Raw genomic sequence first — 57124 nt, forward strand, 5'->3', positions numbered from 1 at the left:
AGCCTTCCTCCAGCCAGGAAAATGCCTGGTGGATTCGCGATCATATGGCGCTTCTGATCGCCGCAGCGGGTCTTCTGGTGGTGGCGCTCTACTACGGCCGCGCCTGGCTGAAGGTGGGGCGGGACCCGGCACGCGGCGTCATGGTGCCGCGCTGGGACGCGCCCGAAGGCATTTCGCCGGCGCTGGTCAACTACATCGACAACAGGGGCTTTTCCGGTGAGGGCTGGACGGCGCTGTCTGCGTCGGCGCTCAGCCTTGCGGTCAAGGGCCATGTGGTGCTTGAGGACCTGAAGAGCGCCATCGTCATTGCCGCAACCGGCAAGGGCAGCAGCGAAAAGCTGCCGACCGGCGAGGCGAGCCTGATGAAGGCCGTCAATGCCGCCGGCGGCAAGCTGAAGATCGACCGGGCCAACGGCACGAAGGTGCAGGCGACCGGCGCGGACTTCCGCAATGCCATGGAGCGCGAGCATCGCGGCAAGTACTATCTGGAAAACACCGGTTATATCGTCGCTGGCGTGGTGCTCTCGATCCTGGCGATCGCTGCCGTGTTCCTGTTCGGCGATTTGAGCGAGGACAGCATCCCGCTGGTGATCGTCCCGGTCTTCATCGCCTTTGTCATTTCGATCCTCGCCGTTTCCTTCGGCAAGTCCTTGCAGCGCGAAAAGAGCCTGATGAGCCGCATCATGTCGATCGTGGTGATCGCTTTCATCGGCTTCGTCGCCTTCACCATCTTTTCCAGCATTCTGGCGGTGGTGTTCTATTCCGCCGCCGAGACGGACGAGTTGCCGCTGCTGTTTGCGATCGGCGGCATCGTGCTGGTCAACGTGCTGTTCTTCTTCCTGATGGGGGCGCCGACGCCGCTCGGCACCCGGATGATGGACGGCATCGACGGCCTCCGGCAATACATGACGCTTGCCGAGAAAGACCGGATGAACATGCAAGGGGCACCCGAAATGTCGCCCCGGCATTTCGAGACGCTGCTGCCCTATGCCGTGGCCCTCGGGGTTGAAAAGCCGTGGACGCAAACCTTCGATCGCTGGCTGCTTGCAGCCGCCGCAGGCGCCGCTGCAGCCGCCGCCTACCAGCCCACCTGGTACCATGGCGATAGCTTCGGCTCGACCTCATTCGGCGATCGCATCGGCGGCTTTGCCGGCTCGATGGCCGACACAATGACCTCCTCTCTGCCGCCCCCGCCGAAATCCTCGTCGTCAAGCTTTTCCACCGGCGGCGGCTTTTCCGGTGGCGGCGGCGGCGGTGGTGGCGGCGGTGGCTGGTGATCTCGCCGCGAGCCTCTTGCCTGCGGGTCAAATTCATCGTCGGGCTTGGTGACATTTTCACCAGAGCTTGCTAAGTCGGCGGCAACCGTCCGGAACAGAAAAAGTCATCTCCCATGCCCGATCTTCTTATCGAACTCCGCTCCGAGGAAATTCCTGCCCGCCTGCAGCGCAAGGCGGCCGGCGACCTCAAGAAGCTCTTGACCGACGCACTGGTCGAAGCGGGTTTGACCTATGAGGGCGCGCGCGAATACTGGACGCCGCGCCGGCTGACGCTCGATATCCGCGGCCTCAATGCCCGTTCCGCCGATGTGCGCGAGGACCGCAAGGGCCCGCGCACCGACGCCAATGAAAAGGCGATCGAAGGCTTCCTGCGTGGCGCCGGCCTGTCTTCGATCAGTGAGGCCCACGTTCACAGCGATCCGAAGAAGGGCGATTTCTACGTCGCCCACATCGTCAAGCCGGGCCGTCCCGCCGAAGAGATCGTCGCCGAGGCGATGCCGGACATCATCCGCAACTTCCCCTGGCCGAAGCCGATGCGCTCCGGTGCCGCCTCGGCCAAGCCGGGGGCGCTCCGCTGGGTGCGCCCGCTGCAGTCGATCGTCTGCACCTTCGGCTCGGAAACCGACGAAACCCATGTGATCCCCTTCGAGGTCGACGGCATCGTCGCCTCCAACATCACCTATGGCCATCGCTTCCATGCGCCCGAAGCGATCACAGTGCGCCGCTTTGCCGACTATGCCGAGAAGCTGGAGCGCGCGAAGGTCGTGCTCGACGGCGAGCGCCGCAAGCAGATGATCCTGGCCGACGCGCACAATGTCGCTTTCGCCAACGGCCTCGAACTCGTTGAGGATGAAGGCCTGCTTGAAGAAGTCTCCGGCCTCGTGGAGTGGCCGCAGGTTCTGATGGGAAGCTTTGAAGAGAGCTATCTCGAAATCCCCTCGGAAATCATCCGTCTGACGATCAAGACCAACCAGAAGTGTTTCGTGACCCGTGCGCCGGGTGCCGAGACGCTGTCCAACAAGTTCATCCTCGTCTCAAATATTGAGGCGAAGGACGGTGGCAAGGAGATCGTGCACGGCAACGGCAAGGTCGTGCGCGCCCGCCTGTCGGACGCCGCCCACTTCTGGCACCGCGACCAGGGCAGCCTGCCGGATCTGGAGACCTTGAAACCGTCGGCCGAAAAGTTTGGCCTCGATCTCGGCAAGCCGCTCGACCAGCGCATGGCGAAACTCGACGCGCTGAACGTGACCTTCCATGCCAAGCTCGGCACGCAGGGCGAACGTGTCGCCCGGATCCGTGCGCTTGCCGCAGAACTCGCCAAGGTGACCGGCGCCGACGCCAAGCTGGTCGACCGTGCCGTGGTGCTGGCAAAGGCCGATCTGCGCACCGAGGCCGTCGGGGAATTTCCCGAACTCCAGGGCATCATGGGCCGCAAATATGCGCTGCTCCAGGGTGAAGACGGCTCTGTCGCCACGGCGATCGAAGATCACTGGAAGCCGAATGGTCCCTCGGATCGCGCGCCAACCGATGCTGTCGCAGTCACCGTTGCGCTTGCCGACAAGCTCGACACGCTCGTCGGCTTCTGGGCGATCGACGAAAAGCCAACCGGCTCCAAGGATCCCTACGCCCTGCGGCGCGCTGCTCTCGGGGTCATTCGTCTGATCCTCGAAGGCAAGGCCCGCCTGCCGCTCGTGCCGTTCCTTGAGATCGCGCTGACAGCGCTCAGGGCACAGAAGCCGGCGCTGGCGAACGATGTGTCGGCGGACCTGCTCTCCTTCTTCCACGATCGCCTCAAGGTCTATCTGCGCGATCTCGGCGCCCGTCACGACCTGATCGATGCGGTGCTGACGCCGGATGCCGACGATCTGCTGATGATCGCCCGCCGCGTCGAGGCGCTGACCGCCTTCATCACTGACGAAGAGGGCAAGAACCTGCTGGCCGGCACGAAGCGGGCCACACAGATCCTGGCCGCCGAAGAGAAGAAGGGCACGGCGGTTGCCGACGCAGTTGATGCCGGCCTCTTCCGCCTCGATGCCGAAAAGGCGCTGCATTCCGCAGTCCAGCTCGGCTCCGGCGAAGCCCGCGAGGCGATCGCCAAGGAAGACTTCCGCTCGGCCATGCAGGCCCTGTCGAAGCTGCGCGAGCCGGTCGACCAGTTCTTCAACGATGTTCTCGTCAACGACGATGACGTGTCGATCCGGGCAAACCGCCTGGCGCTGCTTGGTCTGATCCGCTCGGCGACCGGCACGGTTGCCGACTTCTCCAAGATCGCGGGATGACGGGGAGGGGCGCATGACGGCGAAGATCCTCGTCAGCGCCTGTCTCATGGGGCATGCGGTGCGCTACGATGGGGCGTCGAAGCCGCTTGTCCACCCGGCGATCGACCGCTGGCGCGAAGAAGGCCGGCTGGTCACCATCTGTCCCGAGATGTCGGCCGGTATGCCGGTGCCGCGCCCGCCCGCCGAGATCGCGTCGGGCAAGTCAGGTGTGGATGTACTCGACGGTGGTGCGACTGTGATCGAGAACACCGGCCGCGACGTAACCGGCGAGTTCCTTGCCGCCGCGGAAAATGCGCTATCGCTCGCGCTTGAAACGGACTGTCGTTTCGCGCTTTTGATCGACGGCAGCCCGTCCTGCGGATCGGGCTTCGTCTATGACGGCACGTTCTCCAGCGCTCGCCACGCAGGACAAGGAGTGACGGCAGCGCTGCTCGCAAGGAACGGCATCGAGGTTTATTCCGACAGGGAAATCGAAGCGTTGATCGAACGGGTCGATGGGGTGTGCGACGCCGATAGAAAGCCCGGATAAGAAGATTGCGCCCCTGCTTCTCTCAGGAGCGCAATCTCTCGCTTTTCAGCGAAACGCCCGTCAGCCCTTGAATGCAGGAGCGGCTGACTGGGGCAGGGAACTTTCCCGTTCAGGCCCTCAGTTTAGCCGAAGTTCGAGGCTGGTCGGATCAAATTGCCGTGAGGCTTCGCCGGTCGCCGCTGCCGCAACGGCAGGTCCCGCCTGTGTCATGGTTTGAACCGCGGCAGTCTTGGCAGTCTCGTCGATCGTTGGGGCGACCGTGCCATGATCGCCCGGGCTTACGAGGTCGCCGAGCGCAGCGGCTGTCGCCACATCAGCCTGGCCGGTTCCATCGGATGCCTTGACCACATCCACGGGTGGCTTGCTGACGAAAACAACGGGCGAACCGCCGAGCCAGGCTTCGGTGCGCACCAGCTTCATCTCGCCATTGATTTTCTTGAGTTCGACCTTGTCGCTGCCCTTGTCGATTTCGGGCACCACATAGGTGATCTTCTTCCTGGTCTGCAGGGGAGGGCACTGTGGGCAAGTCACCGCCGCCACGCTGGAGTTGACCGCTTCGCCCGAAACGATGGTGTCGATCGACGATGCCCAGGCGCTGCCGGCTGCAAGCGTAACGGCGGTGGTGATCAGCAACAGGCGCATCGGTCTTCTCTCCGAGTTTGTTCTCGGCGAGAATATGCGTTCTCTCTTACTTTCCCGTCAGGAGAATTGGTAAAAATTGAATGATCCGGCGTATTTGCCGACGGCGGTCAGGCCTTCTCGCGGGCAACCGCGCGCCAGCCAATATCGTGACGGTAGAAGCCGTTGTCCCAGGAAACGCCGGCAACAGCCGAATAGGCAAGCGCCTTGGCAGCGCCGGCGCTGTCCCCGATCGCGGTGATGTTCAACACCCGGCCACCCGTTGCGACCAGGCTGCCGTCCTTCATCGCTGTTCCGGCATGAAACACCTTGGTCTGCGCCGAGGCTGCCGGGAGCGCATCGATGGGCGTGTTCTTGTCGTAGCTGCCCGGATAGCCCTTTGAAGCCATGACCACGGTCAATGCCGTCTCGTCGCGCCATTCGGCTTCCATGCCTGCCAGCGTGCCCGTTGCTGCGGCGTAGAGCAGCGGCAGCAGGTCGCTCTTCATGCGCATCATCAGCACCTGGCATTCTGGATCGCCGAAACGCACATTGTACTCGATCAGCTCCGGCCCCTTGGCGGTGATCATCAGCCCGGCGAAGAACACGCCGGAAAAGGAATGCCCGCTTTCGGCCATGCCGCGCATGGTCGGCTCGACGATCTCCTTCATCGTGCGTTCGGTCATCTCGGATGTCATCACAGGTGCTGGCGAATAGGCGCCCATGCCGCCGGTGTTCGGGCCGGTGTCGCCATCGCCGACGCGCTTGTGATCTTGCGCCGAGGCGAGCGCCAGCGCGGTCTTGCCGTCGCTCAGGCAGAAGAAGCTTGCCTCCTCGCCGTCGAGAAAGGCTTCGACCACCACTTCCGCGCCAGCCGCGCCGAAGGCGCCGTCGAAACAGTCATCGATCGCATCGAGCGCTTCGTCGAGTTCCATGGCAACGGTCACGCCCTTGCCTGCGGCAAGACCGTCGGCCTTGATGACGATCGGCGCACCCTGGTCGCGCACATAGGCCTTGGCGGCCTCTGCGTCGGTAAAGCGGCCGTAGGCCCCGGTCGGGATATCGTAGCGGGCGCAGAGGTCCTTGGTAAAACCCTTGGAGCCTTCAAGCTGGGCCGCAGCAGCGGAAGGGCCGAAAACCGCGATGCCGGCGGCGCGCAACACATCCGCGAGACCTGCCACGAGCGGACCTTCAGGTCCGACGACGACGAAGTCGATCGCCTCTTTCAGGCAGAAGTCGACGATTGAAGCGTGATTGTCGGTGTCGAGCGCGACGAGGGTCGCTTCCTCGGCAATACCCGGATTGCCGGGCGCGGCGTAAAGCTTGGTCAGTTTCGGCGACTGCGCAATTTTCCATGCCAGCGCATGTTCGCGTCCACCCGATCCGATCAGAAGAACCTTCATTGCCTGCTCCCGACATGCTGAAATTGTTGCGTTGCGGTTAAGGCGAGGCGGCTGTCAGGTCAAGGGGGCAGGGAGGGTTGGCGCACGATTCCCGCGACGCAAAGCACCCACCGGAGGCGCTGCGAGATGAAACGCGCGAAGGTGCGTTCAGGCGATTGCCTGCTGGTTCTTGCGATCATCCCTTTCGTTGCCGTAGCGGGCCGTGCGCGTCAGCGCCCAGATGCCGAGATCCTCGAGCGGCAGCGGCTTGCTGATGAGGTAGCCTTGGAACAGGTCGCAGCCTGCAGCCGTCAGCATCGAGAGTTTCTCCGGCGTATCGACGCCTTCGCCGACCACGGCAACGTCCTTGGCGTGGCAGAGTGCGATCAACGCCCTTAGAACCGGCAGCGATTGCGATGCGGTCAGGTTCGAGACGAGCGCCCGGTCGAGTTTGATTGTGTCGGCGGTGTATTCGATGATCTGCTGGACGGAGGTGTATCCCGCTCCGAAATCGTCGATCGACAGGCGGAAGCCCTTTTGGCGCAGCTCGTCGATGTTGCGGCGAAGCTGGTCGCTGAACTTGACCGCGAATGTCTCCGTCAGCTCGATCTCGATTGATTGCGGCTGCAGGCCATGGCGGTTGAGGCAATCGGAGAAATAGTCGGCGATCGCCTTGGAATGTAGTTCGGCCGAGGAGATATTGATCGCCAGGATCGTATCGGGACCAAACAGCGCCTTGAGCTGCGCACAGTCGGACATCGCCTGGTTGATCACCCACCAGTCGATCTTGGTGAAAAGGCCGGAGCTTTCGGCGATCGGCACGAATTCATCGGGCGTCACATTGCCAAGCACCGGCGAATACCAGCGCAAAAGCGCTTCGCAACCCGTCACCCGCCCATCGGTATCGACAATCGGCATGTAGACCAGATGGAATTGTTCGTCCGGATCGAGCGAGCGCAGCTCATCCTGGATCTGGCGCAGGCGCGTGCGCTTGTCGTGAAGGGCGCGCGAGAACCTTGAAGAGCGGTTCTTGCCGCTGGTCTTTGCCTGATACATCGCGGCATCCGCATTCGAGATCAGCTCGGCGAGATTGGTCGCATCATCGGGGCAGATGGCAGCGCCGATGCTGGCCGTGACCGGGTAGCTCTTGCCCGCGACTTCGAAGCCGTCTTCAAACAGTGCGAGGATGGCGGCCGAGACTTCCCGTACGGTGCCGTCACCCGGTCGGGAGCGCACGAGCACCGCGAATTCGTCGCCTGAAAGCCGTGCGAGAATTGCCGGCTTCTGGCCACGCCGCTCGGTGATCGCTTCGACGTTCTCGGCGATCCGCGTCGCCAGCGTCTTCAAGAGTTCGTCGCCGATCTCATGGCCATGCTTGTCGTTGACGAACTTGAAGTTGTCGATGTCGATGAACAGCAGGCTGCATTTTTCACCCGAGACGATCGCCTCGCGCACGATGCCGGCAGCAACGGCGTTGAAATGGCCGCGATTGCTGATGCCGGTCAACGTATCGGTCCAGGAGCTGCGCTGCACCAGCTTGAGCGATTGTTCCGACTGGCGATGCAGCTCTCTGATGTTTTCGGTCAGGCGCCCGATCTCGCCCTTCTCCGCCATGTTGCGGATCTCGTCATGGGCACCGACCATGACCGCCATGACGTTGGCGTCGAGCGTAGCAATGGGATCGGTGATGAAGCGGCGGATGAGCACGATGATCAGCCAGATGGAGAACAGGCTCATGGCCACGGCGCCAAGCGCCAGCAGCAGCTTCTGCTGTGCCATCAGCCGGTCGAAATGATCGCTCGAAACCGTCAGCGTCGCATAGAGCGATGGTCCGAGGTGCACGCTTGCGGAAAGGTCGTCAGTGACCGCCAGCGGCCACGGCTGAAGCACGACGTCGGCGCCGTATTCCTGCTTCAGGGTTTCCTGCATGTCGAGGAAACGGTCCGGCTGGATTGCTACCTGGATCAGCAGCGCACCCGATTTCTTGCTCGGTAGCGGCCGCGTGAACGTAACGGGATCGAGGAAATACGAATAGACGATACGGGCCTTCTGTCCGACGTCGGAGAGATAGGTCCAGTCGGCTAGCTTCTCTTCGCGGATCAGTCGCCGCGACAGGTTGAGCTGCGCCTCGTCGATTTCGGCGAAGGGATCCCAGCTGTTCTCAAAATAATATTCGGACTGCAGGTCCGATGTCAGGATCGCCAGCGACACGTAGCCCATCGGATCGTCGGAAAGCGATTTCACGCTTTCCTGCAGCCGCACGCCGAGCGCATTGGCCCGGTAGTTCTTGTCGGTTTCGGAGATGTACTGGCGCAGCGAATTGCTGTTCAGCAGCGCGTTGAGGAAGCCCTTGCTGCGGCCGATCTCGTTTTGGAAGACGGCGGCGGCGTGCTCCAGCCGCTGCGACAGCTTGGCATGTTCGAGCGCCCGGATCGAGCGGCTCTGGGTGACATGGACCGAAACCGCCGCCAGCAGGTAGCCGGCCAGCACCACGGGAAAGATCAGGATGAGTGCGCGCTTGCCGAGGGTCACTGGAAATTCGCCAATGTGCTGATGATGCGCCGGCGCAGCTGCACCGACGTCGTTGACAGTTCCTGCTGGTACTGGCTCTTGGCCAGAATGTCCGGCGACGGGTAGATCGCCTGGTCCGCGCGGATCGCTTCCGGCAAGAGGGCAAACGCGGCCTTGCTGGGCGTCGGCATGTTGAGCGTCTGCGCATTTGCGGCAGCACTTCCGGGCGAACCGATATAGTCGAGGAAAGCGAGCGCTCGCGCCTTGTTCGGCGACTTGGCGACGACCGACATGCAGTCGAGCCACGAAAGCGTGCCTTCCTTGGGCGCGACATAGCGCCAGACGCCGGGGGTGCCGGCCTTTTCGTTCAGGACGTGCTGGTCGCCGCTGTAGCCGAGCGCCAGATGGATGTCCTTGCCGATCGCCTGGTTCTGGATCGAGCTGATGACGTATTCATAGGTGAGAACCGACGGCGCCTGTTCCTTCATCATGTTGAAGGCGGTCTTGAGCGTTTCGGGTTCGTTGGTATTGATCGACTGGCCGAGCAGCATCAACGGCGCAACGAAAGCCTCGTTGTGATCGTCATACATCGCTACGTGTTTGTGGAGTGCCGGCGCCGGCTGCATCAGGTCTCGCCAGGATGTCGGCGCTTCCGGCAGCACGTCCGATCGATAGAGAATGCCCATCGTGCCCCAGAGGTACGGCAGACCGTGGTTCGAGCAGCGCGTGCGCCAGCTTTCGTCATAGTCCCTGAGCGAGGCGACATTGCTTTCGTCGACCGCTTCCAGCACCCCTTTGCGCCCGAACAGCGCAGCACCGTTCTCCCCGGTCACCACCAGATCGACGATGCTGTTCGGATCGGCCAGCACCTCGTCGCGGGTGTCGCCGCTGTCGTAGTAGACTTGGTGGATTCCGACGCCAGTTATCGCCGTCCAGCGATCGAGGATCGCCTGGTCGATATAGGATTCCCAGATCAGCAGGTTGAGCGTTTCGGCTTGCCCCGCCGTTGCCAAAAGCAACGTCGTCAAAAAGGCAGGAATCGCCGATCGCCTTCGCATTGTCTACCCTTGCCCAAGCCCCATTCAGCGACCGTAGCGCGCAAAAATTGATGAATGATTACGCAGGGCTGCGGGAAATAGCAGGGTTGGTGCACGGCACTGCCACGCGGAAAACAGAACGGGCGCCGCAGGGCGGCGCCCGTTGAAGATCTGCGGTTCGATGCACGCGCTAGTGGCGCGCAGGCATCTTGGGCAGAAGGATCGTCAGAATGCCGAGCAGCGGCAGGTAGGAGCAGATGGTGTAGACGAACTCGATGCCCTGCCGGTCGGCAAAAATACCGAGAAGAGCTGCACCCATGCCGCCGAAGCCGAAAGCGAAGCCGAAGAAGACGCCGGCAATCAATCCGACCCGGCCCGGCACCAGTTCCTGCGCAAAGACGACGATAGCCGAAAACGCCGAGGAGAAGATGAAGCCGATGATGATAGACAGAACGCCCGTCCAGAAAAGGTTCGCATAGGGCAGCATCAACGCGAACGGGATGACGCCGAGGATCGAGAACCAGATGACGAAGCGTGCGCCGTAGCGGTCGCCGATCGGACCGCCGAGGAAGGTGCCTGCAGCGGCTGCACCCAGGAACAGGAAGAGCATCAGCTGCGCCTGTTGCACGGAAACGCTGAACTTCTCGATGACGAAGAAGGTGAAGTAGCTGGAGATGCTCGCCATGTAGACGTTCTTGGTGGCCGTCAGCAGCACCAGCACGGCAACGGCCCAGATCACGCGGTTCTTCGGCAGAGGAAGCGCGCGGCTCGGCGCCGGCTTGCTCATCGACGAGCGGCGGTGGCGCACGTACCAGGTGCTGACCCAGGAAAGCACGAAGAAACCGATGATTGCAACGATCGAGAACCAGCTGAGGCTGCCCTGGCCGAACGGAAGCACTATGAAGGCGGCAAGCAGCGGCCCCATGGCGCTGCCGGCATTGCCACCGACCTGGAACAGCGATTGTGCCAGGCCATGCCGCCCACCGGAGGCAAGGCGGGCGATGCGCGAGGATTCCGGATGGAAGATTGCCGAGCCGACACCGATCAGGCTTGCAGCCAGAAGCAGCATCGAGAAATCATGGGCGTTGGCGAGCAGGATCAGGCCGGAGCAGGTGGACAGCATCGCCACCGGCAGCGAATAGGGCAGCGCCCAGCGGTCGGTGATGATGCCGACGGCCGGCTGCAGCATCGAGGCTGTCAACTGGAAGGTGAAGGTGAGAAGGCCGATCTGCACGAAATCGAGCGAATAGTTCGCCTTGAGCAAGGGATAGAGCGCCGTCAGCAGCGACTGCATGATGTCGTTCAGCATGTGGCAGAAGCTCACTGCCAGGATGACGGAAAAAGCCGTCTTTTCCGGGGTTATGCCCCCGGTTGAAGTAACCGTTGCCATGGAATGTGTCCTTGCCGTCTCGATGGTTGTGTGCGGCGCGGGATATCTCTACTGATCTTGCTCGTGGCCTGCTTTTGTGATGTGGTCGACTTCTTTCGCGAGTGGGCCAATGCCGATCCATCGAGTAAACTTGCCCGAACTGCCCGATGCCGACCATTTCAGGAACCTGGACTGGATCGAGACAGGGAATTCGGCCGTCCTCGCCCTTGGCCGCGATTACGGCGCGGGCCTGACTGTTCCGCTGCACAGCCACACCCGCACGCAATTGTGGTGGGCGCGCCAGGGTGTTGTTCTTGTGCGCACGGCGCACGGGCGCTGGCTCGTTCCACCGGGGCACGCGCTTTTGATCCCGGCCGGGGTCGAGCATTCGACCGAGATGATCAGCGATGTGCGCATGCACTCGATCTATTTCACTCAGTCGCTGCTACGTGCCGAGCGGCCGATGGTCATGGAGATCACCCCGCTTGCGGGCACTCTTGTCGATGCCTTGGTCAGCGTCGAGAGCGAGACCATGTCCGAGCGGAGGGAGCAACTGATCATGGATCTTCTGCTGGAAGAGATCGCCCTTCTGCATGAACGGCCGCTCGGCCTGCCTTTTCCGCGCGAGCAGAAGCTGGCACTTTTGTGCCGGCAGTTCCTGGAGGCGCCATCGGCGACCGCGAACATCGACCAATGGGCCGATCGTCTGGGTTTGAGCCGACGGACATTCACGCGGATGTTCCGCAACGAGACAGGCGTCAGCTTCGTCACCTGGCGCCAGCAGGCCTGCATTTTCGCATCGCTGCCGCGGCTGGCGGACGGCGAACCGATCACCAACGTCGCGCTCGATGCCGGCTACGAGAACGTCGCGGCGTTCACGACAATGTTTCGGCGCATGCTCGGAAGTGCCCCCAGCCACTACTTGAAAATGTATCAGGGGCGATAGCTGCGGCCGTCATGGGAAACGGGAGCTGAATTGACCTGGTTAACGGAATCGTAGGAACAAGGGGCAATAAGTCGCCCCGTGCCCATTCAGATTGCGCCATTGTCGCGCGCATGGGGCACGGTTCAAACTTCGCCCCGGCGAATGATTCTTCCGGAGTTGTTCCTTGCGTATCCGTTCTTTTCTCTTCCTTTCTGGAACCCTTTTGTTGTCCGCAGGCACCGCCTCGGCTGGTGACGGCCAGTATTTCTGGTCCGGCGACTGGTACTTGAAGGTCGGTGCCACCGGCTTTCTCGGCCCGAAGTACGAAGGCGCCTCCAAGCGCATGTTCCAAGCCGCACCACTGGTATCGCTCGGCAAGGCCGGTAGCACCGTTCGCTTTTCCTCGCGCAACGACAACATGTCCTATGCGCTGCTCGATCAGGGCGGGTTCCGCGCCGGTGTCGCAGGCAAGCTAATCTTCGAACGCGATTCAGGCACATCCAGCGATCTGAATGGCCTCGCTCCCGTCAAGTTCGGCGGCGAGCTTGGCGGTTTCGCCGAAGTGTATCCGACCGATTGGATGCGCGTGCGCGCGGAAGTCCGCCAGGGTATTCGCAGCCACCACGGCATTGTCGCCGATGTCACCGCCGACGCCTTTACCGACATCAGCAGCAATGTGCGCATTTCTGCCGGTCCGCGGATGACCGCTGCCACCAGCGATTATTTCGGCGCCTATTACGGTGTGAACGATGCCGAATCGGCAGCGTCGGGCCTCAGCCCCTACAGTCCGCATGGCGGCATTCATTCTGCCGGTGTTGGCGCTGCGATCAACTGGCAGGCAACCGAGAAACTCGAAACCGGCGCCTATGCCGAATATCGCCGCCTGATGGGATCGGCCGCCGATTCCAGCCTCGTGCGCGAACGCGGCAGCCGCAACCAGGTCCTCGTCGGCCTGTCGGCCACCTATCGCTTCGACTTCACGCTTCACTGACCGGCGCCACTCCGCTTCGGGACGGTGCGGCATCGAACCGCTTGACCGTCCCGGCGCGTGGCGTCAAACAGGGGCATGAACACGTCCTCCGCCGATTCCGGGCGCGTCCACGACGCGCCGTCGAACAACTGGGTCTATCGCGCGTTGCCGCGCGCGCTCTGGCCCTATGCGCAACTTGCTCGCTGGGACCGTCCGATCGGCTGGCAATTGCTGATGTGGCCATGCCTGTGGTCGGTCGCCCTGGCCTCGGGCGCGGCGGCTGCCGGACAGTTCTCGGCCGGTCGGTTCGTCTTTCACAGCTTTCTCTTCATCGCCGGCGCCATCGCCATGCGCGGGGCTGGCTGCACCTTCAATGACATCATCGACCACGACATCGACATGGAAGTGGCGCGCACACGTTCGCGGCCATTGCCATCGGGTCGGGTCTCCCGCTTTCAGGCAAAGGCCTTCATGGTGCTGCAGGCGCTCGTGGGGCTGGTGATCCTGCTGCAGTTCAATGCCTTCAGCATTCTGCTCGGCATTCTCTCGCTTGGGCTTGTGGCGATCTATCCCTTTGCCAAGCGCTTTACCGATTGGCCGCAGTTCTTCCTCGGGCTTGCCTTCTCCTGGGGTGCGATCATGGGCTGGACGGCGGAGTTCGCAACGCTTTCGCTGGCGCCCGTGCTGCTTTATGGCGCAGCGATCGCCTGGACGATCGGTTACGACACGATCTATGCCTACCAGGACAGGGAAGATGACGAGTTGATCGGCGTGCGGTCGACCGCTCGCCGCTTCGGCGACAACCCACGTCCCTGGCTGATCGGGCTCTACGGGCTTGCCGTCGTGCTGATGCTGTTGTCGTTCCTCGCGGCCGGCGCCGGGCTGTTTGCCTATTTCGGGTTGCTTGTTGCAGCCGGGCTGCTGATCTATCAGATCCTGGTGCTGAACATTCACGACCCGGAACAATGCCTGGCCTTGTTCAAGTTCAACGGTGTCGTGGGGCTGATTATCTTCACCGGGCTCGTCGCGGCGCTGCTCGTGCGCGCGGTATGAAAAATCCTCCGTCTTGGCGGAGGATCGGGCAGTCTACGCAATCTGCTTGATGCAGGCTTTCTGTCTTTGCCGATGTGTCGGCAAAGCTGGGACCGGGTTAAGCCCAGCTGACGTCCGTCACGGCCTTGCGCTTCTTCGCCTTGGCACGCGCGCGGAAAATGGCGGTGACTGCGGCAACGGTGGCGGCGATATGTTTGCGCATCGGATATCTCCTTCTTCCTGACCTTGGCTATGGACCGGATATGGCACGAAGAAGGCGAAGCGGCTGTTTCGGAAGGAACATCCCGGTTTTCACGATGGCAATTTGGCATTGGCCGCAAACAAAAACCGGCCGCAGGGAACGGCCGGTTTTTGCACTGGAGGAATTCGGGAATACTTAGCTGCGGGCGATGATTTCTCGCCCGTCGATCTTCATGGCAACGCCAAGCCGGCCGGTGGAGCGGCGCACGAGGAACCGTGGCCGGCGGTCGGCGAAGAAGGAATGGCGGCGTCGCGGCTTGATCGGCGCGGTGCGCACGTCGCCGAGATGCTCTTCCAAAGCGCGAGCCACACCATCGGCTTCGACCATCAGCATCGGGATGCGATAGGCTTCTGCCCAGGCGCGCCAATCGGCAGCTATGTCGGAAAGATCATGTGCGACGAGCAGCGGAACGCAAAGGTCCGGATCGTCATGATGAAGTTCAAGCGTCACTGTAACGTCTCCGTCGCCGTGGTCGATCGCGCGTGCCGCGACCCCTTTGAATGCCCGCGCCGGCAGTGCGATCGAAAGCGGCAGGCCGCTTGATGGTAGCACCTTGCGCAGAACCGCGCCACGCTCGTCCAGGCTGATCGTGACATTGCCTGTGTGGCCACGCAGGACGTAGCTTGCCTGCTGAGGAAAACGCTTCGGATCGAGCCGGAGCGTATTTTCGACCCATGCGGGTTGAGAGAGTGTATTGCGCATTTCAATCGCCCTTGTTTTTCCTTGAGAGCCGATTTCCGGTCTTCTCTTCGGGACTTTTCGTCCTCTATGGGCTGGAGAATAGGCGGCTCCCCTTCCGGCCGACTTAAAAATCGCGGTTAAGAAAACTTTGCGTTTTTCGATGGTTAGCAAAAGCCGACCGGCCAAGGTTTCTGTTTCGTCAACAGGGTCATCGGCATTTGTCGCATCGTCGTGGAACGCCGGCGAAAAGCCACACACAAGCCTGTCGTGCAATCATGCCGCGTCAGAATTCTGTTTCGGGGGAGGGTGTGACCCACCCCTTGAGTTAAGCGACGGGGCAGCAGGCATGGTTTCGACCTATCTCAATTACAGCCGGATCACGAGCGATTTGAGGACCAGTCTCAATCGCGTGGCCGACCAGCCGCTGGTCGCGCGCGAGGCCCAGTACTACAAGGAAAAGATCGGCAGCGTGAAAACCGTCGATGCGTTCCTCGACGACTACCGCCTCTATGCCTATGCCATGAAGGCGCATGGCCTTGAGGATATGGCCTATGCCAAGGCCTTCATGCGCCAGGTGCTCGAAAGCGACCTCAAGGATAAGGACAGCTTTGCCAACCGCCTGACTGATGAGCGCTACCGCAACTTTGCCGAGGCGTTCAACTTCAGCACATCGTCGGCGACCGCACAGACGACGGCACAGCAGGACGCGCTGATCGGTCTCTACAACGAACGTGTCTCCAATCTCGACACTGTTCTCAAAGGAGACAACGCCTACTTCAACGCGGCGATGGACCTTGTCACCAACGTCGATCAATTCCTTGGAAATGAACGCCTGCGTTCCTATGCCTTCGGAATCTTCAACATCGACAAGCGCAACTACTCCTACGATCAGGTGCGCTACGCGTTGACAGCCGAGCCGGCGGATCTCGCCAACTCCCAGACTGCGGCGCAGACCCGGCGCACTGAAGCCGAAAAGACGCTGACCGACCTTGAGACGCGCGAGACAGCCGTCAATGACATCAGCACGCTGACGGCACAGCTTGCCGCCGCGGCAGAGGCTGACAAGCCGGCGATCCAGGCGCAGATCGACGCCAAGAACGCCATTGTCGCCGATCTCAACACCAAACTGCCGCCACGCGGTGATCAGACGAATGCGTTGGCTTCGCAGCTTTCGACCGAAGTGAGCCTGTTGACGCGCCAGATCAGCATGCTCGACTCGTATCGCCAATTGAACGCCGCGTTCAACTTCGAGCCCGATGGCAGTGTACCGTCGGGCGGCAAGGCGATCACCGACGAAAAGAAGAAGATGCTGAATGAGGCTTATATCTTCAGCAGCCCGCGTCTGACGCCGTCCGGCGCCGTGCTCAACAGGGATTACTTCGAACAGAAGATCGGTTCGATCACCACGGTGGCCGAGCTCGTGGCCGATACGCGCATGCTCAACTATGTCAGAACGGCCTTCGGGCTGCCTCCGACAGCCGTCGGTGCGACGATCGAGAACATTCTCACCAGCGACATCAACGATCCGAACAGCTACGTGAACAAGTTCGGTGGTGAATACAACAAGGCCTACAAGGCTCTGCTTGCCGCGTTCAATTTCAAACCGGACGGCACATTGCCGGCGGACACAAAGCCGCAGACGGCGGAGCAGACCAAGACGACCACCGACGGCTACATGGTCCACTACAACGACGCTGACGATGAGGACGACGAGTCCAAGATCGGCCGGTACAAACTCCAGATCAAGACGCTGAAAACGGTCGATGATCTCATTGGCAACAGCGAATTGCGATCGTTCGTGCTGAGCGCGTTTGGTCTTGAAAAAGAGGATCTGACGCCGCGCAGGCTCAAGCAGATTCTGACGAGCGATCTCAACGATCCGGCAAGCTACGCCAATTCCCTGCGGGACGAGCGTTACACCAAGCTGGTGAAGGCGTTCAATTTCAACCCCGATGGCACGCTCGGCGCGCCGAAGCTGGCGCAGAACGAGGCCGATATCGTCAATATGGCCAAGGCCTACATCGTCGAGAAGTCGCGTTTTGGCACCGAGGACGAAAAGAAAACCGCCAAGACGAAGGCTGAAGAGGAAAGCAAGTACTATACGACGCAGATCCAGAAGGTCGAGACGCTCGATGATTTTCTGAAGGACAAGCGGCTTGTCGATATCGTGCTCATCGGCGCCGGCATCGATCCTGAAGGCGTCAAGACCGACTACCTCAAGCAGATGTTCGCGTCCGATCTCGACGATCGCAAGAGCTTTATCAACACCGATCCGAACGGCTTGAAGTATCGCGAGATCGTGTCGGCCTTCAATTTCGACAAGGACGGAAAGATCGTCAGCGGCGAAGCCGGACAGATACAGACACGGCGCGGTCTGATCACCACCATCGATCTCTACCTCAACCAGACGCTCGAGGAGAACGAAGGCGCGGACAATGCCGGTGTTCGCCTGGCGCTCTATTTCAAGCGCAAGGCGTCGGAAATCACCACGCCCTACGATCTGCTCGCCGACAACGCCCTGATGCAGGTCATCCGCACCGCCTACAGCATGCCAGAAGGCATGGCGAGCGCCAAGATCGAGATGCAGGCCGCCTACATCGAGCGCACGATGGATATCAAGGATCTGCAGGACCCTGAAAAGCTTGCGAAGCTGATGCAGCGCTTCACCGCATTGTACGACGTCGAGAACAATACCGACGTCTCTCCCGGTCTCGCTATCCTCACCGGCGGCAGTGGCGGCGGCATCAGCGCCGATGCGCTGTTTTCGCTCGCGCAGTTGAGGTCTGGCGGGCGGTAGGCCCCCGCGCCATCAGTCCGCCCGCAAGACCTTGTCCGGGTTCATGATGCCGGCCGGATCGAAGGCATGCTTGATGCGACGCATCAGCTCGATCTCGATCGGAGTGCGGACTTCGGCGAGCTCGTCGCGCTTCAGTTGTCCGATGCCATGTTCGGCCGAGATCGAGCCGTTGTATTTCGCGACGATGCCGTGAACGATGGCGTTCATTTCCCGCCAGCGATCAAGAAAGACCTGTTTGTCGGCACCGATGGGCTGCGAAATATTGTAGTGGATGTTGCCGTCGCCCATGTGGCCGAACGAGCAGATGCGCGCCCCTGGCATCGCCCGCATGACAGCGGCATCGGCCTCTTTCATAAAGGCGGGAATGCTTGAAACGGGGACGGAAACGTCGTGTTTGATCGAGCCGCCTTCCGGCTTCTGCGCCGGCGACATGCTTTCGCGCATGTGCCAAAGGGCCTTGCGCTGTTCCTCGCTCGTGGCGATCACTGCGTTTTCGACCAACCCGGCGACGATGCCCTGCTCAAGCAGTTCATGGACCATGCGCTCGGCACTTTCTGCGGAATCGGACGTGGAAATGTCGATGAGCGCGTACCATGGGTGAACGGTGTCCATCGGGTCGCGCACGCCAGGAATATGCTTGGCAGTAAACTCGACACCGAGGCGTGGCATCAGTTCGAAACCGGTGAGCGCCGACCCGCAGAGGCTTGATGCCCTGTCGAAGAGGGCAAGCGCATGCTCGACGCTGCCGACGCCGGCAAAGGCCACCTGGTGGCCAAGCGGCTTCGGAAACATCCTGAGCACGGCACCGGTGATCACGCCGAGCGTGCCTTCGGCGCCGATGAACAGATCGCGCAGGTCGTAGCCGGTATTGTCCTTCTTCAGCCGCCGCAGCCCGTCCCAGATCTCGCCGGTTGGCAGCACCACCTCGAGGCCGAGGCAAAGCTGGCGCATGTTGCCGTAGGCAAGCACCGCCGTGCCGCCGGCATTGGTCGAGAGGTTGCCGCCGATGCGGGCCGACCCTTCAGACCCCAGAGACAGCGGAAACAGCCGGTCGTTGTCGTCGGCCGCCTTCTGGATATCGGCGAGGATACAGCCGGCGTCGGCAACGATGACATTGCCGACGGGGTCGATGTCGCGAATTCGGTTCAGTCGCTGCAGTGACAGGACGATGTCGGCCTTGCCCTCGCGCGGGATCTGTCCCGCCACGTGGCCGGTGTTGCCGCCCTGAGGAACGATCGCCGTCCGGGTTGCGCTTGCAAGTTTCATGATGCGCGACACTTCCTCGACCGAACCGGGTCGAAGCACCATGGGCGTGGTGCCCTTGTAGAGCCCGCGGGATTCGACGAGGTAGGGGACAAGGTCAGCCGGGTTCGTCAGCGCATTGGCGCTGCCGACGATGTCGATGAAGGAGGCGATCAGTTCGGGAGAGGGGAGCGTCGTCGTCATGGCCCTGCCTTCGCAAATGCGCCCGGCGGCGCTACTGCATAATTCGTTAAATCGGAATCGATTTAAGGAGAAAATTGTGCAGCGAGTTTAAAGCGTTACAGCGTCGTTTGCGCGTCATATTTGACGCACGGCGCTGCAAAAATGTCTGTCGGTCAGTCTCTTGGGGCTGCCGCACGCTGCAGCCGGTCAAGGATCGCTTCGCCCAAACCTTCTGAGGGGATGGGAGCGAAGGCAATGGTCGCGGCGCCGCTGGCATCGGCTTTCTTCATATAGTCGAACAGATTGGCAGCTGCCTCGCGCAGGCTGCCTGCCGGGCTGAGATCGAGCACGATCGCTGCATGCTCTTCGCCGGGGAGCACTGTGTTGCCAAAGCGGATCAGGGCTTCTCCCGGGCGCACGTCGCCGGCGTCGAGCCGGACTGCAGCGCCCGGCGCATAGTGCGAGGCGAGCATGCCCGGAGCCTCGATTGTCGCGCCGGCACTTTCGGGTCTCGACACGGCAAGGCCGGTCAGATTTTCGATATCGAGGACGTCGAGACCGCCCGGACGCAGCAGGCGCAAAGCCCCGTCCTCGACCTTGATGATCGTCGATTCAAGCCCGATCTCGGCCGAGCCGGCGTCGAGAATGAGCTTGAGGCGTGGGCCGAGATCGGCGTCCACATGGGCAGCGCTCGTCGGGCTGATCTTGCCTGACGTATTGGCGCTCGGTGCCGCGAGCGGGCGGCCGAAACGGGCAATTACCCGACGGGAGAAGCCATCGGGCATGCGGATGCCCAGGGTGTCGAGACCGGCCGAGGCGAGCGCATGCACGGAACTTGTCGGGCGCTGGGGCAGGATCAGCGTCAGCGGGCCGGGCCAGAAGGCTTCGGCCAGGCGTCGCGACAACGGATCGAATATCACATGGGCTTCAGCCATCGCCATGTCGGACACGTGCGATATCAGCGGGTTGAAGCGCGGGCGCCCCTTCATCTCATAAATGCGGCTGATCGCATCCGGATTGGTGGCATCGGCGGCCAGGCCGTAGACCGTTTCTGTGGGAATGGCGACGGGCTCGCCTTCGGCAAGCACAGCGCAGGCGCGCTCGATCGCGCGTTCCGGCTCGGTCCGTGTGTCGATGATTTCGGCCATATCGCTTCCGTTTCCCTTTCGAGGTCTCCTTAAAGGAGCCACGAGGAAAACAGAACGATTTTCTTCAGACAGAGCGTGCCGGTGGTTCAGAGGCTGCGGATGATACGCCGCAGCGCCTCATCGCGCGCGCCGAGCATCAGCACGTTCTTGAGCGCGACCTTCGGGTCGTCGGTGCGAAACAGGAGCCCGTTGTCGCTGACGCTGCGATTGATGGTCATCTGACCTTCCTGCGCGTCGGGTTCGATCGCGACGGCGAAGTACATCCTGGAATAGCCGGCCTGGATACGCTCGAAGAAGTGCTTTTCGTCGCCGAGATCGCAGAAGAAGTTGGCGAAGTAGAAGGACCAGGTCACGTCCTTGGATTGGGCGAGATGTGTTCTCGCGGCCGTCACATGGCAATAACCCAGATGCGGCCGGCCGGCGAGCGTGCGGTGGAAGATCATCTTGGGAAACTGGATCGAGGTGTGGAAGCCGTTCATCCGCTTGTGCGTCGTTTCGCCGGCGGTCGTCAGCTTGTGGCCGGTGCGCTGGGCAACCTCGTCATAGCTGAGATAGCGCCGTTCGCGCTGCGACCATTGCCGCCTTTCGATGCGGCCGGTGCGCAGGAACTCGGTATGGACCGCTGTCTTCGGAGCGATCGTGGGCAGCTTCTCGGCTGCGGCGTCGTAGTATTTGAGCTTTGCCATGGACTTCAATGCGCTGTTTGCCGGTTCGGCCGGTTTCTCCGTCAGGCGACGCTAATGCATTATGGTTAATGGAAGATTTCATTGCGCCGGCCAGGATGGATGAGCCGACGCCGCAACGGATGTCGCAAAATGGCGAAGGCTTCGCGCTTTCGCGCCGGCTTTGCCGGAAAAAGCGACAACTGCCCAATATTTGATCTATCTCATTGTTTATAATGACAAATAGTCGGCCTTGTGGTGTTTCAGACACGGGATGCACTGTGTCGTCTTTCTGGAATTGGATGTCGTTAATCGGCAGCTGCGACGACGGCTTCCGCGATTAGATATGCCTACTCAAGGTGCCGCCTCTTAGGGAAGACGGAGAATTGGGAAGCCGGTCAAAACCCGGCGCTGCCCCCGCAACGGTGGTGGAGCGAAAGCCTCGGCAAAAAGCCACTGGACGGTTCCGTCCGGGAAGGCGCCGGGCTGGTCCTTGCGGATAGCTCCTGAGCCCGGAAACCAGCCTTGACACGAATAGACCGTAACGGGTTGCGGCGGGCAGCCGGATCGGAGCCGTCATCGCACAGGCATTGCGCCTGCGTGGGTTCCAGTCCTGCCTCTCCGAAACAAGGCCAACGAGGATAGGACATGGACATCAAGGGCGATATGCTCCGCAAGCTGAAGGGTCGACGCGACGGCTACAGCCTCGACCGGGCCTTCTACATCGACCCCGACTACTACAGGCAGGATCTCGAGAGCATCTGGTACAAGGACTGGCTGTTCATCGGCCACGACTGCGAGGTCCCGCGCGCCGGCAACTATTTCACCGTTCAGGTCGGCGACTACCCCGTCGTCATCGTCCGCGACCGGCAGGGCACGATCCGCGCGCTGCACAATTCTTGCCGTCACCGCGGTTCCCGCGTCTGCTCGCAGCACAAGGGCTCATCGGCCAAGCTCGTCTGTCCCTACCATCAGTGGACCTACGAGCTCGACGGCACGTTGCTCTTTGCCCGTCAGATGGGCGAGGATTTCGACAAGGCCGCTCACAGCCTGAAGCCGATCCACTGCGAAACGGTCGGCGGCTACATCTTCATCAACCTGTCCGAACAGCCAATGGACTTCGCTCCGTTCCGCGACATGGTCGCGCCCTATCTGGCGCCGCACCGCCTTGGCGAAACCAAGGTCGCCTTCGAAAGCACCATCATAGAGAAGGGCAACTGGAAGCTCGTCTGGGAAAACAACCGCGAGTGCTACCATTGCGCAGCCAACCATCCCGAGCTTTGCCGGACCTATCCGGAAGCCCCGACGGCGACCGGCGTGCAAGGCGCCAAGGATGATCCTGTCATCGCCGCCCATTGGGAAAAATGCGAAGCGTCCGGGCTTCCGAGCGAGTTCCGCATGTCCGAGACCGGCCAGTTCCGCTCGGCGCGCATGCCGTTGATCGACGACGCCGAGAGTTACACCATGTCCGGCGCCCGCGCCGTGCGGCGGCAATTGTCGGCGGATGTCAGTCAGAAGCATATCGGTACGCTGCTTCTGTTCCATTATCCGTCGACCTGGAACCATGTGCTGGCCGACCATGCGATCACCTTCCGCGTTTTGCCGCTCGGGCCTGAGCTGACGCAGGTTACGACCAAGTGGCTGGTCAACAAGGATGCGGTCGAGGGCGTCGACTACAATCTGGAAGAACTGACGCACGTCTGGACCGAGACCAACGATCAGGATCGCCAGATCGTCGAGGAAAACGCTTTCGGTATCCGCTCGCCGGCCTACCAGTCAGGGCCCTATTCGCCCGATCACGAAGGCGGTGTGATGCAGTTCGTCGAATGGTACTGCAAGTTCATGGAGCAGCGCCTCCAGGGCGAAGCTGCTCCGCTCTTTAGGGTCGCCTGATATGCAGATGGCATCCTCGTTCCATCACTTCGATGAACTCCATGTCTGGATCGACAGGCAGAACATGCTCGAATGCACATCCGCGGTCATGGAGACCGCGGATGTGATGACCTTTACCTTCCGGCCCGAGAAGCCGGCCTGGTTCCGTTATCTGCCCGGTCAGTTCGTCACGCTCGAACTGCCGGTGACCGACGACGAGCCGGTGATGCGCACGTACACGCTGTCGTCGACGCCTTCCCGGCCGCTTTCGATCGCCGTCACCGTCAAGGCGCAGGCCGACAGCATCGGCACGCGCTGGATGTTCGATCACCTGAAGCCGGGCATGCGGCTGAAGGCCTTCGGCCCGCTCGGCGATTTCAGCTTCGTGCGCCATCCCGGCGAAAAATACCTGTTCATCTCGGCAGGCTCCGGCGTCACGCCGATGATGTCGATGACGCGATGGATGGCAGACTGCATTCCGGAGACCGACGTCACCTTCATTTCCTGCGCGCGCCGGCCGGATGATATTCTGTTTCGCTCAGAGCTCGAAGTGCTGGCGCGCCAGATGTCGGGGCTGAACCTCGGCTTTGTGGTCGAGGGGCATGAGGCCCGGCACGGCTGGCACGGCCTGCGCGGCCGCATCGACGGCGCCAAGCTGCCGCTGCTTGCGCCCGACTTCCTGGAACGCACCGTATTCTGCTGCGGTCCGGAGCCGTTCATGCGCGGCGTGCGCGAGCTGTTGACGGCCGCCGGCTTCGACATGAGCCGCTATCACGAGGAAAGCTTCCAGCCGGCCGCAGCACCAGCCGCCGAGGAGATCGCAGTCAGGGCAGGGGTGGCAACCGATGCTGACGCGCAGGTCGCCAAGGTGGTGTTCACCATGAGCGGCAAGGAGATCGAGGCCAAGCCCGGCCAGACCATCCTGCAGGCGGCACGCGCCAATGGCGTCAGGATCGGGGCTGCCTGCGAAGGCGGCATCTGCGGCACCTGCCGGGTGATGAAAGTCGCCGGCGAGGTCGAGATGAACCACAACGGCGGCATTCTCGACGACGAAATTGACGAAGGCTATATCCTTGCCTGCTGCTCGCGCCCGCTCGGGGACGTGCAGATCGAGGCCTGATCGCGGGCAATGGTTGCGGGGAGGTTCCTCCCTGCAGCGATTGGGAGATCGACAGCAACGTTCGTGTGTTTGAAAAGACGCACGGGCCTGTAGGCCCGTCAGCGGCTGGCGGCAGCCAGCCGCACCGCGCGATCATGACGGCCGAAATCGATCGATCCGGTCGCCATCATGTCGACGCCTTCGCCCGCAGCGCTGGCGGCTTCCGCGCGGCTAATGAGCAGCGGCTGGGTTTCGATTGTGGCCTCTGCCTGGGCAGAGCTGGATACGCCGGCCCCTTTGTCGGCCTTCGCCAAGAGAACGAGGGGCATCGGTTTTTCCGGCAACAAGACACCGTCCGCCCAGATCGACCGCAAGGCGGTGCTGGTCATCGCGGCGACATTGACGTCGATGTCGTCGAGCGTGCCGGGCACACGATAGGGACAGCGGCGCTTGCCGCAATTGACGCCTGACGAGAACTGCCACAGCGCGTAGCTGTCCCAGTTGCCCATCGGGAAAACCTGACGGATATCCGGCTTGTAGCGGGCATACCAGAGCGGCAGCCGCGACAGCAGCCGATACCTGGAGCGGTTGGCTGCGATGTATTTCGCCGTCACATGGTTGGTGTAGAGCATCGGATAGCGGCCGGTGCGGGTCTTGATGTGACCGGCAAAGATCGCCGCGTCTTCGAGCGACATGTATTTTTTGGGGTCGATGCCTTCGAGATCGAGCACCATCAGCTCGTCGTCGCGGGGCTCCGCATAGTCGAGGAAATGGTTGGCCTGATCGACCGGGTTGCCGGGGCGGGCGAGATGGTAGGCGCCCCAGAGCAGCCCATGGGAGCGCGCGATCATCCGCCGTGTCTGATATAGCTCGCGGCTGACCGCGTATTTGCGCCACATCGTCTTGCAGTGGGCAAACGTGTCGCCACCATGATCGCCGGTGCAGGAGAAGCTTTCCGGCAGACCGTCGGAAGCCTTGGCAATGAAGCCGGAGATGCGCTTGTCGGCAAACATTGCCTCCCAGTCGATGCTGTTCATCTCATAGGCATCGACGATGATGGCGTTTGATTTCGTCTTCCAGGGTTCCAGCTCACCGGCGCGCGCGTTTGCCGCCGCGAATGCCAGACCCAGAAGGGTCGCGAGGCGCAGAATCATCCGTACAGTGGAGATATACCGCTTTGCCATTCAGTGAGATTGCCGACACTACAGTTAATGGATCGTAAATCCCAGTCCCCGAGCCGACTGTGCTTGAGACCGCGACGAATGTATAGAGACTTGTGGCTGTATATCAGCTGCGCCTATTATTGCCGTCATTTCGCGCGGCCATTGCCCTGTCTGTAGCGTCACAGAAGCGCAAGGGGCCTCTCATGATTGGTACGCCAGCGTCTCACGATGCGCCGTCGCGTCGGCGGAGGCGCGATTTTTCGTTCCGGATCATGGAACAAAACCCGTCACTTAGGCGTTGATGGACGATTTCGCTTCTTTCGATCAGGCGACGCCGGCGCGCGGTGCCGAAACGGGATGAGATCGCACAGAACTCGTGATGGTGGTTCGCAGGCGCCGGAAGCGCGCATGGCTCTTATGGAGGGTTAAATGAGAACAATGACGGGCAATTGGTTCGCCACAGTGATTGCTTCGGCAGTCTTGATGACGTCGGCCGCGCCGTCCCAGGCTTTCATGCCGGCTCCGCCGCGTGTCGAGCGCCAAGTCGAACGCCTGAGCGACGCAACCGAGATCCAGTATCGCCGACCCGGCTACGAACGCCGCGGCGGATATTATTATTATAATGGCTATCGCGGTTATAACTATCGCAGGCCCGGATATCGCTACTACGATGGCTGGTGGTACCCGATGGCCGCCTTCGGCACCGGCGTGATCGTCGGCGGTGCGATCGCCCAGCCGCCGCGCTACGAGCGTCCCGCTCCTGCCTATGGCAGCCGCCACGTGCAGTGGTGCTATGACCGCTATCGGTCTTATCGTGCCTACGACAACACCTATCAGCCCCGTGGCGCTCCGCGACGGCAGTGCTACTCGCCTTACAGCTGAGTGTTAGGGAAATAGACGATGAGAAAGGCCGGACAATCTCCGGCCTTTCTCATGGCAAGGTCAGAGAATGCCGATCCGCCGGAGGATCCACCAGGCAAGGCCCATCGAAAGCCCGATGAACAGCGCCGCGTACAGCGTGCCGCTGCCGTCGGCGAAGGGAAGCGCGCCCGTGTTCATGCCGAAAAAGCCGGTGACCAGCGTCGGGGGCAGCAGGAAGGCCGTCATCAGTGACAGGATGTAGAGGTGCCGGTTGGTTTCCGAGGATATCTTGCTGTCGATCTCCTCATGCAACAGTCGGGCGCGCTCCTGCAGCGCGAAGACGTCGCGGTCGACAGCCTCCAGCCGATCCGAAAGGCGCTCCGTGACGTCGATGAAGCCGGGAGGCACCTCGTCTTCCTCCGACGCGCCGGCGCGCCGAAGCAGGGCGAGGATCGTGCGCAGGTGCCGATGAAGACGCACGACGGTCCGGCGGAGCGGCGCCAGGCCCGGCTGCTGACGGTGGCCGGCCTCGCCATAGACGTGGTCCTCGATAACGTTCAGCTCTTCGGTCAACTCCAGTACGAGCGAAATCAGCGTGCGCTGGAATTCCACCACCAGCATTTCGAACAGATCGATCGGCCGCGCGCATTTGGTGCTTTTTTCGACCGCGGCTTTCACTCGGTCGATGCTGCGCAGCGGGTGCAGCCGGGTGGTGATGATCACTTTGTCGCTGACGGCGAAATGCAGCCAGCCGATCGTTTTCGTCACCGCGTCGAACGTACGCTCGAAATCGACCAGGGTTCCATGCACGATGTCGTCCGACACGGTGATTGCGGCCTGGGTATCGTGGCTGGTCAGCGTCGTCACCGCGGCCGGCGGCAGGTTGCCGATCCGCTCGATCAGGCCTGGCGTGCGGGCGTCCGACAGCGCCAGATGCAGCCAGATCCAGCCGTCGCCCTTCAGCAGTCCGTCGATCGAGGCATCGTTGGCGATGCGCTGGCATCGGCTTTCGCCCGGCAGGAAGCGGTAGGCCCAGACGAGGCCGGGTATTTCTGGGGAAATCAGGTTCATGTGAACGCCTTGGCGAGAGCCATCGTTACTGGCTTCTATGCGCCGTTGATGACAGTTTTGTTACGGTGCGGCCTGCGCCGGCAGCCACCGTATGGTGGTCTGAATTGACGTTGACGTTTACGTAAAAATCAATAGTGTTCGGCCAAACGAAGATGCGCCGGCGGCCGCGTGAGCGGCCCGGAATCTGGGAGGATCATCATGTACAAGGCACCCGTTGACGAGATTGCGTTCACCTTGAAGCACGTGGCCGGCATGGCTGGCGCGCTGGAAAGCGGCGCCCTCGGCGATCTCGGCGAAGACCTCGTCGATGCAATCCTGTCGGAGGCCGGACGGTTCGCGACCGAGGAAGTGGCGCCGCTCGGCGATGTCGGCGACAGGCAGGGTTCGCGCCTCGTCGATGGCAAGGTCCAGACACCGGATGGCTGGCGCGATCTCTACCACAACTGGATCGGCGGCGGCTGGAACGGGCTAACGGCGCCGGAAGAATTCGGCGGCCAGAACCTGCCGCATATGCTGCATGTCGCGGCGATGGAAATGTGGAATGCCGGCTCGATGGCCTTCGCGCTCGGGCCCACGCTCACAATGGGTGCCGTCGACGCGCTGGAGAAGCATGGCTCCGCGGCGCTGAAGGCGACCTATCTGCCGAAGATGGTTTCCGGCGAGTGGACCGGCACCATGAACCTGACGGAGCCGCATGCCGGCTCCGATCTCGGTGTTCTGAAGACCCGGGCCGAGCGCCGCGACGACGGCAGCTATCGCATTTTCGGCCAGAAGATCTTCATCACCTGGGGCGAACACGACTTTACCGACAACATCGTCCATCTTGTGCTCGCGCGGTTGCCGGATGCGCCTGCGGGCACCAAGGGTATTTCGTTGTTCTTGGTGCCGAAGTTCCTCGTGAATGACGACGGTTCGCTCGGCGAACGCAACGATCTGTTCTGCCATTCGCTGGAGCACAAACTCGGCATCCATGGTTCGCCGACCTGCACGATGATTTACGGCGACGGCAAGTTCGGCGCTGAAAAGGGTGCGATCGGCTACCTGATCGGCGAGGAAAACCGCGGCCTTGCCTGCATGTTCACGATGATGAACAACGCCCGGCTTGCGGTCGGGATGCAGGGTGTCGCGATCGCGGACGCCGCCACCCAGAAGGCGATCGCCTTTGCCAAAGAACGCACGCAGGGCAAGGCGCTCGGTTGGTCCGGCCAAGGCATGAGCCCGATCATCGAGCACCCGGATGTTGCCCGCATGCTGCTGACGATGAAGGCCCTGACGCAAGGTTCGCGCGCCATCGCCTATGCCTGCGCCCATGCGGTGGACATGGGCCACGCTGACGGCGACAAGGCGACCTACTGGCAGGAACGCTCCAGCCTCTTGACGCCGATCGCCAAGTCGTTCGCCACCGATGCCGGCGTCGACGTTGCTTCGCTCGGCATCCAGGTTCACGGCGGTATGGGCTTCATCGAAGAGACGGGGGCCGCCCGTTACCTGCGCGATGCCCGCATTGCTCCGATCTACGAGGGCACCAACGGCATCCAGGCGATCGATCTCGTCACCCGCAAACTGCCGCTTTCGGGCGGCGAGCATGTCCGCGGCTTCGTCGCCGAGCTGCGCGAGATCGCTTCCGCGGTCAGCGCCTCCAACCGCGAAGGTTTCGGCGCGACGGCCGCGCGGCTCGATGCAGCGCTTGACGATCTCTCCGATGCGACGGAATGGCTGCTCGCGGCCGTGTCAGCCGGCAAGCTCTCCGAGGCATTGGCAGGCGCCACTGCCTATCAGCGCCTGTTCGGCCTCGCTTTGACCGGCGCCTACCTTGCCAAGGGTGGTCTTGCCGAAGCGTCTGACGGCAAGGACGAGCAGCGCATCGCGCTCAGCCGGTTCGCCGCCGAAAACATGCTGGCGGAAACCTCCGCCTTGAAGGATCGTGTCGTTACCGGTGCCGACAGCCTCGCTGCCGCACGTGCTGTCTTGGGTTGAGAGGAAATATCATGACCGACCACGTCCTCGTCGAGCGTCCGGACGCCTATCCCGGTGTTCAGGTCATCCGCCTCAACCGGCCGGAAAAGAAGAATGCCATCACGCGCGACATGTACGCGAAGATGACCAATGCCTTGACCGTCGCCGGTAGCGATCCGGCCGTTCGCGTCACCGCGTTTCTCGGCACTGACGGCTGCTTTTCCGCCGGCAACGACATGGCCGACTTCCTGGCGTTTGCCATGGGCGGCTCGATGGGTACGGAGGTCATCGATTTTCTGAAGGCTCTCGCGAGCGCGGCCAAGCCGGTCGTCTCCGGTGTCGACGGGCTGGCGATCGGCATCGGCACGACGATCCACCTGCATTGCGATCTGACGATCTCTTCTGCCCGTTCGGTCTTCAAGACGCCCTTCGTCGATCTGGCTCTGGTGCCGGAAGCGGCTTCGAGCCTGATCGCGCCGCGCGTCATGGGCCACCAGCGGGCCTTCGCCCTGCTTGCCGCCGGCGAGCCGCTGGAGGCGCGTGATGCGCTCGAGGCCGGCCTGATCTGGAAGATCGTCGGCCAGGATGCGGTCGAAGACGAGACCCTGTCGCTCGCCGCCCGCCTTGCCAAGAAGCCGCCGGAGGCCCTGCGTATTGCCCGCGATCTCGTGCGCGGCGACCGCAGCGACGTGTTGGCGCGCATCGACGAAGAGGCGAAGCACTTCGCAGCACAGCTGAAAAGCGCCGAGGCGAGGGCGGCCTTTGAAGCCTTCATGCGCCGCTAAATCTCTGCCAGACGTCGTTTTCGGCGCCTGAAATGCAAAGGCGGGGGCGACCTTCTAGCCGTCCCATTGTGAAGATCGCGTTGCTGCCGGCATCCCGAACTCGCATATGTCAATTTTAATCGCTTCTTAAATAGCAAACGCTAGCGTGCGGCGCGATAGGCCTATCCTCACGAGGGTGGCCCCGGCCGCATGAAGCATGGCCGCTTCCGCCTTTTGGCATGTTCAACGTTTTCCCGAGGCTTGCCCCAACCGCCATTCCGGCGGCTGAGCGATGCTGCGCGTGAAAATCATCGAGAGCTCATGTCCGGCGAAGCACGCCGGCCCCTGTTAGGAGCCCATCTTGTCCAAGCGATCGAACCTCATGACGCGCATTCTGGTTGCCGCGTCCGGTGTCGTTGTCACCGCCTTCGCCGGCTTTTCCGTCTACATCGACAGCCTCCAGTACGACACCACGACGAAGGCCGTCGAAGAAAACATTTCGTCCTCCGGCGATCAGGCGGCACAGAGCGTTGCCAAGTGGCTGAACGGTCGCGTCACCTTGACGGCGATGGTGGCCGATGCCGCCGGCCGTGCGGCTGACGACGCCGGCGTCCAGCCGATCCTCAAGAACGACGTCCTGACCAGCGAGTTCATGTCGACCTATGTCGGCAACGAGGCGGGCAAGTTCATCACCTGGCCTGACAATCCGATGCCCGCCGGCTACGACCCGCGCCAGCGTCCGTGGTACCAGCAGGCGGTAAAGGCCGACGCGCGCGTCCTCACCGAGCCCTATGTCGACGCCTCGACCGGTGAACTCATCATCAGCGCGGCCATCCCGGTCAAGCGTGACGGCAAGCTATACGGCGTCGCCGGCAGCGACTTCTCGCTGGAAACACTGGTCTCGATGGTCAAGGGCATCGACGTCGGCGGTGAAGGTTTTGCCTTCCTCGCCAGCAAGAACGGTCAGATCCTCGTCCACCCGGATTCCAAGCTTGTTACCAAGACGCTTGCCGATGCCTTCCCGATCGACACACCGACGATCAGCTCCGGCATCATGAACACCGAACTCGACGGCAAGCCGATGATCGTCAGCTTCGTGCCCGTTCAGGGCCTGCCTTCCGTCGAATGGTATGTCGGCTTCGTGATCGATGCCGATGTCGCCTATTCCGCGATCGATCAGTTCCGCATTGCCGCCACCGTCGCGACCATTCTTGCGGTCGGCGTCATGCTCGTCTTCCTTGCAACCTTCCTCAACCGTTTGGTCATCCGCCCCGTCACCGACATGACCGGCGCGATGGAAAAGCTCGCTTCGGGCAACCACAACGTCGAAATTCCCGGTGAAGAGCGTACCGACCAGATCGGCTCGATGGCTGCTGCCGTCGCCGTCTTCAAGGCCAATGCGGTCGAACGTGCTCGTCTCGAAGACGAAGCGGATGCGAACCGTTCTCTGTCGGAGCGTGAGCGTCTGGAACGCCAGGCGCGGGATGCGCGTGAGGCAGCCGAAGTGCAGCAGGCCGTCGATGGTCTGGCAACCGGTCTCGGCCGTCTTGCCGACGGCGATCTCGCCTACCGCATCGACAATCCCTTCGCCGATCGTCTCGACCGCCTGCGCGCCGACTTCAACAACTCGGTCGCCAAGCTGCACGACACGCTCTGCGCCGTCGGGGCGAACGCCCGCGGCATCGATGCCGGCGCGACGGAAATCCGCTCGGCGGCCGACGATCTCGCCCGCCGCACCGAGCAACAGGCAGCCTCCGTCGAAGAGACGGCAGCGGCGCTCGAAGAGATCACCACCACGGTCAAGGACTCCGCCCGCCGCGCCGAGGAAGTCGGCGCGCTGGTCGCCCGCACCCGCGCCGGTGCGGAAAAGTCCGGCGAGGTCGTCGCCAACGCCGTCGTGGCGATGCATGCGATCGAGAAGTCCTCTGGCGAAATCTCCAACATCATCGGCGTCATCGACGACATCGCCTTCCAGACCAACCTCCTGGCGCTGAATGCCGGCGTCGAAGCGGCGCGCGCCGGGGAAGCGGGCAAGGGCTTTGCCGTCGTTGCCCAGGAAGTGCGTGAGCTGGCGCAGCGTTCGGCCAATGCCGCCAAGGAGATCAAGGCGTTGATCACCACCTCGGGCAACCAGGTGCGCAGCGGCGTGACGCTGGTCGGCGATACCGGCAAGGCACTGGAAACGATCGTTGCCGAAGTCCAGGAGATCAACAAGCATGTGAGCGCGATCGTCACTGCGACGCGCGAACAGTCGACGGGTCTTCAGGAGATCAACACGGCGGTCAACACCATGGACCAGGGCACGCAGCAGAACGCCGCGATGGTGGAAGAGCAGACGGCGGCAAGCCATGGTCTGGCGTCCGAAGCCGCCTCGCTCAACGCGCTTCTCGCCCAGTTCAACCTCGGCAACACCCAGAGCGCCTACGCGCCGACCGCAGCACCGCGCCGTCGCGCCGCATAATAAAACATCCTGGATGCGAAATGAGACCCGGGGCACAACCCCGGGTCTTTGCGTTTTGACGCCGCTTCTCGAAAATCCAGCGCGGAAACCGTAATTCGTTGTTCGAACTCTGCTTTTTTACGTTTTGATAAAGTGTCGGGGCCTACCGTCCGATTGCCGCGAAATGACTTCGCACCGCACATCCGCCGATCGGGTCCATCTCCTGAAAACGCCTCAGGACCGCCGCGCTGTGTTCCAGACACCTGCCTCACGCTGCGCGTGTTTTGGCTTTTCCATCACGCGTTCGAAGTTTGCTCGTGATCCGCTTTTCAAGCGATCGCGCGAAGGGAGACGAACGGTGATTCTTAAGACTGCGACCGCACGCAACATGTTTGCCATCGTAATGACTGGCCTTTTGACCTGTATGGTCACGGCTGCCATCGTGTTCTGGCTATCCTACCAGCAGCTAAAAGAGCGCAGCATCGCGGAGATGACCAACGCCGCCTATGCAAGTGCTGCCAATGTCGAAGCGAGGTTCGCAGAGACGAAGACGCTCGCCAGCAACATGCGCTCCGCCCTCTACGCCATGAAGGACAGTGGCACCGCATCTCGCGAAGGTACGGTCGCACTGCTGAAGACGCTGATCGGCGACAACCCTCTGGCCGTCGGCCTCAGCACCGCCTGGGAGCCAAACGCCTTCGACGGCAAGGATGCGGAATATGTCGGCAAGCCGGGCCATGACGCCAGCGGTCGCTTTATCCCCTACATCGCGCGCTCCGGCGACCAGATCGTCCACGAGGCGCTGATCGACTACGACAAGCCGGGCGCGGGTGACTACTATCAGGTTCCCAAGAAGACCGGCCTTGACATGATCACCGAGCCCTACTTCTACAAGATCAACGGCCAGGACGTGCTGATGACGTCGATCATGGTGCCGCTGAAGCTCGACAATGCCTTCGTTGGCGTCGATGGCGTCGACATGGCGCTTGGCCAGCTCTCCAAGGAGCTTGGCAAGCTGGCGCCGTTCGGTACCGGTTTCGTTTCGCTGGTCAGCCAGGGCGGCAGCATCATCAGCCACCCTGACGAGAAATTCCTCGGTAAATCGCTGAAGGACACCGGGCTCGATGCCGGCGGCTGGGGGCAGCTTCTGGGCAAGACCGAGCATGCGCTCGAACTCACCCATACGGATGGCTCGGTGCATATCGCCGTTGCCGTGCCAGTCAAGCTTCTGCCGGATACGACCTGGTACGTCGTGGTATCGGTGCCGCAGGCGACCGTGTTTGCCGGTCTCTCGCAGCTTGCAATGATCTCCGTCGCGGTTATCGCCGTCGCAGCGCTGATCATGATCCTGGTCGGCTGGACGCTCGCCACCCGCTTCCGCAAGCGCGTTGCAGCGGTCATCGGCGTCACCGGTGAAATCGCTGCCGGCAAGACCGATGTCGACCTGTCGGAAGCAGAACGCAAGGACGAGATCGGTGATCTCGCCCGTTCATTGCAGGTCTTGCGTGATGCGACCATCGCCAAGCTCAAGCTCGAAGACGAAGCGGATGCGAACCGTTCGCTGTCGGAGCGTGAGCGTCTGGAACGCCAGGCGCGGGATGCGCGTGAGGCAGCCGAAGTGCAGCAGGCCGTCGATGGTCTGGCAACCGGTCTCGGCCGTCTTGCCGACGGCGATCTCGCCTACCGCATCGACAATCCCTTCGCCGATCGTCTCGACCGCCTGCGCGCCGACTTCAACAACTCGGTCGCCAAGCTGCACGACACGCTCTGCGCCGTCGGGGCGAACGCCCGCGGCATCGATGCCGGCGCGACGGAAATCCGCTCGGCGGCCGACGATCTCGCCCGCCGCACCGAGCAACAGGCAGCCTCCGTCGAAGAGACGGCAGCGGCGCTCGAAGAGATCACCACCACGGTCAAGGACTCCGCCCGCCGCGCCGAGGAAGTCGGTTCGCTGGTCGCCCGCACCCGGGCTGGTGCCGAAAAGTCCGGCGAGGTCGTTGCCAACGCCGTCGATGCGATGCACGCCATCGAGAAGTCCTCGGGTGAAATCTCCAACATCATCGGCGTCATCGACGAGATCGCCTTCCAGACCAACCTTTTGGCACTGAATGCCGGCGTCGAGGCGGCGCGGGCAGGCGATGCGGGCCGCGGCTTTGCTGTCGTCGCGCAGGAAGTACGCGAACTTGCTCAGCGCTCGGCCAATGCCGCCAAGGAGATCAAGGCGCTGATCACCACCTCGGGCAAACAGGTGCGCAGCGGCGTGACGCTGGTCGGCGATACCGGCAAGGCGCTGCAGACGATCGTTGCCGAGGTCCAGGAGATCAACAAGCATGTGAGCGCGATCGTGACCGCGACGCGAGAGCAATCGACCGGTCTTCAAGAGATCAACACGGCGGTCAACACCATGGACCAGGGCACCCAGCAGAACGCGGCGATGGTGGAAGAGCAGACGGCGGCAAGCCATGGCCTTGCCTCCGAAGCAGCTTCGCTCAACGCGCTTCTTGCCCAGTTCAACCTCGGCAACACCCAGAGCGCCCATGCGCCGGCGCCCCGTCGTCGCGCGGCGTAACGCTGCGATATCGGCACGAACAATGAGAAAAGGCCCGGAGATCCGGGCCTTTTCTATTTCTCCAATGTGGCAACGGCCTCGACATGGGCCGACCAGAGGAACTGGTCGATCGGCGTGACCGAGGTGATGCGGTAGCCGGCGGCAACGAGGATTGCGAGATCGCGCGCAAGCGTGATCGGATTGCAGGAGACGGCGACGACCTTCTTGACGCCGGAGCGGGCAATCTCCTGACACTGCACGTCGGCACCGGCGCGCGGCGGGTCGAAGACGATGGCGTCGTAGACCTTCAGCTCCTGCGCCATCAGCGGCCGGCGGAAGAGATCGCGTTTTTCGATCGTAACCGGCTTCAGCCCTTGCGTGTTGCGGGCGGCAAAGTCGAGCGCCTTCAGCGCCTTGTCTTCGCCTTCGACTGCATGCACCCGGGCCTTGCGGGCCAGGCGAAGGGCGAATGTGCCACTGCCGGCGAAGAGGTCGGCGACACGCTTCGCCTTGCCGATGTGATCGAGCACGAGGGCAGCCATCGCCTCTTCGGCCGCAAGCGTCGCCTGGGTGAAGCCGCCGGGGGGCGGCGAGACGGAGACACCACCGAATTCGATGATTGGCTTGGTCGGCTCGACGATGATCTCGCCATTGAGGCTGACGCGGGCGATGCCGCGTTCGCCAAGAACCGTCTCGACCGTGCGCCGGCGTTCGCGGTCGCCAAATCCCTTGATGCCATCGACCGAGAGGTCGAGGCCCGAAAGCGTTTCGAGAACGGTGATGCGGAACGGCTCGGCGTTGACCGCCATGGCCGCGCCGATCTTGCTGATGGTGGCGAGCCGCGAGATGATGCCGGGGCTCGCGACGGGACATTCCGAAATCGCGACGATGTGGTGGCTTTCCGCCTGGTTGAAGCCGAGAAGCAGGTCCTTTTCGGTCTTGCGGGCGGTGAAGACGGCGCGGCGGCGTTCGCCCGGATGGGCTGTGATCAGCGGCGCGACGTCCGGCTTCAAGCCCTTAGACTTCAGGGCGTTGATCACCAGGTCGCGCTTGAACGTCTGATAGAGGGGATCGCCGGCATGCTGCAGCGTGCAGCCGCCGCAGGTGCCGTTCTCGCCATCCGGGCCGAAGTGCCGACAGTGCGGCTCGACCCTATCCGGCGATGCTTCGCGCAGCGAGATCAGCGTGCCGTGGGACTTGTTGACCGCAAGGGCAGCACTTTCGCCCGGCAGAGTAAAGGGTGCGTAGACCGGACCGTCTTCGGTCTCGGCGATGCCGTCGCCCTGCGCGCCGAGGCGGGCGATCGTCAGGGTCTGCGTGCTCATGGCTTTTTCCCGGCCAGCAGGAATTCGACGTTGCCGTCACCGCCTGCAATTGGGGAGGGGATGAGGCCAAGGCTTTGCCAGCCCATGTCTTCGACCAGCCAGCGCTCAAGTTCGGCGGCAACAGCGGGTGCGCTGTCGGGATCCTTCAAGAGGCCCGCCTTGCTGATCGCATCGCGGCCGGCCTCGAACTGCGGTTTGACAAGCAGGATGCAGTGCGCGCCGGACAGCGCCATTTCGAGTGCCGGCGGCAAGGCGAGCTTCAAGGAAATGAAGGACACATCGGAAACGATGAAGGTGACGTCGCGGTTGTCGATGTCGTCCTCGGTCATCGCCCGGGCGTTGAGGCCCTCGATGCTGGTAACGCGCGGATCGCTCTCGATGCGCGGATGGATCTGGCCATGGCCGACATCGATTGCAACCACATGCTCGGCGCCGCGCTTCAACAGCACCTCTGTGAAGCCGCCGGTCGAGGCGCCGATATCGACACAGCTATCGCCTGAGGGATCGAGCCCGAAATGATCGAGCGCTGCGGCAAGCTTCAGCGCGGCGCGCGAAACATAATCCTGCGCCGGATCGTCGATGGTGATGGTCACGCTTTCGGCAAAAGCCAGGGATGGCTTGGTGACCGTGCGGCCGTCTACCTTGACGGTGCCGCGCTGGATCGCGTCGCGCGCACGGGCGCGGCTGGCGACCAGTCCCGTGTTGAGCAGCAACTGGTCCAGGCGGACCCTGTTCTTGTGTTCTTCATTCTGACGATCTTCTGACATGTGCCTCTCATGGCGGCTTGCTGGCCTTATGGCAAGCCCCTTCGCTGTCAAGCGAGCTTTGCGGCGGGAAAGACGCAGCAATAAAGACCCCCAAGAAAACCGGCTAATATTCACGCCTCCTTAAATGATGCGTGGCAATTTCACCAAATGTCGCAACCTGCATGAAGCAGGATCTCCGCCCCTTAATCGGACCTCCCGACACATCTGATCATCCCTCGACCTGACGCCGTCTGGCGCAAGGAGTTTCCGCATGCCCCGCTTTCATCTCAAGCTTTCGCACCGCATCGGCCTGCTGGTGCCGATCGCCGTCGCCGGCATTCTCGCCATCGTCGGCATCTTCATCGTCGAGCGGGATATCGAGGAGGGGTATCGTGAGCAGGTGCAGGTGCATCGCGACGCGGACAGGGCGCTCCTGGTTCTGGAAAGCCAGTTCCTGCAGAATCGTCGCGCCGAAAAGGACTTTCTGCTGCGGCGGGAGGAGAAGTATGCCGCTTCGCATCAGGACGTCGCCGCCAAGGCGAACGAGACGATCACCGCGCTCGGCAACCTGCTCGACAGCCAGTCGACGCAGGCGCAACTCAAGCTGATTTCCGAAGGGTACAAACGCTACCTCGGTGAATTCGTGGCCGTTGCCGATGCCAATCGCACACTCGGTCTTGAACCGTCGGCCGGCAAGGAAGGCGCGATGCGGGCCGCGGTCCACGCGATCGAGGAGGCGCTGAAGTCCGTTTCGGACAAAGGGCTGCAGGCGAGCATGCTGACGATGCGGCGCCACGAGAAAGACTTCATCATGCGGCGCGATCACAAATACGTCGAGAAACATGCCGAGGAGGTGAAGACCTTCGCCGGTCTCCCGGCCGAATTGTTCGGTGGCAAGGAAAACCAAGCCAAGATCTTGGCAGCATTGAAAAATTATGGGGCTGCCTTTGCGGACTACGCCGCGCTGGCCGAGAACGAGACTGCGTTGCGCAGGCGGATGTCCGAGACTTTCTCCAACGTCGAGCCAATCTTCGAGCAGATGGCGACCGCGATTGAGGCTGAGAAGGCTGAAGCCGAGACGGAGAGCGCTTCAATGCAGGCTTTCGTGGAGAAGATCGCGCTGGGCGCCATTCTCGCCGCGATCGCGATCATCGCCGCCACCGTCTTCCTCGTCGGCCGGACAATTTCCAAACCGATCGTCGCCACCACCCGTTCGATGACGCGTCTCGCCGAAGGTGACACTGCATCCGCCATCCCCTATGCCGGCCGGAAGGACGAAATCGGCGAGATGGCCGGCGCTGTCGAAATCTTCCGGCAGGCGGCGATCGCCAACCAGAGGCTGGAGGCCGAAGCTGCGGAAAACCGCGCCCGTGCCGATGCGGAGCGCGTGCGCCTGCAGGAGGAGGCCGAAGCTGCCGCCCAGGCACGCCTTCGCCAGGCGACCTCAGGTCTTGCCGGGGGCCTTCAGCGGCTGGCGGCTGGCGATCTCGCCTTCCAATTGTCCGAGCCATTTGCGCCGGACTTCGAACAACTGCGTCATGATCTGAATTCGGCTGTTTCCCGGCTTGGCGATGCGCTGGCAGCGGTGGCCGATTCCAGCGGCTCGATCGACGGCGGCTCGCGCGAAATCAGCGAAAGTGCGGACGACCTGTCCCGGCGCACGGAGCAGCAGGCCGCCTCGCTGGAGCAGACGGCGGCGGCCCTCGACGAGATCACCGCCAATGTTACAAGCTCGACCCGGCGTGCCGAAGAAGCACGCGCCGTGGCCGGCGAGGCAAATTCAAGCGCTGCCAAATCCGGTGTCGTGGTCGCAAGCGCCGTGGAGGCGATGCGCCGGATCGAAAGCTCCTCAGGCCAGATCTCCAGCATCATCGGCGTCATCGATGAAATCGCCTTCCAGACCAATCTCCTGGCGCTCAATGCCGGCGTCGAGGCGGCGCGGGCAGGCGATGCCGGAAAGGGGTTTGCCGTCGTTGCTCAGGAAGTGCGCGAACTTGCCCAGCGCTCGGCCAAGGCCGCCAAGGAGATCAAGGAGCTTATCCGCAATTCCAGCGTCGAGGTCGAAGGTGGGGTCAAGCTGGTGCGTGATACCGGCGAGGCACTGAAGGCGATCGGTGGCCACGTCGCCACGATCAACCAGCACATGGACGCGATCGCCATTTCGGCACGCGAACAGTCGGTGGGCCTCAGCGAAGTCAACACCGCCGTCAACCAGATGGACCAGGTGACGCAGAAGAATGCGGCCATGGTCGAAGAGGCCAACGCCGCCAGCGCTCAGCTTGCCAGCGAAGCCGGACGCCTGCGCGAGCTTATTGCCCGCTTCACCCTGCCGGGTCGAACGAATGGTGCGACTGCGGCAAGCGACCTGCGCGCCATGGCGCGCACGATGGCGGCGCCCGCGGCACCAGTGCGCGCGGCGAGTGCCGCACGTCCGATATCACACGGCAATGCGGCCGTGGCGCAGGACGACTGGCAGGAATTCTGATCGCATTGCAAAGCAAAAGACCCCGGTTCAGCGCCGGGGTCTCTGTCTTTCGGACTGCCTGCTTTCGCGGCGGTCGTCTGTTTCTCTCTCTCGGGTCTCTAGCTTTTAGCCGGCCGCGCCAAGGCCGATATCGTGCTTCTGGCCGAGCGCCTTGAAGACGGTCGAAACGATGCCGGCACGGTCGAGGCCGGCGGCGGCATACATCGCTTCCGGCTTGGCCTGTTCCATCCAGATATCGGGCATCACCATCGGGCGAACCTTCAGGCCGCCGTCGAGCAGGCCGTCTTCAGCGAGGAACTGCAGCACGTGGCTGGCGAAGCCGCCGACAGCGCCTTCCTCGATGGTAACAAGCACTTCGTGATGGCGCGCAAGCTGACGGATGAGGTCATGGTCGAGCGGCTTGGCAAAGCGTGCGTCCGCAACGGTTGTCGAAAGGCCCGCCGCATCGAGATCTTCGGCAGCCATCAAACAGTCGGCCAGTCGCGTACCGAACGAAAGCAGTGCCACCTTCGAGCCCTGCTTGACCACACGGCCCTTGCCGATTTCCAGGATCTGGCCCCGCTCGGGCATCTCGACGCCGACGCCTTCGCCACGCGGATAGCGGAACGAGATCGGGCCTGCATCATAGGCTGCAGCCGTGCGCACCATATGCTTGAGTTCGGCCTCGTCGGCCGCCGCCATGACGACGAAGCCGGGCAGGGTGGCGAGATAGGTGGTGTCGAAGGAGCCGGCATGGGTCGGTCCGTCGGCGCCGACAAAGCCGGCACGGTCGATCGGGAAACGCACCGGCAGGCCCTGGATCGCCACGTCGTGGACCACCTGGTCGTAGCCGCGCTGCAGGAAGGTGGAGTAAAGCGCTGCAAACGGCTTGTAGCCTTCGGAGGCAAGACCGGCCGCAAAGGTCACGGCGTGCTGTTCGGCAATGCCGACGTCGAAGCAGCGCTTGGGGTGGGCAAGCGCAAACTTGTCGAGCCCGGTGCCGGACGGCATGGCTGCCGTGACTGCGACGATCTTGTCGTCGAACCCGGCTTCTTGCGTCAGAGCTTCAGCAAAGACCGACGTGTAGGCCGGGGCATTGGGCTTTGCCTTGGCCTGCGCACCCGTGATGACGTCGAATTTGTTGACGCCGTGATACTTGTCGGCAGCAGCTTCGGCGGGAGGATAGCCCTTGCCCTTCTGTGTCACCACATGGATCAGCACCGGGCCCTTGGCGTTGTCGCGCACGTTGCGCAGCACGGGCAGCAGGTGCTCGAAGGAGTGACCGTCGATCGGGCCGATATGATAGAAACCCATCTCCTCGAACAGCGTGCCGCCGGTAACGTAGCCGCGGGCGTGTTCGACGGCGCGGGTGATCGCCCGGTCGACCGTCTTGCCGAGATAGGCCGTCAGCTTCTTGCCGACTTCGCGAATGCCCATATAGGTGCGGCCGGAGGCGAGGCGCGCCAGGTAAGCGCTCATCGCGCCGGTCGGCGGGGCGATCGACATGTCATTGTCGTTGAGGATGACGATCAGGCGGGCGTCGAGCGCGCCGGCATTGTTCAGCGCCTCGTAGGCCATGCCCGCCGAAAGCGCACCGTCGCCGATGATGGCGATGACATTGCGGTTCTTGCCGTCGAGGTCGGCAGCAACGGCCATGCCGAGGCCGGCGGAAATCGACGTCGAAGAGTGGGCCGCGCCGAAGGGGTCGTATTCGCTTTCGGCGCGACGGGTGAAGCCGGAGAGACCGCCTTCCTGGCGCAGGGTGCGGATGCGGTCGCGACGGCCGGTCAGGATCTTGTGCGGGTAGCACTGATGGCCGACGTCGAAGATCAAGCGGTCATGCGGCGTGTTGAATATCTTGTGGATGGCGATCGTCAATTCGACCACACCCAGGCCGGCACCAAGGTGGCCGCCGGTGCGCGAGACCGCGTCGATCATCTCTGCACGAACTTCGCCGGCAAGCTGCGGCAGATCCTTGTCGTCGATCTTCTTCAGATCGTCGGGAAAGGTCACCTTGTCGAGCAAGGGTGTTGCCGGCATCGGGGTGGTTGGCAGTTGTGTCACGCTGCATGCCTCATGCGCACCGCACGGATCGGGTGCGCGAATAGTTGGTGGTATAGTTAAAGCGGCTCTTTAGACGCAATTGTTGCTGAATGCAAAAGTAGGCTTTCCTGCGTCGTCATCCAAGACACTACCGCATGATTCCCTGAATCGAAATCGATTTAAGGAAACATGCGGCAACTGGAAGCGGCAACTCACCGCTGTTGTCTCTTACGCTCAACCGGTCGGCAAAGGCACGAATTCCTCCTCGTCGCCGGGCACGATATCGAAGCGGCCGCTGCGCCACTCCTCCTTGGCCATTTCGATACGCTCCTTCGACGACGACACGAAATTCCACCAGATGTGGCGGGCCGAGCCGAGTGCGGCGCCACCGAACAGCATGACGTGACAGCCGAGCGGACCGGCGGTGACGGTGATGTTGTCGCCCGGACGGAAGACCAGCAACTGATTGTCGGCAAAGTGGTCGCCGGCAATGATCGCTTCGCCTGAGAGGATATAGAGCGCGCGCTCTTCCCAGTTCGCCGCAAATGGCGCGCTTTTGCCGGGTGCGATGTTCAAGTCGACATAGATCGTGTCGGTAAAGACCGAGACCGGCGATTTCTGGCCCTCGAAGCTGCCGATGACCACCCGGGCATCGATGCCGCCGTCTTTGAGCTGCGGCAGCATGTGCCGTTCCGTGTGGTCGAAGATCGGGTCGATCTCTTCCTTGTGGTCGGGCAGCGCCAGCCAGGTCTGCAAGCCAGAAATCGAACGTTCATGCCCGCGCTGGTTTTCCGGCGAGCGCTCTGAGTGAACGATGCCGCGGCCGGCCGTCATCAGGTTCACGTCGCCGGGGCGGATGACCATTTCGGTGCCGAGACTGTCGCGATGCTTGATCTCGCCGTCGAACAGATAGGTGACGGTCGAAAGGCCGATATGGGGATGCGGCCGCACGTCGATGGCTTCGCCGGCGCGCAGGAGCGCCGGGCCCATGCGATCGAAAAAGATAAACGGCCCGACGAGCCGACGCTTGGCGGTCGGCAAGGCCCGGCGAACCTGAAGTCCGCCGATGTCGCTGGTGCGCGGAATGATCAGATGTTCGATGGCGTCGCAGGCGGGCTTGTCGCCCGCGAGCGGGTCGGGGCCAGGAAAGAAGGACATGGTGCACGCTCCCGTTGTTCGTATCGTCTTGAGCGAGCCTAGCGCCTGACGCGGATTGCCGGTAGGCACAAGGCAAAGACGCAGCGTTTCCGGACGTTGACCAATCCCGGGCCGATTACTCCGCGTCGAGCGGTTCCACGCCCTGCGGCTTGCCGGCGCGGTCGAGCCTGATCTTCTCGATCCGGTCCTCGGCCGCCTTCAACAATGCCTCGCAGTGTTTCTTCAGCGCTTCGCCTCGCTCATAGATCTCGATCGACTTGTCGAGCGCGACGTCGCCGCGCTCCAGCGCCGAGACGATGCGCTCCAGTTCTTCGACGGCTTGCTCGAACGAGAGGGCCGAAACGTCCGGTTGCGTGGTGGTGGTCATGGTTACCCTCTCATCAATCTCAAAATATGCATGCCGGCCGACTCGGCGAGCCCCTGCAGGTCATAGCCGCCCTCGAGCAGGCTGACCATTCGGTTGCCGGCGCTGCGGTCGGCGATCTCGTGCAGGCGACCGGTCGCCCAGTCGAAATCCTCGGCGACGAGGTTGATCTGCGCGAGCGGATCACGGTGGTGGGCGTCAAAGCCGGCCGAGATCAGGATGAAGTCCGGCCGGAAATTGGTCAGCGCCGAAAGCACGCGCGACCGGAAGGCCTCGCGAAAATGCTCGCTGCCGGTGTTGGCCGAGAGCGGCGCGTTGACGATGTTGCCCTTCACGCCGGTTTCGTCCTTGGCGCCGGTGCCGGGATAAAGCGGCATCTGGTGGGTCGAGCAGAAGAGCACCGACGGATCGTCCCAGAAGATGTCCTGAGTGCCGTTGCCGTGGTGCACGTCCCAATCGACGATCGCGACGCGCTCGGCGCCATGGGCCACCTGCGCGTGCCGGGCGGCAATCGCAACCGTGTTGAAGAAACAGAAGCCCATCGCCTTGTTCTTCTCGGCGTGGTGGCCGGGTGGACGGGCGGCAACGAAGGCGTTGTCAGCCTTGCCTGTGAAAACCGCATCCACCGCTTCGACGGCGCCGCCGATGCCGGTCAGTGCCGCCTCGAGGCTCAAGGGGCTGGCATAGGTGTCGGCTTCGAGATCGTTGATGCCTTCGTCGGGGATGGCGCGCTTGACGGTGCGCAGATGCTCCTCCGGATGCACCAGAAGCACCAGGTCTTCGCTCGCCTTCGCTGCTTTTATGCGCTTGAGGTCGGCGAAATTCGGGTGTTCGAGCGCAAGGTTCAGCGCCTTCAGCCGGTCCGGCCGTTCGGGATGACCTTCCGGAACCTCGTGTTCCAGGAAGACCGGATTTTCATAGAGCAGCGTGGTCATGCGCCGAAACTAGTGCTGCAACCGGCCAAGGTCCATGGCACGCCCAAGTGAAAGTCCTGATTTTCAACAGCGCGTATCGAGGAGCAGCTTGCCGTCGCGTTTGGGGTCCTCCTGATGCGTCAAGGCTTCATCAAGGCGGCTGAGCGGATAGGTTCGCGCAATCCGGCTTGAGAAGAGGCCGGTTCGAAGCCCGGCAAAGCTCTCAGCGAAAGCCTCCTCGATGGCTGGCCGCCCGGCCGCGTGCACCCAGGTTCTGAGCCACAGGAAGGAAAAGCGCACGTCCGGCCGCGCCTGGATCGCCTGGATAGGCACGGGCACGCCGCTGAGGGCGCCATACTGGATGAATGCAGCGCCGGGCTGCAGCGTCTGGCCTATAAGGTCTCCGGCAAAAGGGCCGCCGACCGCGTCGAGGATGGCGTCGAAGGCGAGAGGCGAAGGGATATTGTTCTGATCGGCCACGACGACTTCGCCGGGTGCGCCGGAAGCCAGTCGTTCGGCGCTGCGTTCGCTGCGCACGATCCCAACCGGGCGTGCACCTTCGCCTGCGATGAGCTGCATCAGCATGCCGCCGATGGCCGAGCCTGCGGCGGTCACACCGATCCTGCGGCCGGCGATCGACCCGAAATGCGCCTTCAGCGCTTCGATCAGCCGAATTGCCGTCAGCGGGTTGACGTAGCTGGTGGCCGCCTGGCGGTCGTCGATATCGCCGGGCACGGAAAAGCACCATGCGGCGGGTCGCACCAGATATTCCTGCCAGAGGCCGCTTGCGCCGATCGGGATCACACGATCGCCGGGCCTCAAGCTCCTAACGCCGGCGCCGACGCGGGCAATTGTCCCGATGCCCTCGAAGCCGGGCACGAAGGGCAGGGTGGTCCGGGCACTATAAGCGCCGGTAACAGGAATGAGGTCGGAGGGATTGATGGCCGCCAGGGAGAGCATGACCTCGACCTCGCCAGGCCCCGGCGCGACGCGCTCGGCATCGACGAGTGCAATCACTTGTCGCGGATCGCCGAACTGGCTAACGAGGGTGGAGCGCATTTTAAGAGGGCCTCGCATGGACGGCAGGGAGAGGGACAACGTCACGGAAATCCGCATTCCGTTTCGCGATATAGACATGCATGGCCACATGCACAATGCCGCCTACTATGCCCACGCCGAAGCGGCCCTTTCTCATCTCTGGCGGCATCGGCCTTCGGTCGTTCACGAGCCGGCCTATCTCGTTCGCCGCTCGGCCTGCGTCTTCCATCGGGGGCTGCGTTATGACGAGCCTGCGCGCTTCATCGTCACCGTAGCCAAGATCGGCGGCAGCTCGGTGAGCTTTGCCGTGCGGGTCGAGGCGGCCGGCCAGCTTGCGGCCGAGCTCGAGGTCGTCTGGGTCGCCGTCGATCGCGAGCGGCACACGCCGCTGCCGGTGCCGGCCGCAACCCGCGAATGGCTCGGCAGCTACATTCTCTGACAATTCTAACCGATAGGCCGCAGGCTGCGGAACAGCGCAACGGTGCCCATGCCGCCGCCGATGCCCATCATCGCCAGTGCCCGCGTTTCCTGTAGGACCGCCCGCATCTGCGTGAAAAGCCGGACCACGAGGATCGCTCCGGACGCGCCGTAAGGGTGGCCAAGCGCAATGGCGCCGCCGTCGATGTTGACCTTATCCGGTGAAATGCCCAGCTGGTCGAGGCTGCCGAGCACCTGCGAAGCGAAGGCTTCGTTGAATTCGATGAAGTCGACCGCGTCGGCATCGAGCCCGGGATTGCGCGCTTTCAGCTTGTCCATCGCCGGCACCGGACCGAGCCCGAGCAGGTCAGGATGCACGCCGGCGGTTGCCGCGTCGACGAATTCGAGCGCAAAGGGAAGGCCGCGGCGCTGCGCTTCGGCAAGGCTGGTCACAAGAACCATCGCCGCACCGTCGTTGATCGGGCAGGCATTGCCCGCCGTCACCGTGCCGTCCTTGACGAAGACGGGTTTCAGCCGCTGCAGGGTTTCGAGCGACGCGTTGGCGCGCGGGCATTCGTCCGTGTCGACGGTCCCGGCTGTCGTTTCGATCGGTACGATTTCGCTCGAAAACCGGCCTGCGACCTGTGCGGCGACAGCACGTCGCTGGCTTTCGAGCGCGAAAGCATCCTGTCGTTCGCGGGAAATGCCGCAGGCGGTGGCGACGTTTTCCGCCGCAACGCCCATATCGGGGTCGCCGATCTCGTCCGGAGCCATGCGCGAGCGTTTGATCGGTTGAGGTTCTTCGCCCGGCGCTGTTGGCGGCCTCAGGCGAATATGGGCGCGGCTGGCGCTTTCGGTGCCGCCGGCGAGATAGAAGCGTCCGGCGCCCGCCTGAATGAGGCGTGCGGCGAGCATGATGGCTTCCAGACCGGCGCCGCATTGCCTGTCGATGGTCAGGCCCGACGTCGATACCGGAAGCCCGGCTTCGAGTGCTGCAAGCCGCCCGAGATTGCCGGCGCAATTGGCGGCATTGCCGAGGATAACGTCGTCGACCACATCGGTAGCCAGGCCGACGTCGCTCAGGATGCGGTTGATCAGGGGCGCGGCGAGGCGTGCCGGCTCGACCTCTGCGAGCACGCCGCGCACGCGTCCAACAGGCGTGCGCAGGGCCGCCACGATCACCGGGATGCGCTCTGGGTCAGACGAAGGGCTCAAGGGCGTCATGTCCATCCACAATCCATTGCTTGAGGGTGCCGGCCGCCACCTTACCAGATTGTGTCATGGGCAAGGCACGGCAAAGCCAGATTCGCCGCGGATGTTTATAGCGCGGCAGATGGATATCGAGATGACGGGCGAGTGCTGCCCGGTCAATTGCACCAGCGTTGGGCTCGATGACGGCGATAAGCTCGCTGCCGAGGTCGGGATGGTCGAGGCCGAGAACGAAGGCCGCATGCACATCGACATGCCCGGCAAGCGTCGCCTCGACTTCCTGCGGATAGATGTTGTTGCCGCCGGAAAGCACCATGCCGCCGGAGCGACCGACGAGATGCAGCGTGCCGTCGGCATTCAGGAAGCCGAGATCGCCAACGGTTGCGAGTTTGCCGACGCGCCGGAGGCCCGCGCCGTCGCCGGCGCCGATATAGCCGCTCGCAATCAGGTCGCTGTCGACGAAGATCGTGCCGGTCTCGCCTGCTGGCAGCGGCCTCTCACTCTCGTCAAGTACGATGAGGCCGACACCGGGAAAGGCACTTCCGACGGCGGTTGCCGATGCGGTATCGCCAGGGCCGGCAACGCTGATGAACCCGAGCTCGGAGGCGCCATAATACTCGACGATGTCGGCCAGCGGAAAAGTTGCCGCCGCGGCGGCACGGTCGGCCGGTGTCAGCTTGGCGCCGGCAACGGTGATCTTCTGGACGGAGGTCAAAACGGAGGACGACGCACAGAGCCGCCGCAGCATCGTCGGCACCAGCACGAGCCGTCTGACTTCCAGCGACGTGATGATCTCGGAAGCGCGCGCCGCATCGAAATGCGCCATGCCGATGAATTCGGCGCCGGCGACAAGGGTTTCGGCGAGGGCATAAAGCGTTAGCCCATGGGCGAGCGGGCCGGGCGCGAAGGTGCGGGTATCGCTGCCGATGCCGAAAAAATCCTGCCCCGTCTTCAGGCTGCGTCGCCAGGAGCCGCGATCGCGCACGATCGCTTTCGGCATGCCTGTTGTGCCGGAGGTGAAGACGACGAGAAACGGTTCTTCGTCGGCGCCGATGACAAGCGGCGACGTGTTGTCGCCGGAACCGGCGATGAAGGCCTTGTCGTTGCCGGCAAGGGGTGCGCCCAGCAGCAGCCCGTCGCCGTCGGCGCGAACGACGATGTCGGGGCGCAATTGCTCCCGCATTGCGGCGCGCGTCGCCTCGGGCAGATGCGGATCGATCAATGCAACGCAATAGCCGCCTGATGTTGCGGCGAGGAAGGCTGCCGTGAAAAGGGGATGGTTGCCGATCTCGAGGGCGATCAGCCTCGTGGTGCCGGGCAGTGCGTTTTCACTCCGTGCGTCTACCGTCAGTTTCCCGAACGCTGAAACGAGCTGGCCGGCGCAAAGCGCAAGCTCCCGGAATGTGAAAACCCGGCCTTCCATATGGAAGGCCGGGGCATGCGGATTTTGGTCCGTGTGGCGCGCAAGCGCGGCGGCAAAAGGCATTGCTCAGGCGCGAACGTGCAGCAGCGGATAGCCGGCAAAGACGGCCCGTGCCGCAAGCGTCGCGATGGCGGCCTTCAAGATGTCGCCGGGCAGGAAGGCGAGCGAACCGGTCGCAACCGTGATGAACGGCGTGCCAGTGACGGCCGATACCCAGGGCATGCCGATGGCATAGAGCACGACGATGCCGCCGATAATCGAGGCGAGGAAAAAGCCGACGAACTGTCGGACTTCCGGCTGGCCCTCACGGACGAAGCGCTGCGCGATCAGGCCGGTGACGAACGTGGCAACGACCCAGCCGAGGATGAAGCCGCCGGACGGGCCGGCAAAAACGGCAAGACCGCCGCGACCGCCTGAGAGGACCGGCAGGCCGATCGCGACGAGCAGCAGGAAGAGCAGGAAAGCCAGCGCGCCGCGCTTGGCGCCGAGGATGCAGCCGGCGAGCATCACGCCCATGGACTGCGCGGTGATCGGCACGGGAATGAAGCCGAGCGTGATCGGCGGAATGAGGCCGAGCACGACGACGATCGCGGCAAAGAGGGCGATAAGGACGAGGTCTCTGGTGTTCATGCTGTTCCTGTTCCTTGTTTATTAGGGTGCGCGAATTTATTGGCGACGAAAACCGCGGGCGTCAATCGCCGCAGCGATCGTATCCGCATCTTTGAGCGTCAGGATGACCAGTGGACCGATAATCGTCAACGGCCGCACCGGCAGCCCGCGCGCCCGGTGTGCTTCGCGGATGGCCTGGTAGCGCGCGAAAATATCGGGCACGAAACGCAGGACGAGCCCGAGCGCCAGGCTGACATCGGCGGCACGAACCCAGCCCAGTCGTTCGAGCGGTGTCAGCAGCACCGTGATCTCGTCCATGAAGGCGCCGATCGTCGTTGTTGCGGTGACGGCCGCGGCAAACAGCACGAGCGCCATCAGCCGCAGGGTCAGCACGGAGACTTCGCTCAAGGGCAGAAGAAAGAGGTTCACGGCCGCGAGAAAGATGATGGTGAAGAAGACGAAGCCGACGCGCTTCAGCGCTTCGCGCCAGGAAAGGCCAACCGAGAGATAGAGCCCACCCGAGATCACGAACGCAGTCAGTTGCACAGGCAGCGAGCCGCTGAGGAAAAGCAGAATGCTCAGCGCCACCAAAGTCAAAAGCTTAGCGCGCACCGGAAGGCGATGCAGCCAGCTGTTGCCCTCGATGTGCAGGCTCGTCAGCATCCGGCGATCTCGTGGTAGCGGCGGATCGTTTCGTGTGGGCTGCCGTCGGCCGCCAGCCGGCCCTCGTGGAAAAGCAGCAGGCGCTCGACATTTTCGACCAGCGGCAGGTCGTGGGTGATCACCAGCGTATCTTCGTCCAGTGTCGCGATCGTGTCGGCAACCCGCCGGCGGTTGCGCAGGTCGAGCTGGTTGGTCGGTTCGTCGAGGATCAGGATCTTGGGGTCGGTAACGACAACGCTCGCCATGGCGATCAACTGGGTCTCGCCGCCTGAGAGTTCGTGGACGCGGCGGCGCGCCAGGTGTTCGACGTCGAAGCGCGACAGGACGGCCTGCGTTCGCCGATCGATTTCCTCACTCTTGAGGCCGCGGTTCTTCAGCCCGAAACCTATATCGTCGGCAACGACGGGCATGATCAGCTGGTGCTGCGGGTTCTGGAAGATGAAGCCGGCTTCGGAGAGCACCGCGCGCTCGTCCTTGACCGTATCGAGGCCATTGACGGTGACCTGGCCGGCGGAAGGCTTCACCAAGCCGTTGATCAGCCGCGCGAAGGTGGTCTTGCCGGAGCCGTTGAGGCCGATAATGCCGACACGCCTTTCGGTGATTTCCAGCGTCAGCGGCTGCAACGCCACCCGTTCGCCGAAGCGGACCGAGCAATCGGTAAAGCGGATGTCCATCCCGTCCCTCGCGGTTTGCGGTCTGCTCTATAGGCCAAGACGGCGCAGAAGGGCAATGCGCTTCGGGTCAAGCTTCCCATTTGAAATATGGGAATAAAAGCCTATTCTTTCTCTCATGACGATTCGGCTCTCCAATAGCGATGCCCGGCGCATCTTCCTCGCAAAGCAGGGTCTTTCCGGCGCGCCGCACCGCGCGCTCGGCAAGGACGGGCTCTTGAAGCTGATCCATGACATCGGCTTCGTGCAGGTCGACAGCATCGCGACCGTGGAGCGCGCCCATCATCAGATCCTGTTTTCGCGCAACCAGACCTACCGCCGCGAGCACCTGACATCGCTGCTCGAAGACGACGGCGAATTGTTCGAGCACTGGACCCATGATGCATCGATCATCCCCAGCAGCTTCTACCGCTACTGGAAGCACCGCTTCAAATGGGAAGGCGAAACGATCGTCGAGCGCTGGAGCAAGTGGCGCGGCGAGGGTTTTGAGAAAAGTTGTGACGACACCTATGAGCGCATCGCCCAGGGCGGCCCGGTGCTTGCCCGCGAGCTCAAGGAGGCCGAACACACGTCGGGCGGCTGGTGGAATTGGCACCCCTCGAAGACCGCGCTCGAAATCCTGTGGCGCACCGGCAAGCTGGCGATTGCGCGACGCGAGAATTTCCAGAAGGTCTACGACCTGACCGAGCGGGTGATCCCGCCCCACCATCACGATGCCGAGGTGGAGCATCACGAGTTCATCGACTGGGCCTGCCGCAGCGCGCTCGAACGCCTGGGCTTTGCCACCCATGGTGAGATCGCCGCCTTCTGGGATCTGGTTTCGCCGGATGAGGCGAAGAGCTGGGTCGCGGAACATCGCGACGAACTGATCGACGTGGCGATCGAACCGCTTGACGGTGGCAAGCCGCGATCGTCCTATGCGCTTTCCGGCTTTCCCGACACGCTTGGCGACATTCCCGAGCCGCCCGGCCGTGTTCGTGTCCTGAGCCCCTTCGATCCCTTGCTGCGCGACCGCAATCGCACCGAGCGGCTGTTCGGCTTCTTCTATCGCATCGAGATCTTCGTGCCCGAGCCGAAGCGGGAATATGGCTACTATGTCTTCCCGCTGATCGAGGGCGACCGGCTGATCGGCCGCATCGACATGAAGGCCGACCGCAAGCGCGGTAGCCTTGACGTGCGGCGGCTCTGGCTTGAGCGCGGCGTCAAGGCGTCTTCCGGCCGCATGGAGCGTATCGATGCGGAACTGGAACGCGTTGCCCGCTTCACCGGCGTCGAGCGCATCGAACGCCTCGACGGCTGGAACGCGTCGCTCTCCTGATCGATATTTTCCTTGGCTTGAACCGCTGGCCTTCCTAAATGAAGGCCATCGAATTTTATGACGCGGGAGCGCACGACCATGAACACCGATCTGATGAGCCTCTTCGATGCCGATGAGGCAGCGATACGCAAGGTTCTGTCGGAGACGCTTGCCGGCGCCGACGATGGCGAGCTGTTTCTCGAACATGCTCAGGCCGAAGTGCTCTCCTTCGACAACGGCCGGCTGAAGGGCGGCAGCTTCAACACCGACCAGGGCTTTGGCCTGCGGGCGGTGGCCGGCGAATCGGTCGGTTATGCCCATGCCGGCGAGCTGTCGCTGGCAGCGCTTGGCCGCGCCGCCGATGCGGTCGGCCAGGTAACGCGCGGTTATGCCGGCTCCTATGCGGCGGCTCCGCAGCGCACCAACAAGAAGCTCTATGGCGATGAAAACCCGATCGGTGAACCGAGCTTTGAAGCGAAGGTCGCACTGCTGCAGGAAATCGATGCCTATCTGCGCTCAAAGGACCCCAAGGTCCGACAGGTAACAGCCTCGATCGCCGCGAGCTGGCAGCTCGTCGACATCCTGCGCGCCGACGGCCACCGCGTTCAGGACATCCGGCCGATGACGCGTATCAACATCTCGGTGGTTGCCGGTGATGGCGATCGTCAGGAAAGCGGCTCCTATGGTATCGGCGGGCGGCGCGGTTTCGGCGATTTCATCACTGCGGAAAACTGGAAGAAGGGTGCGGACGAGGCGCTGCGCCAGGCGCTCGTCAATCTCGACGCGATCGATGCGCCTGCCGGCACGATGGACGTGGTGCTGGCCTCTGGCTGGCCGGGCGTCATGCTGCACGAAGCCGTCGGCCACGGCCTTGAGGGTGACTTCAACCGCAAGAAGACCTCCGCCTTTGCCGGCCTGCTCGGCGAGCAGGTGGCAGCCAGGGGCGTCACCGTCGTCGACGATGGCACGATCGAGGCGCGTCGCGGCTCGATCTCGATCGACGACGAAGGAACGCCATCGGGCTACAATGTGCTGATCGAGGACGGCAAGCTCGTTGGTTACATGCAGGACCGCCAGAACGCCCGCCTCATGGGCATGCAGCCGACCGGCAACGGCCGGCGCCAGGGCTATGCCCATGTGCCGATGCCGCGCATGACCAACACCTACATGCTGTCAGGCGACAGGACGCCCGACGAGATCATCGCCTCCGTGAAGAGGGGCATCTATGCCGTTTCCTTCGGCGGCGGCCAGGTGGACATCACCTCCGGCAAGTTCGTCTTCGGCTGCACGGAGGCCTACATGATCGAGAACGGCAAGATCGGGGCACCCGTAAAGGGCGCGATGCTGATCGGCAATGGCCCCGACGCGATGAAGCGCGTGACCATGGTCGGCAACGACACCAAGCTCGACACTGGTATCGGCAACTGCGGCAAGGCCGGGCAATGGGTGCCGGTCGGCGTCGGCCAGCCGCATCTGCGCATGGACCAGATCACCGTCGGCGGCACGCAGGCCTAAGGCCTCTTCGTCAAGTCCAGACGAAGTCTCCACCGAACGTCGGCGCCTTGCCACTTTGGACTTACTGCACAGTCTTATCCCGAGATCGATGTCGATCTCGGGGTGGGTGAAACACGGATGGTTGGCGCAGAGGACGTGGGTGAGTCGCATGAGTGAATGGCCGGCAATGGGGTTGAGTGTGAGGCCGTTTGCTGCAGTGGACGAGCAGGCCGTCATAAACGTCATAGTGCCGATCCAGAGTGTCGAATTCGGTATCGCGATTACGGCAGATGACCAGCCGGATCTGCGGGAAATCCCGGACTTCTATCAGTCGGGCAAGGGCGGCTTCTGGGTGGCGACCGCCGGCGACGATATCGTCGGCACATTGGGCCTGAAGGATATCGGCAATGGTAATGCGGCGCTTCGCAAGATGTTTGTTGCTGCCGACTATCGCGGGCGCGAACATGGCGCCGCCTTGCGCCTGCTCGAGGCGCTGTTTGCCCATGCGAGCGCAGCCGGGATCCGTGCGGTCTATCTCGGGACCACCGACAAATTCGTGGCTGCCCATCGCTTCTATGAGAAGAATGGCTTCGTCGAGATCGGCCGGTACGATTTGCCTGCAGCCTTTCCCCTCATGGCGATCGATTCAAAATTCTACGTTCGCCGCGTTTCCGCCTGAGCGTTTCGAGGGACAAGCACTGATCAGCCTCTCGATGGCAGCAGCACGCAGTCGTAGGAGCGCTTCTTTAATGCGTTGCAGGCGGATGCTGCCGCATCGCGGCTCGTGAAGCCGACGAAGCGGGCGCGGTAAACGGTGCCTGCACCCTTGCCGACCGCTTCCGTATAGGGAGACGCATGCGCCAGCATGTCGCCGCCGGCCGCCTGCGCCTGTGCCAAGAGGGCACGGGCCGCGTCAGCAGAAGGGGCTGCCGAGATCTGGATCTGCCAGCCTCCGGCAGCAGGAGTGGCGGCGGTATTTTCGGCTTCGAACATTGCTGTCGGCCGTTCTGCCGGAACGACTGAAGTCGACGATTGAGCGATCAGTGCCGCAACGCTATCGCCCTTGGCGCGATGCGGTGCCGTGTAGGGCATGGGCACGTCCGACATCGTTGCGGCTGACGCGACCTCGACCTCCGCGGGGGCGGCGTTGCGCGTCTTGGCGGAGGCCACCAACTGGCGGCCAGTGGATGCCTTACCGAGATGGCGGTTCAGCAATGCCGCCATCTTATCGTCGCGGCTGCGGGCGGTGCGTCCGCCCATGACAACGCCGATGATCCGCCGGTTGCCATCCCTGACGGCGCTGACGAGGTTGAAGCCGGAGGCATTGGTGTAGCCGGTCTTGATGCCGTCCATGCCGTCATAGCGGTACATCAGATTGTTGTGACCGCGGATCTTGCGGCCACGAAACGTGAAGCTTGGGGTGGCGAACAGCCGGTATTCCCGGGGATAATCGCGCATCAGCGCCACGGCGAGCGTCGACATGTCACGTGCCGTCGTCACCTGCTGGCTTGCTGGCAGGCCGGAGGCGTTGATGAAGACGGTGCGGCTCATGCCCAGCTGGCGCGCCTTCGCCGTCATCCTCTTCGCAAAATTCTGCTCCGAGCCGCCGAGCCTTTCGCTCATCGCGGCGGCTGCGTCATTGGCCGAGCGAACGATCATGCCGTAGACCGCCTCGCGCACCGTGATCGTGCTGCCCGGCTTCAGGCCGAGCTTCATCGGCGGCTTGGCGGCGGCGGCCTTCGACACTTTGATCTTGCTGTCCCAGCTGATATCGCCGCGCCGGAGCGCTTCGAAGGTGAGGTAGAGCGTCATCATCTTGGTAAGAGACGCCGGATGGTTCAGCGTATCGGCATTTTCCGCCGACAGAACCTTGCCCGTGCGCGCATCGAGCACCAGGGAAGCGCTGCCGGCAAAAGCCGTTGCAGACCCCAAGGCGAGAGCGCACATCGCCAGCAGCAGGCGGCGGATAGTTTTCATGTCGGTCCCCATCGAAAAGCGCCGTCGGGCAGGCGCGCAGCTGTGTCGTTTTGCGACAAGGCCGTGTCTTTGCTGCAACTTTGAGGCAGAATGCGATTTTTTCCTGCGACTTTCGTCGGGGTGGTAAACCAGAAATGAACGCCACCGTCCTTCAGCAAGGTTTAACGCTCGCGCCGTTAACCTCCATGGTGGTGCGTCTGGCAGGACGCGTGAAGCACACACCAGCGCTTGAAGCCTCCACACGATCTCCTCGATAAATCGATCGAGGTCCAAGGCGTTCTTCAGTGATTGTCGAAGGCTGATTTGGACGGACTGATATGGCGGGCGGCATCACGGCAGGGATAAAGACGAAAGTGCGACGCGCCGCGATTTCCGGCGGGCTTGAACTGGCAAGCGGCCTAGGCCGAGCCGGCCTGATGCCGGATGCGCGCGGACGCGGCGCCATCTTCACCCTGCATCACGTCCGCCCGAGGGCTGTCAGGGACTTCGATCCGAACGCCCATCTGGAAATCACCCCGGAATTTCTGGATACAGGTATCGTGCAGCTGAAGCGGGACGGCTATCGCTTCATCGCGCTGGACGATTTGCCAAAGGCACTTGCCGACAGGGATGGCGCGCCCTTCGCCTGCTTCACCCTCGACGACGGTTACCGCAACAATCTTGATCACGCCCTGCCGGTTTTTACGCGGCATGAGGTGCCGTTCACCGTTTTTGTTGCCGGCGGCTTCGTCGATCGCACCCATACGCTCTGGTGGGAAACGCTCGCCGATCTGCTTTCGACGACCAGCCGGTTCCGGTTCGATTTTAGCGGCGGAATGGAAACGCTGGACACTGAAAGTGCCGCGGAAAAGCAGGCGATATTTGGCAGAATGGCCGACTACATCCATCGTCGCGATGAAAGTGCCGCGGTTGCCGCGTTAAATGCAGCGGCGCTGGAATACGGGATCGATGCGTTGGCCATCACAGAAGCGCTGACGCTTGACGAAGCCGGCCTACGCCGCCTTATCGGAAGTCCACTCGCCAGCCTCGGAGCGCACACGATCAGCCATCGTGCGGTCGCGCGGCTCGGCGACGAACAGGCAGCCCGGGAGATCGAGGCATCCGCCGCCCGCGTCGAAGCGATCACGGGTAAAAGACCGCTCAGCTTTGCCTATCCCTATGGGGACCGCCCGGCTGTCTCGCCGCGCGATCACCGGCTTGTCGCCGATCTGGGATTTGCGGTCGCCGTCACCACCATGCCGGGCACGCTAGCGGCGGCAGCGCCGCTACAGGCCTTGCCGCGCATTTCGCTCAACGGTCATTTCCAGCGCGCCCGCTACGTTTCGGCCCTTGCCTCAGGCATTCCGTTCCGGCTTGCCCGCAGTTAGCCGCCGAAACGCGCCCGTCAGGGGTACATTCGCACCTTCTCCCAGCCGCCTTCCGGTGTCTCGCGACGAAACTCCAGGCGGTCGTGCAGGCGGAACGGCCGGTCATGCCAGAACTCGATGGAGGTCGGGCGGATGCGAAAGCCGGACCAGTATTCCGGACGGGGAATTTCGCCGAGCGCATGGCGGGCCGTGTATTCGGCAACTGCCTTTTCCAGCGCGAACCGGCTTTCGAGCGGGCGGGACTGCTTCGACGCCCAGGCGCCGATGCGGCTGCCGCGCGGCCGCGACTTGAAATATTCGTCCGCCTCGGCATCCGAGACGATCTCGACAGGCCCGCGCAGCCGCACCTGACGCCGGAGCGACTTCCAGTGAAAACACATGGCGGCCTTGCGCGCGCTCAGAACCTCGCGGCCCTTCTGGCTCTCGAAATTGGTATAGAAGACGAAGCCGCGCTCATCGAAATCCTTGAGCAGAACCATGCGCACATTCGGCAGTCCGTCGGGGTCGACAGTTGCCAGCGCGACGGCGTTGGGGTCGTTGATCTCGCTGCCTTCCGCGTCCTTCAGCCATGTGCCGAAAAGGGAAAAGGGCTCATTTGCTTCCGTGAAGTCACCGCTTGTTAACTCATTCACCGCCATATTGCCTTCTAACGCCGTGATGTCTGGCGCGGAAACGCTTCGGGATGAGCCCGAGCGGTGTTTCCGCATCGAAAATGTCAGAGCCTGCTTGTTGACTTCCTCGGGAAACGTGCGGCTCTTGCGAGTCTGACAGGATTGCCGTGCAAGACATAGCAAAGTGGATCGATGGCAAGAAGGGGTATTCCTTCGCGGTGATGCGCGGCGCGGCAATTTGCCTGCCGGTGCTCATCCTGTCTGGTTGCATGGGAGCCGGTCTCGACCTGTTCGGCAGCAGTGTCGATCGCACCGTCTCAACCGGTACCGTTCCCGTTGCCAAAACCTCCGATGGTCTTTCCGATGCGGTCCTGGTGCGCAATGCCGTCACCTCAGCCGAACTCGGGCAGGGGTCGCTCAACCCCATTCCCTGGGCGAATTCGTCGTCGGGCAGCGCCGGCGTCATCAGCAGCATTCAGGAAGACAATGCCAGCGGCATGCTGTGCCGCCGCTTCACCACGACCCGCCATTCCTATGAAGGCATCGCCAAATTCGACGGCAGCACCTGCAAGCTTGGCGATGGCGAGTGGTACCTCACCAGCTTTGGCCCGCGTGCCTGAAATCCTGTGTTAACCACATTTCGGCAAACCGCTGAC

46 protein-coding genes and 1 riboswitch (1 of these 47 only partly in view) are annotated in these 57124 nt (G+C 62.7%); of the genes, 21 read left to right on the top strand and 25 right to left on the bottom strand.

Features of this window, described 5'->3' with window-relative positions; translation table 11 throughout:
* The 3 genes from LPJGGPFB_RS06090 to LPJGGPFB_RS06100 form a co-directional block, all read left to right on the top strand.
* Nucleotides 1-1277, top strand: partial view of a DUF2207 domain-containing protein gene (locus LPJGGPFB_RS06090; RefSeq protein ID WP_173419178.1) — the 3' portion only. 664 nt of this gene lie to the left of the window's left edge; the window shows 1277 of its 1941 coding nt (coding positions 665-1941); its start codon lies off the left edge, out of view; it ends in the stop codon at nt 1275-1277.
* A gap of 113 nt (nt 1278-1390) precedes the next feature.
* Nucleotides 1391-3556 (top strand): glycine--tRNA ligase subunit beta, encoded by a 2166-nt coding sequence (gene glyS / locus LPJGGPFB_RS06095; RefSeq protein ID WP_173419179.1) that lies wholly within the window; start codon nt 1391-1393, stop codon nt 3554-3556.
* Nucleotides 3557-3569: 13 nt separating this feature from the next.
* Nucleotides 3570-4085 carry a 2-thiouracil desulfurase family protein gene (locus tag LPJGGPFB_RS06100; protein WP_173419180.1) on the top strand — a complete coding sequence of 172 codons (516 nt, stop codon included), beginning with the start codon at nt 3570-3572 and terminating at the stop codon, nt 4083-4085.
* A gap of 117 nt (nt 4086-4202) precedes the next feature.
* Here the strand turns inward: LPJGGPFB_RS06100 and LPJGGPFB_RS06105 are convergent, their stop codons facing one another.
* The 5 genes from LPJGGPFB_RS06105 to LPJGGPFB_RS06125 all read right to left on the bottom strand — a co-directional run bounded on the left by LPJGGPFB_RS06105 (nt 4203) and on the right by LPJGGPFB_RS06125 (nt 11023).
* The gene (locus tag LPJGGPFB_RS06105) at nt 4203-4727 is read right to left on the bottom strand and encodes a plant virulence effector HPE1-like domain-containing protein (RefSeq protein ID WP_173419181.1); all 525 of its coding nucleotides are present in this window, start codon (nt 4725-4727) and stop codon (nt 4203-4205) included.
* 107 nt (nt 4728-4834) lie between these two features.
* Nucleotides 4835-6106 (bottom strand): phosphoribosylamine--glycine ligase, encoded by a 1272-nt coding sequence (gene purD / locus LPJGGPFB_RS06110; protein ID WP_173419182.1) that lies wholly within the window; start codon nt 6104-6106, stop codon nt 4835-4837.
* Between the two features lie 147 nt (nt 6107-6253).
* Entirely contained in the window at nt 6254-8617 is a 2364-nt protein-coding gene (locus LPJGGPFB_RS06115) for an EAL domain-containing protein (protein ID WP_173419183.1), read from the bottom strand.
* Entirely contained in the window at nt 8614-9654 is a 1041-nt protein-coding gene (locus LPJGGPFB_RS06120) for an ABC transporter substrate-binding protein (protein ID WP_173419184.1), read from the bottom strand. Before LPJGGPFB_RS06120 ends, LPJGGPFB_RS06115 begins: the two co-directional genes overlap by 4 nt.
* A gap of 169 nt (nt 9655-9823) precedes the next feature.
* A complete protein-coding gene (locus LPJGGPFB_RS06125) occupies nt 9824-11023 on the bottom strand; it encodes an MFS transporter (RefSeq protein WP_173419185.1) in 1200 nt (399 codons plus the stop codon).
* A gap of 109 nt (nt 11024-11132) precedes the next feature.
* Here LPJGGPFB_RS06125 and LPJGGPFB_RS06130 point away from each other — a divergent pair, with 109 nt between their 5' ends.
* From LPJGGPFB_RS06130 to ubiA, 3 genes are all read left to right on the top strand, one after another.
* The gene (locus LPJGGPFB_RS06130; RefSeq protein WP_173419186.1) at nt 11133-11948 is read left to right on the top strand and encodes an AraC family transcriptional regulator; all 816 of its coding nucleotides are present in this window, start codon (nt 11133-11135) and stop codon (nt 11946-11948) included.
* Nucleotides 11949-12111: 163 nt separating this feature from the next.
* The gene (locus LPJGGPFB_RS06135; protein WP_173419187.1) at nt 12112-12918 is read left to right on the top strand and encodes a MipA/OmpV family protein; all 807 of its coding nucleotides are present in this window, start codon (nt 12112-12114) and stop codon (nt 12916-12918) included.
* Between the two features lie 75 nt (nt 12919-12993).
* Nucleotides 12994-13950: a 4-hydroxybenzoate octaprenyltransferase gene (gene ubiA, locus LPJGGPFB_RS06140; protein WP_173419188.1), complete on the top strand. Its 957-nt coding sequence runs from the start codon at nt 12994-12996 to the stop codon at nt 13948-13950.
* Nucleotides 13951-14326: 376 nt separating this feature from the next.
* On the opposite strand, the gene LPJGGPFB_RS06145 is transcribed toward ubiA, so the two are convergent.
* The gene (locus LPJGGPFB_RS06145) at nt 14327-14893 is read right to left on the bottom strand and encodes a DUF6101 family protein (protein ID WP_112808618.1); all 567 of its coding nucleotides are present in this window, start codon (nt 14891-14893) and stop codon (nt 14327-14329) included.
* Between the two features lie 325 nt (nt 14894-15218).
* Here LPJGGPFB_RS06145 and LPJGGPFB_RS06150 point away from each other — a divergent pair, with 325 nt between their 5' ends.
* Entirely contained in the window at nt 15219-17669 is a 2451-nt protein-coding gene (locus tag LPJGGPFB_RS06150) for a DUF1217 domain-containing protein (protein ID WP_173419189.1), read from the top strand.
* Nucleotides 17670-17681: 12 nt separating this feature from the next.
* Here LPJGGPFB_RS06150 and LPJGGPFB_RS06155 read toward each other — a convergent pair whose 3' ends face one another.
* The 3 genes from LPJGGPFB_RS06155 to LPJGGPFB_RS06165 form a co-directional block, all read right to left on the bottom strand.
* Nucleotides 17682-19115, bottom strand: coding sequence for an FAD-binding oxidoreductase (locus tag LPJGGPFB_RS06155; protein WP_173419190.1), 1434 nt, complete (start codon nt 19113-19115; stop codon nt 17682-17684).
* 152 nt (nt 19116-19267) lie between these two features.
* Nucleotides 19268-20242, bottom strand: a complete 975-nt coding sequence (locus LPJGGPFB_RS06160) for an L-threonylcarbamoyladenylate synthase (RefSeq protein ID WP_173419191.1) — start codon at nt 20240-20242, stop codon at nt 19268-19270.
* An 86-nt stretch (nt 20243-20328) separates the two neighbouring features.
* A complete protein-coding gene (locus tag LPJGGPFB_RS06165; protein ID WP_173419192.1) occupies nt 20329-20928 on the bottom strand; it encodes a DUF6656 family protein in 600 nt (199 codons plus the stop codon).
* A gap of 316 nt (nt 20929-21244) precedes the next feature.
* A riboswitch (cobalamin riboswitch) is annotated at nt 21245-21446 on the top strand.
* Nucleotides 21447-21552: 106 nt separating this feature from the next.
* Here LPJGGPFB_RS06165 and LPJGGPFB_RS06170 point away from each other — a divergent pair.
* Together LPJGGPFB_RS06170 and LPJGGPFB_RS06175 are read left to right on the top strand one after the other, a co-directional pair.
* Nucleotides 21553-22797 (top strand): aromatic ring-hydroxylating oxygenase subunit alpha, encoded by a 1245-nt coding sequence (locus tag LPJGGPFB_RS06170; RefSeq protein ID WP_173419193.1) that lies wholly within the window; start codon nt 21553-21555, stop codon nt 22795-22797.
* Between the two features lies 1 nt (nt 22798).
* The gene (locus tag LPJGGPFB_RS06175; RefSeq protein WP_173419194.1) at nt 22799-23896 is read left to right on the top strand and encodes an FAD-binding oxidoreductase; all 1098 of its coding nucleotides are present in this window, start codon (nt 22799-22801) and stop codon (nt 23894-23896) included.
* 98 nt (nt 23897-23994) lie between these two features.
* On the opposite strand, the gene LPJGGPFB_RS06180 is transcribed toward LPJGGPFB_RS06175, so the two are convergent.
* A complete protein-coding gene (locus LPJGGPFB_RS06180; protein ID WP_173419195.1) occupies nt 23995-25059 on the bottom strand; it encodes a glycoside hydrolase family 25 protein in 1065 nt (354 codons plus the stop codon).
* Nucleotides 25060-25476: 417 nt separating this feature from the next.
* On the opposite strand from LPJGGPFB_RS06180, the gene LPJGGPFB_RS06185 reads away from it, so the two are divergent.
* Nucleotides 25477-25920 (top strand): BA14K family protein, encoded by a 444-nt coding sequence (locus LPJGGPFB_RS06185; protein WP_173420960.1) that lies wholly within the window; start codon nt 25477-25479, stop codon nt 25918-25920.
* Between the two features lie 60 nt (nt 25921-25980).
* Here the strand turns inward: LPJGGPFB_RS06185 and LPJGGPFB_RS06190 are convergent, their stop codons facing one another.
* Nucleotides 25981-26970 (bottom strand): transporter, encoded by a 990-nt coding sequence (locus tag LPJGGPFB_RS06190; RefSeq protein WP_173419196.1) that lies wholly within the window; start codon nt 26968-26970, stop codon nt 25981-25983.
* A 198-nt stretch (nt 26971-27168) separates the two neighbouring features.
* On the opposite strand from LPJGGPFB_RS06190, the gene LPJGGPFB_RS06195 reads away from it, so the two are divergent.
* The 4 genes from LPJGGPFB_RS06195 to LPJGGPFB_RS06210 all read left to right on the top strand — a co-directional run bounded on the left by LPJGGPFB_RS06195 (nt 27169) and on the right by LPJGGPFB_RS06210 (nt 34699).
* Nucleotides 27169-28947, top strand: a complete 1779-nt coding sequence (locus tag LPJGGPFB_RS06195; RefSeq protein WP_173419197.1) for an acyl-CoA dehydrogenase family protein — start codon at nt 27169-27171, stop codon at nt 28945-28947.
* An 11-nt stretch (nt 28948-28958) separates the two neighbouring features.
* Nucleotides 28959-29711 carry a crotonase/enoyl-CoA hydratase family protein gene (locus LPJGGPFB_RS06200; RefSeq protein ID WP_173419198.1) on the top strand — a complete coding sequence of 251 codons (753 nt, stop codon included), beginning with the start codon at nt 28959-28961 and terminating at the stop codon, nt 29709-29711.
* A gap of 340 nt (nt 29712-30051) precedes the next feature.
* Nucleotides 30052-32151, top strand: a complete 2100-nt coding sequence (mcpU, locus tag LPJGGPFB_RS06205) for a methyl-accepting chemotaxis protein McpU (RefSeq protein WP_173419199.1) — start codon at nt 30052-30054, stop codon at nt 32149-32151.
* 337 nt (nt 32152-32488) lie between these two features.
* Nucleotides 32489-34699 carry a methyl-accepting chemotaxis protein gene (locus tag LPJGGPFB_RS06210; protein WP_345790977.1) on the top strand — a complete coding sequence of 737 codons (2211 nt, stop codon included), beginning with the start codon at nt 32489-32491 and terminating at the stop codon, nt 34697-34699.
* A gap of 53 nt (nt 34700-34752) precedes the next feature.
* Here LPJGGPFB_RS06210 and LPJGGPFB_RS06215 read toward each other — a convergent pair whose 3' ends face one another.
* Nucleotides 34753-36003, bottom strand: a complete 1251-nt coding sequence (locus LPJGGPFB_RS06215) for a class I SAM-dependent RNA methyltransferase (protein ID WP_173419200.1) — start codon at nt 36001-36003, stop codon at nt 34753-34755.
* Nucleotides 36000-36770, bottom strand: coding sequence for a TlyA family RNA methyltransferase (locus LPJGGPFB_RS06220; protein WP_173419201.1), 771 nt, complete (start codon nt 36768-36770; stop codon nt 36000-36002). Before LPJGGPFB_RS06220 ends, LPJGGPFB_RS06215 begins: the two co-directional genes overlap by 4 nt.
* A 250-nt stretch (nt 36771-37020) precedes the next feature.
* On the opposite strand from LPJGGPFB_RS06220, the gene LPJGGPFB_RS06225 reads away from it, so the two are divergent.
* The gene (locus tag LPJGGPFB_RS06225) at nt 37021-39234 is read left to right on the top strand and encodes a methyl-accepting chemotaxis protein (RefSeq protein WP_173419202.1); all 2214 of its coding nucleotides are present in this window, start codon (nt 37021-37023) and stop codon (nt 39232-39234) included.
* Between the two features lie 105 nt (nt 39235-39339).
* On the opposite strand, the gene dxs is transcribed toward LPJGGPFB_RS06225, so the two are convergent.
* From dxs to LPJGGPFB_RS06250, 5 genes are all read right to left on the bottom strand, one after another.
* On the bottom strand, nt 39340-41253 hold the full coding sequence (gene dxs / locus LPJGGPFB_RS06230; protein ID WP_173420962.1) for a 1-deoxy-D-xylulose-5-phosphate synthase: 1914 nt from the start codon (nt 41251-41253) through the stop codon (nt 39340-39342).
* Nucleotides 41254-41490: 237 nt separating this feature from the next.
* Nucleotides 41491-42414: a pirin family protein gene (locus tag LPJGGPFB_RS06235; protein ID WP_173419203.1), complete on the bottom strand. Its 924-nt coding sequence runs from the start codon at nt 42412-42414 to the stop codon at nt 41491-41493.
* A gap of 115 nt (nt 42415-42529) precedes the next feature.
* On the bottom strand, nt 42530-42781 hold the full coding sequence (locus tag LPJGGPFB_RS06240) for an exodeoxyribonuclease VII small subunit (protein WP_025426149.1): 252 nt from the start codon (nt 42779-42781) through the stop codon (nt 42530-42532).
* A 2-nt stretch (nt 42782-42783) separates the two neighbouring features.
* Complete coding sequence (locus LPJGGPFB_RS06245; protein ID WP_173419204.1) at nt 42784-43713, bottom strand: histone deacetylase family protein; 930 nt, start codon at nt 43711-43713, stop codon at nt 42784-42786.
* A gap of 63 nt (nt 43714-43776) precedes the next feature.
* Entirely contained in the window at nt 43777-44751 is a 975-nt protein-coding gene (locus LPJGGPFB_RS06250) for a zinc-dependent alcohol dehydrogenase family protein (protein WP_173419205.1), read from the bottom strand.
* Nucleotides 44752-44767: 16 nt separating this feature from the next.
* Here LPJGGPFB_RS06250 and LPJGGPFB_RS06255 point away from each other — a divergent pair, with 16 nt between their 5' ends.
* Nucleotides 44768-45169, top strand: coding sequence for an acyl-CoA thioesterase (locus LPJGGPFB_RS06255; RefSeq protein ID WP_173419206.1), 402 nt, complete (start codon nt 44768-44770; stop codon nt 45167-45169).
* Nucleotides 45170-45174: 5 nt separating this feature from the next.
* On the opposite strand, the gene LPJGGPFB_RS06260 is transcribed toward LPJGGPFB_RS06255, so the two are convergent.
* From LPJGGPFB_RS06260 to LPJGGPFB_RS06280, 5 genes are read right to left on the bottom strand one after another with little or no spacing between them, the layout of a single operon-like run.
* Nucleotides 45175-46362 carry a thiolase family protein gene (locus tag LPJGGPFB_RS06260; protein WP_173419207.1) on the bottom strand — a complete coding sequence of 396 codons (1188 nt, stop codon included), beginning with the start codon at nt 46360-46362 and terminating at the stop codon, nt 45175-45177.
* The gene (locus tag LPJGGPFB_RS06265) at nt 46346-47842 is read right to left on the bottom strand and encodes a class I adenylate-forming enzyme family protein (RefSeq protein ID WP_173419208.1); all 1497 of its coding nucleotides are present in this window, start codon (nt 47840-47842) and stop codon (nt 46346-46348) included. The genes LPJGGPFB_RS06260 and LPJGGPFB_RS06265 overlap by 17 nt, the downstream gene beginning before the upstream one ends.
* A gap of 3 nt (nt 47843-47845) precedes the next feature.
* A complete protein-coding gene (locus LPJGGPFB_RS06270; protein WP_173419209.1) occupies nt 47846-48409 on the bottom strand; it encodes a biotin transporter BioY in 564 nt (187 codons plus the stop codon).
* 36 nt (nt 48410-48445) lie between these two features.
* A complete protein-coding gene (locus tag LPJGGPFB_RS06275; RefSeq protein ID WP_173419210.1) occupies nt 48446-49051 on the bottom strand; it encodes an energy-coupling factor transporter transmembrane component T family protein in 606 nt (201 codons plus the stop codon).
* Complete coding sequence (locus LPJGGPFB_RS06280; RefSeq protein WP_173419211.1) at nt 49045-49725, bottom strand: energy-coupling factor ABC transporter ATP-binding protein; 681 nt, start codon at nt 49723-49725, stop codon at nt 49045-49047. The genes LPJGGPFB_RS06275 and LPJGGPFB_RS06280 overlap by 7 nt, the downstream gene beginning before the upstream one ends.
* A gap of 115 nt (nt 49726-49840) precedes the next feature.
* On the opposite strand from LPJGGPFB_RS06280, the gene LPJGGPFB_RS06285 reads away from it, so the two are divergent.
* The 3 genes from LPJGGPFB_RS06285 (at nt 49841) to LPJGGPFB_RS06295 (ending at nt 53192) form a co-directional block, all read left to right on the top strand.
* Nucleotides 49841-51040: a winged helix-turn-helix domain-containing protein gene (locus LPJGGPFB_RS06285; RefSeq protein WP_173419212.1), complete on the top strand. Its 1200-nt coding sequence runs from the start codon at nt 49841-49843 to the stop codon at nt 51038-51040.
* Between the two features lie 78 nt (nt 51041-51118).
* Nucleotides 51119-52534, top strand: coding sequence for a metalloprotease TldD (tldD, locus tag LPJGGPFB_RS06290; protein WP_173419213.1), 1416 nt, complete (start codon nt 51119-51121; stop codon nt 52532-52534).
* A gap of 148 nt (nt 52535-52682) precedes the next feature.
* Nucleotides 52683-53192: a GNAT family N-acetyltransferase gene (locus LPJGGPFB_RS06295; protein ID WP_173419214.1), complete on the top strand. Its 510-nt coding sequence runs from the start codon at nt 52683-52685 to the stop codon at nt 53190-53192.
* A 23-nt stretch (nt 53193-53215) separates the two neighbouring features.
* Here LPJGGPFB_RS06295 and LPJGGPFB_RS06300 read toward each other — a convergent pair whose 3' ends face one another.
* Entirely contained in the window at nt 53216-54481 is a 1266-nt protein-coding gene (locus LPJGGPFB_RS06300; protein ID WP_173420963.1) for a serine hydrolase, read from the bottom strand.
* A 326-nt stretch (nt 54482-54807) separates the two neighbouring features.
* Between LPJGGPFB_RS06300 and LPJGGPFB_RS06305 the strand changes: the two genes are divergently transcribed.
* Nucleotides 54808-55857: a polysaccharide deacetylase family protein gene (locus tag LPJGGPFB_RS06305; protein ID WP_173419215.1), complete on the top strand. Its 1050-nt coding sequence runs from the start codon at nt 54808-54810 to the stop codon at nt 55855-55857.
* Between the two features lie 17 nt (nt 55858-55874).
* Here the strand turns inward: LPJGGPFB_RS06305 and pdxH are convergent, their stop codons facing one another.
* On the bottom strand, nt 55875-56495 hold the full coding sequence (gene pdxH / locus LPJGGPFB_RS06310; protein ID WP_077498069.1) for a pyridoxamine 5'-phosphate oxidase: 621 nt from the start codon (nt 56493-56495) through the stop codon (nt 55875-55877).
* A 140-nt stretch (nt 56496-56635) separates the two neighbouring features.
* On the opposite strand from pdxH, the gene LPJGGPFB_RS06315 reads away from it, so the two are divergent.
* The gene (locus LPJGGPFB_RS06315) at nt 56636-57088 is read left to right on the top strand and encodes an RT0821/Lpp0805 family surface protein (protein ID WP_077498068.1); all 453 of its coding nucleotides are present in this window, start codon (nt 56636-56638) and stop codon (nt 57086-57088) included.
* The last annotated feature ends 36 nt before the right edge of the window (nt 57089-57124 follow it).

The sequence above is a fragment of the Ensifer adhaerens genome (assembly GCF_013283195.1).
GTDB lineage: Bacteria > Pseudomonadota > Alphaproteobacteria > Rhizobiales > Rhizobiaceae > Ensifer > Ensifer adhaerens_G.

Excerpts from the sequence above, each read along its gene's own strand:
- glyS (WP_173419179.1), top strand. The coding sequence starts at position 1,391 with ATGCCCGATCTTCTTATCGAACTCCGCTCCGAGGAAATTCCTGCCCGC.
- LPJGGPFB_RS06100 (WP_173419180.1), top strand. The coding sequence starts at position 3,570 with ATGACGGCGAAGATCCTCGTCAGCGCCTGTCTCATGGGGCATGCGGTG.
- LPJGGPFB_RS06105 (WP_173419181.1), bottom strand. The coding sequence starts at position 4,727 with ATGCGCCTGTTGCTGATCACCACCGCCGTTACGCTTGCAGCCGGCAGC.
- purD (WP_173419182.1), bottom strand. The coding sequence starts at position 6,106 with ATGAAGGTTCTTCTGATCGGATCGGGTGGACGCGAACATGCGCTGGCA.
- LPJGGPFB_RS06120 (WP_173419184.1), bottom strand. The coding sequence starts at position 9,654 with ATGCGAAGGCGATCGGCGATTCCTGCCTTTTTGACGACGTTGCTTTTG.
- LPJGGPFB_RS06125 (WP_173419185.1), bottom strand. The coding sequence starts at position 11,023 with ATGGCAACGGTTACTTCAACCGGGGGCATAACCCCGGAAAAGACGGCT.
- LPJGGPFB_RS06130 (WP_173419186.1), top strand. The coding sequence starts at position 11,133 with ATGCCGATCCATCGAGTAAACTTGCCCGAACTGCCCGATGCCGACCAT.
- ubiA (WP_173419188.1), top strand. The coding sequence starts at position 12,994 with ATGAACACGTCCTCCGCCGATTCCGGGCGCGTCCACGACGCGCCGTCG.
- LPJGGPFB_RS06145 (WP_112808618.1), bottom strand. The coding sequence starts at position 14,893 with ATGCGCAATACACTCTCTCAACCCGCATGGGTCGAAAATACGCTCCGG.
- LPJGGPFB_RS06150 (WP_173419189.1), top strand. The coding sequence starts at position 15,219 with ATGGTTTCGACCTATCTCAATTACAGCCGGATCACGAGCGATTTGAGG.
- LPJGGPFB_RS06155 (WP_173419190.1), bottom strand. The coding sequence starts at position 19,115 with ATGACGACGACGCTCCCCTCTCCCGAACTGATCGCCTCCTTCATCGAC.
- LPJGGPFB_RS06160 (WP_173419191.1), bottom strand. The coding sequence starts at position 20,242 with ATGGCCGAAATCATCGACACACGGACCGAGCCGGAACGCGCGATCGAG.
- LPJGGPFB_RS06165 (WP_173419192.1), bottom strand. The coding sequence starts at position 20,928 with ATGGCAAAGCTCAAATACTACGACGCCGCAGCCGAGAAGCTGCCCACG.
- LPJGGPFB_RS06170 (WP_173419193.1), top strand. The coding sequence starts at position 21,553 with ATGGACATCAAGGGCGATATGCTCCGCAAGCTGAAGGGTCGACGCGAC.
- LPJGGPFB_RS06175 (WP_173419194.1), top strand. The coding sequence starts at position 22,799 with ATGCAGATGGCATCCTCGTTCCATCACTTCGATGAACTCCATGTCTGG.
- LPJGGPFB_RS06180 (WP_173419195.1), bottom strand. The coding sequence starts at position 25,059 with ATGGCAAAGCGGTATATCTCCACTGTACGGATGATTCTGCGCCTCGCG.
- LPJGGPFB_RS06185 (WP_173420960.1), top strand. The coding sequence starts at position 25,477 with ATGACGGGCAATTGGTTCGCCACAGTGATTGCTTCGGCAGTCTTGATG.
- LPJGGPFB_RS06190 (WP_173419196.1), bottom strand. The coding sequence starts at position 26,970 with ATGAACCTGATTTCCCCAGAAATACCCGGCCTCGTCTGGGCCTACCGC.
- LPJGGPFB_RS06195 (WP_173419197.1), top strand. The coding sequence starts at position 27,169 with ATGTACAAGGCACCCGTTGACGAGATTGCGTTCACCTTGAAGCACGTG.
- LPJGGPFB_RS06200 (WP_173419198.1), top strand. The coding sequence starts at position 28,959 with ATGACCGACCACGTCCTCGTCGAGCGTCCGGACGCCTATCCCGGTGTT.
- LPJGGPFB_RS06215 (WP_173419200.1), bottom strand. The coding sequence starts at position 36,003 with ATGAGCACGCAGACCCTGACGATCGCCCGCCTCGGCGCGCAGGGCGAC.
- LPJGGPFB_RS06220 (WP_173419201.1), bottom strand. The coding sequence starts at position 36,770 with ATGTCAGAAGATCGTCAGAATGAAGAACACAAGAACAGGGTCCGCCTG.
- LPJGGPFB_RS06225 (WP_173419202.1), top strand. The coding sequence starts at position 37,021 with ATGCCCCGCTTTCATCTCAAGCTTTCGCACCGCATCGGCCTGCTGGTG.
- dxs (WP_173420962.1), bottom strand. The coding sequence starts at position 41,253 with ATGCCGGCAACACCCTTGCTCGACAAGGTGACCTTTCCCGACGATCTG.
- LPJGGPFB_RS06235 (WP_173419203.1), bottom strand. The coding sequence starts at position 42,414 with ATGTCCTTCTTTCCTGGCCCCGACCCGCTCGCGGGCGACAAGCCCGCC.
- LPJGGPFB_RS06240 (WP_025426149.1), bottom strand. The coding sequence starts at position 42,781 with ATGACCACCACCACGCAACCGGACGTTTCGGCCCTCTCGTTCGAGCAA.
- LPJGGPFB_RS06245 (WP_173419204.1), bottom strand. The coding sequence starts at position 43,713 with ATGACCACGCTGCTCTATGAAAATCCGGTCTTCCTGGAACACGAGGTT.
- LPJGGPFB_RS06250 (WP_173419205.1), bottom strand. The coding sequence starts at position 44,751 with ATGCGCTCCACCCTCGTTAGCCAGTTCGGCGATCCGCGACAAGTGATT.
- LPJGGPFB_RS06255 (WP_173419206.1), top strand. The coding sequence starts at position 44,768 with ATGGACGGCAGGGAGAGGGACAACGTCACGGAAATCCGCATTCCGTTT.
- LPJGGPFB_RS06265 (WP_173419208.1), bottom strand. The coding sequence starts at position 47,842 with ATGCCTTTTGCCGCCGCGCTTGCGCGCCACACGGACCAAAATCCGCAT.
- LPJGGPFB_RS06270 (WP_173419209.1), bottom strand. The coding sequence starts at position 48,409 with ATGAACACCAGAGACCTCGTCCTTATCGCCCTCTTTGCCGCGATCGTC.
- LPJGGPFB_RS06275 (WP_173419210.1), bottom strand. The coding sequence starts at position 49,051 with ATGCTGACGAGCCTGCACATCGAGGGCAACAGCTGGCTGCATCGCCTT.
- LPJGGPFB_RS06280 (WP_173419211.1), bottom strand. The coding sequence starts at position 49,725 with ATGGACATCCGCTTTACCGATTGCTCGGTCCGCTTCGGCGAACGGGTG.
- LPJGGPFB_RS06285 (WP_173419212.1), top strand. The coding sequence starts at position 49,841 with ATGACGATTCGGCTCTCCAATAGCGATGCCCGGCGCATCTTCCTCGCA.
- tldD (WP_173419213.1), top strand. The coding sequence starts at position 51,119 with ATGAACACCGATCTGATGAGCCTCTTCGATGCCGATGAGGCAGCGATA.
- LPJGGPFB_RS06295 (WP_173419214.1), top strand. The coding sequence starts at position 52,683 with ATGAGTGAATGGCCGGCAATGGGGTTGAGTGTGAGGCCGTTTGCTGCA.
- LPJGGPFB_RS06305 (WP_173419215.1), top strand. The coding sequence starts at position 54,808 with ATGGCGGGCGGCATCACGGCAGGGATAAAGACGAAAGTGCGACGCGCC.
- pdxH (WP_077498069.1), bottom strand. The coding sequence starts at position 56,495 with ATGGCGGTGAATGAGTTAACAAGCGGTGACTTCACGGAAGCAAATGAG.